The 57,671-nt window shown below is 50.0% G+C and carries 51 protein-coding genes, 1 tRNA gene and 2 pseudogenes (1 of these 54 running past the window's edge); 18 read left to right on the top strand and 36 right to left on the bottom strand.

Going from position 1 to position 57,671, the window contains the following annotated elements; genetic code table 11:
* Together BZJ17_RS10085 and BZJ17_RS10080 are read left to right on the top strand one after the other, a co-directional pair.
* Positions 1-406, top strand: the 3' portion of a protein-coding gene (locus BZJ17_RS10085) for a glutathione S-transferase family protein (protein ID WP_077640614.1). Its footprint begins 263 nt before the window's first position; the window shows 406 of its 669 coding nt (coding positions 264-669); its start codon lies beyond the left edge, outside the window; it ends in the stop codon at positions 404-406.
* Positions 407-530: 124 nt separating this feature from the next.
* The gene (locus BZJ17_RS10080; RefSeq protein ID WP_077640613.1) at positions 531-1,835 is read left to right on the top strand and encodes a YjiH family protein; all 1,305 of its coding nucleotides are present in this window, start codon (positions 531-533) and stop codon (positions 1,833-1,835) included.
* A 57-nt stretch (positions 1,836-1,892) separates the two neighbouring features.
* Here the strand turns inward: BZJ17_RS10080 and BZJ17_RS10075 are convergent, their stop codons facing one another.
* A complete protein-coding gene (locus BZJ17_RS10075) occupies positions 1,893-2,174 on the bottom strand; it encodes a DUF1315 family protein (RefSeq protein ID WP_069590022.1) in 282 nt (93 codons plus the stop codon).
* Positions 2,175-2,326: 152 nt separating this feature from the next.
* On the opposite strand from BZJ17_RS10075, the gene BZJ17_RS10070 reads away from it, so the two are divergent.
* The 3 genes from BZJ17_RS10070 (at position 2,327) to BZJ17_RS10060 (ending at position 5,534) form a co-directional block, all read left to right on the top strand.
* Positions 2,327-3,187 (top strand): DUF2989 domain-containing protein, encoded by an 861-nt coding sequence (locus BZJ17_RS10070; protein WP_077640612.1) that lies wholly within the window; start codon positions 2,327-2,329, stop codon positions 3,185-3,187.
* A gap of 365 nt (positions 3,188-3,552) precedes the next feature.
* Positions 3,553-4,548, top strand: coding sequence for a glyceraldehyde-3-phosphate dehydrogenase (gene gapA / locus BZJ17_RS10065; protein WP_069590018.1), 996 nt, complete (start codon positions 3,553-3,555; stop codon positions 4,546-4,548).
* A gap of 92 nt (positions 4,549-4,640) precedes the next feature.
* The gene (locus tag BZJ17_RS10060; RefSeq protein WP_077640611.1) at positions 4,641-5,534 is read left to right on the top strand and encodes a D-hexose-6-phosphate mutarotase; all 894 of its coding nucleotides are present in this window, start codon (positions 4,641-4,643) and stop codon (positions 5,532-5,534) included.
* Between the two features lie 94 nt (positions 5,535-5,628).
* On the opposite strand, the gene BZJ17_RS10055 is transcribed toward BZJ17_RS10060, so the two are convergent.
* The gene (locus BZJ17_RS10055; RefSeq protein WP_077640610.1) at positions 5,629-6,384 is read right to left on the bottom strand and encodes a MipA/OmpV family protein; all 756 of its coding nucleotides are present in this window, start codon (positions 6,382-6,384) and stop codon (positions 5,629-5,631) included.
* A gap of 319 nt (positions 6,385-6,703) precedes the next feature.
* On the opposite strand from BZJ17_RS10055, the gene BZJ17_RS10050 reads away from it, so the two are divergent.
* Genes BZJ17_RS10050 through BZJ17_RS10040 form a run of 3 tightly spaced genes read left to right on the top strand, consistent with a single transcriptional unit; the run spans position 6,704 to position 11,540 of the window.
* Positions 6,704-8,638, top strand: a complete 1,935-nt coding sequence (locus BZJ17_RS10050) for a PrkA family serine protein kinase (protein ID WP_077640609.1) — start codon at positions 6,704-6,706, stop codon at positions 8,636-8,638.
* 41 nt (positions 8,639-8,679) lie between these two features.
* The gene (locus BZJ17_RS10045; protein ID WP_069590011.1) at positions 8,680-9,954 is read left to right on the top strand and encodes a YeaH/YhbH family protein; all 1,275 of its coding nucleotides are present in this window, start codon (positions 8,680-8,682) and stop codon (positions 9,952-9,954) included.
* 41 nt (positions 9,955-9,995) lie between these two features.
* Positions 9,996-11,540: a SpoVR family protein gene (locus BZJ17_RS10040; RefSeq protein ID WP_077640608.1), complete on the top strand. Its 1,545-nt coding sequence runs from the start codon at positions 9,996-9,998 to the stop codon at positions 11,538-11,540.
* A 127-nt stretch (positions 11,541-11,667) separates the two neighbouring features.
* Here BZJ17_RS10040 and fadR read toward each other — a convergent pair whose 3' ends face one another.
* Positions 11,668-12,519: a fatty acid metabolism transcriptional regulator FadR gene (gene fadR, locus BZJ17_RS10035; protein WP_069590007.1), complete on the bottom strand. Its 852-nt coding sequence runs from the start codon at positions 12,517-12,519 to the stop codon at positions 11,668-11,670.
* 405 nt (positions 12,520-12,924) lie between these two features.
* On the opposite strand from fadR, the gene nhaB reads away from it, so the two are divergent.
* Both nhaB and dsbB read left to right on the top strand, forming a co-directional pair.
* Complete coding sequence (nhaB, locus tag BZJ17_RS10030; RefSeq protein ID WP_077640619.1) at positions 12,925-14,505, top strand: Na(+)/H(+) antiporter NhaB; 1,581 nt, start codon at positions 12,925-12,927, stop codon at positions 14,503-14,505.
* Positions 14,506-14,596: 91 nt separating this feature from the next.
* Positions 14,597-15,136, top strand: a complete 540-nt coding sequence (dsbB, locus tag BZJ17_RS10025; protein WP_077640607.1) for a disulfide bond formation protein DsbB — start codon at positions 14,597-14,599, stop codon at positions 15,134-15,136.
* A 49-nt stretch (positions 15,137-15,185) separates the two neighbouring features.
* On the opposite strand, the gene BZJ17_RS10020 is transcribed toward dsbB, so the two are convergent.
* The 9 genes from BZJ17_RS10020 to BZJ17_RS09980 form a co-directional block, all read right to left on the bottom strand.
* Positions 15,186-15,611 (bottom strand): (deoxy)nucleoside triphosphate pyrophosphohydrolase, encoded by a 426-nt coding sequence (locus tag BZJ17_RS10020; protein WP_077455714.1) that lies wholly within the window; start codon positions 15,609-15,611, stop codon positions 15,186-15,188.
* 19 nt (positions 15,612-15,630) lie between these two features.
* Positions 15,631-16,263, bottom strand: a complete 633-nt coding sequence (locus BZJ17_RS10015; protein WP_077640606.1) for an SEC-C metal-binding domain-containing protein — start codon at positions 16,261-16,263, stop codon at positions 15,631-15,633.
* Complete coding sequence (dusC, locus tag BZJ17_RS10010) at positions 16,251-17,255, bottom strand: tRNA dihydrouridine(16) synthase DusC (RefSeq protein WP_077640605.1); 1,005 nt, start codon at positions 17,253-17,255, stop codon at positions 16,251-16,253. The genes BZJ17_RS10015 and dusC overlap by 13 nt, the downstream gene beginning before the upstream one ends.
* Before the next feature lie 120 nt (positions 17,256-17,375).
* Complete coding sequence (locus BZJ17_RS10005; RefSeq protein WP_077640604.1) at positions 17,376-18,107, bottom strand: DsbA family protein; 732 nt, start codon at positions 18,105-18,107, stop codon at positions 17,376-17,378.
* Between the two features lie 29 nt (positions 18,108-18,136).
* Positions 18,137-18,655 carry a protein disulfide oxidoreductase gene (locus BZJ17_RS10000; RefSeq protein WP_074212211.1) on the bottom strand — a complete coding sequence of 173 codons (519 nt, stop codon included), beginning with the start codon at positions 18,653-18,655 and terminating at the stop codon, positions 18,137-18,139.
* Positions 18,652-20,775, bottom strand: a complete 2,124-nt coding sequence (locus BZJ17_RS09995) for a protein-disulfide reductase DsbD domain-containing protein (protein ID WP_077640603.1) — start codon at positions 20,773-20,775, stop codon at positions 18,652-18,654. Before BZJ17_RS09995 ends, BZJ17_RS10000 begins: the two co-directional genes overlap by 4 nt.
* Positions 20,776-20,824: 49 nt before the next feature.
* Entirely contained in the window at positions 20,825-21,184 is a 360-nt protein-coding gene (locus BZJ17_RS09990) for a hypothetical protein (RefSeq protein ID WP_077455709.1), read from the bottom strand.
* Between the two features lie 125 nt (positions 21,185-21,309).
* Positions 21,310-22,074, bottom strand: a complete 765-nt coding sequence (locus BZJ17_RS09985) for a glutathione S-transferase family protein (RefSeq protein WP_077640602.1) — start codon at positions 22,072-22,074, stop codon at positions 21,310-21,312.
* A gap of 61 nt (positions 22,075-22,135) precedes the next feature.
* A complete protein-coding gene (locus BZJ17_RS09980) occupies positions 22,136-22,702 on the bottom strand; it encodes a cytochrome b (RefSeq protein ID WP_077640601.1) in 567 nt (188 codons plus the stop codon).
* 127 nt (positions 22,703-22,829) lie between these two features.
* Between BZJ17_RS09980 and BZJ17_RS09975 the strand changes: the two genes are divergently transcribed.
* A complete protein-coding gene (locus BZJ17_RS09975; RefSeq protein WP_077606911.1) occupies positions 22,830-23,735 on the top strand; it encodes a LysR family transcriptional regulator in 906 nt (301 codons plus the stop codon).
* 112 nt (positions 23,736-23,847) lie between these two features.
* Here BZJ17_RS09975 and BZJ17_RS09970 read toward each other — a convergent pair whose 3' ends face one another.
* Positions 23,848-24,270, bottom strand: a complete 423-nt coding sequence (locus BZJ17_RS09970) for a YcgN family cysteine cluster protein (protein ID WP_077640600.1) — start codon at positions 24,268-24,270, stop codon at positions 23,848-23,850.
* A gap of 164 nt (positions 24,271-24,434) precedes the next feature.
* Between BZJ17_RS09970 and BZJ17_RS09965 the strand changes: the two genes are divergently transcribed.
* Complete coding sequence (locus BZJ17_RS09965) at positions 24,435-24,701, top strand: YkgJ family cysteine cluster protein (protein WP_077640599.1); 267 nt, start codon at positions 24,435-24,437, stop codon at positions 24,699-24,701.
* Between the two features lie 56 nt (positions 24,702-24,757).
* Here BZJ17_RS09965 and BZJ17_RS09960 read toward each other — a convergent pair whose 3' ends face one another.
* A complete protein-coding gene (locus BZJ17_RS09960; RefSeq protein ID WP_077640598.1) occupies positions 24,758-25,621 on the bottom strand; it encodes a TIM44-like domain-containing protein in 864 nt (287 codons plus the stop codon).
* 201 nt (positions 25,622-25,822) lie between these two features.
* Here BZJ17_RS09960 and BZJ17_RS09955 point away from each other — a divergent pair, with 201 nt between their 5' ends.
* The gene (locus BZJ17_RS09955) at positions 25,823-26,218 is read left to right on the top strand and encodes a TM2 domain-containing protein (RefSeq protein WP_074212203.1); all 396 of its coding nucleotides are present in this window, start codon (positions 25,823-25,825) and stop codon (positions 26,216-26,218) included.
* 182 nt (positions 26,219-26,400) lie between these two features.
* Entirely contained in the window at positions 26,401-28,263 is a 1,863-nt protein-coding gene (locus BZJ17_RS09950) for an MFS transporter (RefSeq protein ID WP_077640597.1), read from the top strand.
* On the opposite strand, the gene BZJ17_RS09945 is transcribed toward BZJ17_RS09950, so the two are convergent.
* The 6 genes from BZJ17_RS09945 to BZJ17_RS09920 are packed head-to-tail and all read right to left on the bottom strand — an operon-like array spanning position 28,260 to position 35,357.
* The gene (locus tag BZJ17_RS09945; RefSeq protein ID WP_077640596.1) at positions 28,260-29,660 is read right to left on the bottom strand and encodes an AMP-binding protein; all 1,401 of its coding nucleotides are present in this window, start codon (positions 29,658-29,660) and stop codon (positions 28,260-28,262) included. The two genes, BZJ17_RS09950 and BZJ17_RS09945, sit on opposite strands and share 4 nt — an antisense overlap.
* On the bottom strand, positions 29,657-30,646 hold the full coding sequence (gene menC / locus BZJ17_RS09940) for an o-succinylbenzoate synthase (protein WP_108743805.1): 990 nt from the start codon (positions 30,644-30,646) through the stop codon (positions 29,657-29,659). Before menC ends, BZJ17_RS09945 begins: the two co-directional genes overlap by 4 nt.
* Before the next feature lie 7 nt (positions 30,647-30,653).
* The gene (gene menB, locus BZJ17_RS09935; RefSeq protein WP_069590537.1) at positions 30,654-31,520 is read right to left on the bottom strand and encodes a 1,4-dihydroxy-2-naphthoyl-CoA synthase; all 867 of its coding nucleotides are present in this window, start codon (positions 31,518-31,520) and stop codon (positions 30,654-30,656) included.
* A 12-nt stretch (positions 31,521-31,532) separates the two neighbouring features.
* The gene (menH, locus tag BZJ17_RS09930) at positions 31,533-32,342 is read right to left on the bottom strand and encodes a 2-succinyl-6-hydroxy-2,4-cyclohexadiene-1-carboxylate synthase (protein WP_077640594.1); all 810 of its coding nucleotides are present in this window, start codon (positions 32,340-32,342) and stop codon (positions 31,533-31,535) included.
* Positions 32,335-34,059 (bottom strand): 2-succinyl-5-enolpyruvyl-6-hydroxy-3-cyclohexene-1-carboxylic-acid synthase, encoded by a 1,725-nt coding sequence (gene menD / locus BZJ17_RS09925; protein ID WP_077640593.1) that lies wholly within the window; start codon positions 34,057-34,059, stop codon positions 32,335-32,337. Before menD ends, menH begins: the two co-directional genes overlap by 8 nt.
* On the bottom strand, positions 34,056-35,357 hold the full coding sequence (locus BZJ17_RS09920) for an isochorismate synthase (protein ID WP_157893179.1): 1,302 nt from the start codon (positions 35,355-35,357) through the stop codon (positions 34,056-34,058). The genes menD and BZJ17_RS09920 overlap by 4 nt, the downstream gene beginning before the upstream one ends.
* Before the next feature lie 268 nt (positions 35,358-35,625).
* On the opposite strand from BZJ17_RS09920, the gene BZJ17_RS09915 reads away from it, so the two are divergent.
* On the top strand, positions 35,626-36,858 hold the full coding sequence (locus BZJ17_RS09915; RefSeq protein WP_069590543.1) for a pyridoxal phosphate-dependent aminotransferase: 1,233 nt from the start codon (positions 35,626-35,628) through the stop codon (positions 36,856-36,858).
* A 65-nt stretch (positions 36,859-36,923) separates the two neighbouring features.
* Entirely contained in the window at positions 36,924-37,547 is a 624-nt protein-coding gene (locus tag BZJ17_RS09910) for a tRNA-uridine aminocarboxypropyltransferase (RefSeq protein ID WP_077640591.1), read from the top strand.
* Here the strand turns inward: BZJ17_RS09910 and BZJ17_RS09905 are convergent.
* The 10 genes and pseudogenes from BZJ17_RS09905 to BZJ17_RS09860 form a co-directional block, all read right to left on the bottom strand.
* Positions 37,544-38,899: an anti-phage deoxyguanosine triphosphatase gene (locus BZJ17_RS09905; RefSeq protein ID WP_077455697.1), complete on the bottom strand. Its 1,356-nt coding sequence runs from the start codon at positions 38,897-38,899 to the stop codon at positions 37,544-37,546. The genes BZJ17_RS09910 and BZJ17_RS09905 overlap by 4 nt on opposite strands.
* Positions 38,889-39,491 carry a 5'-deoxynucleotidase gene (yfbR, locus tag BZJ17_RS09900; RefSeq protein ID WP_077640590.1) on the bottom strand — a complete coding sequence of 201 codons (603 nt, stop codon included), beginning with the start codon at positions 39,489-39,491 and terminating at the stop codon, positions 38,889-38,891. The genes BZJ17_RS09905 and yfbR overlap by 11 nt, the downstream gene beginning before the upstream one ends.
* A gap of 108 nt (positions 39,492-39,599) precedes the next feature.
* Complete coding sequence (locus BZJ17_RS09895; RefSeq protein ID WP_198534141.1) at positions 39,600-39,902, bottom strand: ComEA family DNA-binding protein; 303 nt, start codon at positions 39,900-39,902, stop codon at positions 39,600-39,602.
* A gap of 170 nt (positions 39,903-40,072) precedes the next feature.
* On the bottom strand, positions 40,073-41,953 hold the full coding sequence (gene ppiD, locus BZJ17_RS09890; protein WP_077640588.1) for a peptidylprolyl isomerase: 1,881 nt from the start codon (positions 41,951-41,953) through the stop codon (positions 40,073-40,075).
* Positions 41,954-42,121: 168 nt separating this feature from the next.
* Positions 42,122-42,394: a nucleoid-associated protein HU-beta gene (hupB, locus tag BZJ17_RS09885; RefSeq protein WP_069590554.1), complete on the bottom strand. Its 273-nt coding sequence runs from the start codon at positions 42,392-42,394 to the stop codon at positions 42,122-42,124.
* A 188-nt stretch (positions 42,395-42,582) separates the two neighbouring features.
* Positions 42,583-44,955 (bottom strand): endopeptidase La, encoded by a 2,373-nt coding sequence (gene lon, locus BZJ17_RS09880; protein WP_077640587.1) that lies wholly within the window; start codon positions 44,953-44,955, stop codon positions 42,583-42,585.
* A 144-nt stretch (positions 44,956-45,099) separates the two neighbouring features.
* Positions 45,100-46,377, bottom strand: a complete 1,278-nt coding sequence (gene clpX, locus BZJ17_RS09875; protein ID WP_069590558.1) for an ATP-dependent protease ATP-binding subunit ClpX — start codon at positions 46,375-46,377, stop codon at positions 45,100-45,102.
* A 264-nt stretch (positions 46,378-46,641) separates the two neighbouring features.
* Complete coding sequence (gene clpP / locus BZJ17_RS09870) at positions 46,642-47,265, bottom strand: ATP-dependent Clp endopeptidase proteolytic subunit ClpP (protein ID WP_069590560.1); 624 nt, start codon at positions 47,263-47,265, stop codon at positions 46,642-46,644.
* A 278-nt stretch (positions 47,266-47,543) separates the two neighbouring features.
* Positions 47,544-48,583, bottom strand: a pseudogene (tig, locus tag BZJ17_RS09865) (trigger factor).
* A gap of 345 nt (positions 48,584-48,928) precedes the next feature.
* A tRNA-Arg gene (locus BZJ17_RS09860) sits at positions 48,929-49,005 on the bottom strand.
* Between the two features lie 296 nt (positions 49,006-49,301).
* On the opposite strand from BZJ17_RS09860, the gene folD reads away from it, so the two are divergent.
* Positions 49,302-50,159: a bifunctional methylenetetrahydrofolate dehydrogenase/methenyltetrahydrofolate cyclohydrolase FolD gene (gene folD / locus BZJ17_RS09855; RefSeq protein WP_069590564.1), complete on the top strand. Its 858-nt coding sequence runs from the start codon at positions 49,302-49,304 to the stop codon at positions 50,157-50,159.
* 38 nt (positions 50,160-50,197) lie between these two features.
* Here folD and BZJ17_RS09850 read toward each other — a convergent pair whose 3' ends face one another.
* The 4 genes from BZJ17_RS09850 to BZJ17_RS09835 form a co-directional block, all read right to left on the bottom strand.
* Entirely contained in the window at positions 50,198-51,445 is a 1,248-nt protein-coding gene (locus BZJ17_RS09850; RefSeq protein ID WP_077640586.1) for a response regulator, read from the bottom strand.
* A 216-nt stretch (positions 51,446-51,661) separates the two neighbouring features.
* Positions 51,662-52,882 carry a response regulator gene (locus BZJ17_RS09845; protein ID WP_241836785.1) on the bottom strand — a complete coding sequence of 407 codons (1,221 nt, stop codon included), beginning with the start codon at positions 52,880-52,882 and terminating at the stop codon, positions 51,662-51,664.
* A 60-nt stretch (positions 52,883-52,942) separates the two neighbouring features.
* Positions 52,943-53,440 carry a transcription/translation regulatory transformer protein RfaH gene (gene rfaH / locus BZJ17_RS09840; RefSeq protein WP_069590569.1) on the bottom strand — a complete coding sequence of 166 codons (498 nt, stop codon included), beginning with the start codon at positions 53,438-53,440 and terminating at the stop codon, positions 52,943-52,945.
* A gap of 131 nt (positions 53,441-53,571) precedes the next feature.
* Entirely contained in the window at positions 53,572-54,627 is a 1,056-nt protein-coding gene (locus BZJ17_RS09835; RefSeq protein WP_077640585.1) for a response regulator, read from the bottom strand.
* A gap of 536 nt (positions 54,628-55,163) precedes the next feature.
* Between BZJ17_RS09835 and BZJ17_RS09830 the strand changes: the two genes are divergently transcribed.
* On the top strand, positions 55,164-55,763 hold the full coding sequence (locus BZJ17_RS09830; protein ID WP_077640584.1) for a Yip1 family protein: 600 nt from the start codon (positions 55,164-55,166) through the stop codon (positions 55,761-55,763).
* Positions 55,764-55,877: 114 nt separating this feature from the next.
* Here BZJ17_RS09830 and purF read toward each other — a convergent pair whose 3' ends face one another.
* Both purF and BZJ17_RS17670 read right to left on the bottom strand, forming a co-directional pair.
* Positions 55,878-57,413: an amidophosphoribosyltransferase gene (gene purF / locus BZJ17_RS09825; RefSeq protein ID WP_077640583.1), complete on the bottom strand. Its 1,536-nt coding sequence runs from the start codon at positions 57,411-57,413 to the stop codon at positions 55,878-55,880.
* Between the two features lie 119 nt (positions 57,414-57,532).
* Positions 57,533-57,671, bottom strand: a pseudogene (locus tag BZJ17_RS17670) (bacteriocin production protein); the annotation flags it as partial.

Below are 57,671 nucleotides of genomic sequence, written 5' to 3'. Positions count from 1 at the left end.
CGATATACGCTGGATTGAATGGTATTGTTGTCACCATCTCAGCCCTTTAATCGTGGATACCCTGTTTTATCAGCGTGTAGTGCGTGGCCATATGCTCGAAAAAGACATAGACCACCAAGCCGTCAATGATGCGTTAAAAACGCTACCAGAAGCTTGCCAATACCTTTCACAACTCCTTACCCATATTCCTGCGGATAAGGTCAATATGGCCACCATCAGTGTGTGGAGTTTATTTCGTTGTGCTCAAATGGCAGGACTAGTGCTCGACAGCAGCTACACCCAGCTAAATCAGTATCTCGAAGCACTCAGCCAGCACCCGCTGTTTGGCGATTATGCACAGGAAGAGAATCACCAACTGACACCTTTTTTCGCCAGTCCAATCAGTCTCTCTGCGCCAAATGATTAGTTGGCATCAATGCTCACTGTTGGTGGAAACTGTGAGTCACTTTACGCTTTTCACCGACCAGCATTCCTTACAGCCTGTATTCTGGTATATACAAATCTAGGATTTTGTATAGCTGGAGGCTGACATGGAGCACGTCAGACAAGTTACTTCCCATTCGCAGGTGTTATGGCGCCTGTTCGGCCTGAGTGCCATTGGTATTGTGTTTTTCTTCGTTCCTATTTCTATTGATGGCAACACCACCATTCCGCTCGATCACCTTGTCAGTTGGATAAAAAGCACCTTTGGCAACCTGATCAACCTGTATGTGCTCCTGATTATTTTAGCCGGTGCCATTATGCCACTATGGACGGGGCAGTGGCGGCAAAGCGGCGGACAGAAGCTATTCACGTTATTAAAATGCATTGGTGCCGTTAGCGCATTCATGGCGCTCACCAAAATTGGCCCAGCCTTTCTCCATGAGCCTGATATCCTGCCCTTTCTGTTCAACAAACTAGTGGTCTCAGTCGGCGTGATTGTCCCCGTCGGTGCGATTTTTCTGTCCTTTTTGGTCAGTTACGGTCTACTTGAACTTATCGGTATTTTGCTCCAGCCGATTATGCGTCCCATCTGGCGAACCCCAGGCCGCTCTGCCATTGATGCGGTCGCCTCGTTTGTTGGCAGTTATTCACTCGGCTTGCTCATTACGGATAAGGTCTACAAAAATGGGCAATATTCGGTCAAAGAGGCCACCATTATCGCAACCGGTTTCTCGACCGTCTCAGCCACATTTATGATTATTGTGGCCCGTACCCTCGATTTAATGTCTCACTGGAACCTGTATTTTTGGAGTGCGTTAATCATCACTTTTATTGTCACCGCCATTACAGTGCGGCTACCGCCTATTAAAGGCTTAAGTGACAATGTGCTAGCGCCGGAACCACAAGCTATTAAGGGACAGCGCTGGGGGCTGGCTTATCAAACTGGATTATCTCAAGCCGCTCAAGCAGGCCGAGTCAGTCACAACCTGCTTGCCACCGTGAAAGATGGCTTGTTGATGACGATGACAATCTTGCCTGCGATCATGTCGGTAGGGTTGTTAGGGCTGTTAGCTGCCAAATACACCCCCGTCTTTGAGTGGTTAGGCTGGATTTTTTACCCCATCACTGCGCTATGGGGGTTAGATAACGGCCACCAGCTTGCCCAAGCTGCATCTGCTGGCTTGGCAGAAATGTTTCTGCCTGCACTGTTACTGAGTGAGGCAGACTTTGTATTACGTTTTAGTGCGGCGATTACTTGCGTGTCGAGTGTACTGTTTTTCTCCGCATCGATTCCCTGCATTCTCGCTACCAGCATTCCGATCAGCGTGTTCCGATTGGTTGTGATTTGGGCATTGCGCACGGCATTAAGTTTGATGCTTTCCATCCCCCTCGCCTTGCTCATTGCCGGCTAAATGATACAAAAACGCGCCGCTTTAACAGGCGGCGCGTACCACGGTCGCAGCGGCTCATCAGTGCTTCGTCTTTACATCAATACGCACTTCGTCCGGCTTCGCAAACTCACGTTTTAACTCTGCTTTCGATTTGAACGTTACCTGTCCACCTTTAGCAACCGTCATATGCTGAGGCTGTTCGTTATGTCGCGATTGGTAAAGCATCACCGCTTGAAGTGCTTGATCACGTTGGGTTTGGTTAAGCGCTGTTCCATCGGGCCACTTTCCCGTTTCGACGGCATAACACAAGCGATCGTAAACCTCTGGTGTCATCGCTTTTAACAGTTGTTCAATATCCATGGATGGCTCCGCTTTTTGACATGTCCCTATTATGCCTTAACCGACCTGCCTTTCGGCATCTCGAGTTCAGTGCGCAAAATCACGCTTTAGGACATAAACTACACTTAGATTTGAAGTATACTCACCGCAACTGATTGAGGATACGAACAACCATGCATTTGAGATTACCTAAATCACTCACTGCTGCTCCCTTTGCTGGCGTAATGCTTTTGCTACTGGCTGGCTGTGAGGGAGAACCGACCACCAACCAAGTGTGTGATACGCATCCTGAATTGTGCGAAGGGTTAAACATTGGTGATGGCCAATGCCGTTTTGAGCGTTCAGACTTGATTTTCAAACGGTTAGCTGTGGATGAAAAGCCCAGTGATCTCAATAAACTGGCCGAACTCAAACAGACGCAAGTCTATTTACGCTGCATGGAGCTGGTTGCGGGAATCGAACCAACCACTCTAAAAGAGCGAAAAACGAAGCGCACCGAAGCGGTCTATCACGCCTATGATTCTATCGAACGCTTAGAACGCGAATTGAAAGACTCGTATCAACCACCGGTGATTTATTACCGCTGGTCACAAGGCGATAACAGCGCTTTACCTCAATTTCTAAAACTTGAGGGAACACAGCATCTTGAAACGCCCCAGCTTCAACTTGGACTCGCCACCTATTACGTCTCTCGTGACAGGCCCAAAACCGTTCGTATCTTGTTGCATGTGCTTGAGCTGTATGACGGCAACGATGAAGAGGTACGTGACGAAGTGATCCCTGAAGCGATTAAATCCTTAGCGACCACCAACCATGCGTTGGAGCGCTTCGATCATGCGTATCTATGGGCCAAAGTGGGTAAAGACTATAACTTACCCATTGCCGATAGCGATCGGTTAGCACGGCTGTATCCTCTGTCAGAGGAACGCCGCAACCAGTTGGAAAGCTTAGCAAAAGACATCTCTTCGGCGATCCGAGACGGTGATTTCGAAGCCACGCTAGTCAACGCGCTGGACCCCAAAGAACCGACCTAACATCAAAGCGCCTGCGCCTGCGAATGCGGGCGCTTCCCTCTATCTGTCAGTAATTTACCAACCCATTGCTCGCCAATAAATAACGGAATTGATGTGCTTGCCTTTCACGATTGCGCATCTGCTTCTACGCTTTTCAGTACACCAGCAGTCATCCAATACCTCACCTTTTCGTTTTGTACCTATTGGTCAAAGAAGGGGCAGGTAGAGTCGCAGGGGCGCAAAATGTTTAGGTGATGTAAAAAAAATCCGTACTTTTTTTTGACTTTAAACAATTTTGGGCGCGATTACCCTTGCATGGACGGGTCCTATTCTGTAATTTTACTACCAGTTTCATCTCACTAGAAATTAAGTTGTGGAGCAACATAATGACTATCAAAGTAGGTATTAACGGTTTTGGTCGTATCGGCCGCTTCGTATTCCGTGCTTCTGTAGAGCGCGACGACATTGAAGTAGTAGCAATCAACGACCTGATTGACGTTGAGTATATGGCTTACATGCTGAAGTACGACTCAACTCACGGCCGCTTCAACGGCACTGTTGAAGTGAAAGACGGCAACCTGATCGTTAACGGTAAGAAAGTACGTGTAACGGCAGAGCGCAACCCAGCAGATCTTAAGTGGGATGAGGCTGGTGTTGACGTTGTTGCTGAAGCAACTGGTATCTTCCTGACTGACGAAACAGCGCGTCAGCACATCCAAGCGGGTGCGAAGAAAGTTGTTCTGACTGGTCCATCTAAAGACGCAACACCAATGTTCGTTATGGGTGTTAACCACAGCGAGTATGCGGGTCAAGATATCGTGTCTAACGCGTCTTGTACCACTAACTGCCTAGCGCCAATCGCGAAAGTACTGAACGACAAGTTCGGTATCGAGTCTGGCCTGATGACCACTGTTCACGCAACCACTGCAACTCAGAAAACTGTTGACGGTCCTTCTGCGAAAGACTGGCGCGGTGGCCGTGGTGCGTCTCAGAACATCATCCCATCTTCAACTGGTGCAGCGAAAGCCGTTGGTAAAGTATTGCCTGAGCTGAACGGTAAACTGACTGGTATGGCGTTCCGCGTACCAACTGCCAACGTTTCTGTTGTTGACCTGACTGTCAACCTAGAGAAAGCAGCATCTTACGAGCAAATCTGTGCCGCGATGAAAGAAGCGTCTGAAGGTGAGCTGAAAGGTGTTCTTGGTTACACTGAAGATGCGGTTGTTTCTCAAGACTTCATCGGTGAAGTACAGACATCAGTATTCGATGCCAAAGCAGGTATCGCACTGACCGACAAATTCGTTAAAGTTGTGTCTTGGTACGACAACGAAATCGGCTACTCAAACAAAGTACTTGACCTAGTTGCACACATCTCTAAGTAAGTTGCAATTAGCCTAGTATTGATTAAAGGCGGCCGTTGGCCGCCTTTTGTTTATGGGCTCTATGCCGTTTCTGCGCAATAAAGGACGCGATTATGACTTCTCATACTCTGCACTTCGAGCGCCGGCTCTCGGCGTCAGTTGATTTATGTTATCGCCAAGCCGTCCCCGTTCTTCGGATTCAACATCCAGCCTGTGATGCGACCATCAGTCAATTTGGGGCACACTTACTGTCATTTTCTCCACGCGATGCGGCGCCGCTAATTTGGATGAGTGGCAATGCAGTCTACGATGCAAAAACACCTCTACGAGGTGGCATTCCTGTTTGCTTTCCTTGGTTCGGCCAAACGGGCTCTCCCTCTCATGGCTTTGCACGCCGCGTGATGTGGGACATTCAACACATTGAAGAAGATGCACAAGGTGTGACGATTCAATTATCGCTGCTCCCCTCTGCGAAAACCCGTGCACTGTGGCCACACGATTTTGAAGCCATTATGACATTTAGGCTCACCCACACACTCGATGTCGCTTTAACAGTAAAAAACACCGACTCACTGCCATTTAAGATCGGAGGCGCCCTGCACAGTTACCTTTCCGTTGCGGATAGTGAACAAGCAACCGTCGCGGGTGTGGGAAGCCACTATCTCGACAATTTCAGCCACGGACAGAGAAAGCCCGCCTCTGGCACCGTGACTTTTGAAGAACCCGTCGACCGCATTTATACCGACTCAGCCTCGTCATTAACCCTGACTGATACGGCAGGATATCGACGTATTGTCGTCAATAATCAAGGCGAGACGAGCGCAGTCGTCTGGAATCCAGGCCAAGCCGCTTCGGTACAAATGTCTGATATGGACGACGACGGCTATCTACATTTTGTCTGTATTGAAGCCGCCATTGAGCAGCCCAGTATTCAGCTGGCACCGGGAGAAAGTCACACACTGACTACCTGTATTCATGACGAAAAACATGGTGAGTTGCTGTTCTAGATAATCTGCAAACACGAAAAAGGCAGCCTACGCTGCCTTTTTGCATGTTGGTCGTGGCCAAGCGAATAGGCTAACCACTCGCTGGTGGCCTGAATCAATAAAAAATATAATTCACGCCAAGGTAGCCTGAAGTCGCCGTTGATTGGTCTACCATTGGGCTATCTGCAATGTTGTCATCTAGATTGGTGTAACGCACCCCACCAAGCAGCTGGATTCGCTCTGTCAGCATCACATAACCACTTGCACCAATAAAATAGTGTCCCGCAGAGCCGGGCTCGTAGGCGGATAGTCCAGAGCGTGACGCCTCCGCGGCGCTGATCCCATAAAGGTGTTGATTAAGGTCACTACTGTTGTAGGAATACCCCACCTCGGGTGAAATCCCCCATCGCTGGCGGTTCATCCCATATTTCCAGCTGACTTCCCCGTACAAACCATCTCTATCATGGGTCATCCCCTCACCGACTAATGCTTGGAATCGGCCGATTGGTGAGTGGTATTGATACGCTAGAGCCAAAACAACCGACGTATCGCGCTTATCAAGTAAACTTAGCTGTGGGTCATCGGTATCTGCAGGATCAAAACGACGTGGATCATAGGTCGTCGATAGGACGAGGTTATGCGTGGCATCCTTGGGAGCCAAACGCGCGCCTGCGGTAAGTCCTCGGAAATAGAAATGGTCAGTATCGACATTAATGGTCGGTACGATCAGCGGGTCGGTATCGGTGTCCTTATAAGGCTGGGGAGAAAAAGCGGCTAGGACACCGGCTGACACACGTGTTTCTGCCGAAACACTTCCCGCGGCGAGTATGAGGCACGAAGCCGCCACCGCTTTAACAAGCTTAACAGTCATTATTCTTCCTTAATTTGCTGGTCAACGCACAATTTAGAATTAGGCCAGTAGCTGTCCATAAACCACACTTATCGTGGACACCATCACTGATATTACCCTCTCAACGTGACAGCCTACTACAACAACTTGAATCTAAGCTGTCTTGCAAGTGGCTATTTGATTTACCTATCAATGGTAGGGGAAAAAATATCGAAAAAACAATCAATTCTTTCACGCAAAAACGTGGATTGGGGTCTAACATTATTATGAGGAAAAGGGAAATTCAGCCAAAGGACCACCTTTTCTTTATGAGTTATCAGACGATTTAGGGGGCAGGACCATGACTATTTTCGATCATTATCGTCAGCGTTACGAAGATGCAAAAGACGAAGAATTGAGCCTTCAGGAGTTCTTGGATCTGTGCCGAGACGATCGCAGCGCTTATGCCAATGCCGCCGAGCGCCTGTTGATGGCCATCGGTGAACCAGAGAASATTGACACCTCCCTCGACCCACGGCTCAGTCGTATTTTCTCCAACCGTGTTATTTCACGCTATAAGACCTTTGAAGACTTTTATGGCATGGAAGAGTCGATTGAGCAAATCGTCTCCTACCTCAAACACGCCGCGCAAGGGCTGGAAGAACGCAAACAGATCCTTTACTTACTCGGCCCTGTCGGCGGCGGTAAATCCTCGCTTGCTGAAAAACTGAAAAGCTTGATGCAGCAAGTACCGATTTACGTGCTAACCGCGAACGGAGAACGCAGTCCGGTCAATGATCATCCTTTCTGCCTTTTTGATGCTGAAGAGGATGGTCACCTGCTAGAAAAAGAGTACGGTGTCCCGCAGCGTTATATTCGTAGCATTATGTCGCCTTGGGCCGCTAAGCGACTTAAAGAGTTTGGTGGCGATATCAGTCAATTTAAAGTCGTGAAGGTTCGCCCCTCAGTGCTCAACCAAGTCGCCGTGGCGAAAACCGAGCCCGGGGATGAAAACAACCAGGATATTTCCTCCTTGGTGGGCAAGGTCGATATCCGTCAGCTCGAACACTTTTCGCAAGACGATCCTGATGCGTATTCCTACTCTGGCGCACTGTGTAAGGCCAATCAGGGATTGATGGAGTTTGTGGAAATGTTCAAAGCACCAATCAAGGTGCTACATCCCTTATTGACCGCGACGCAAGAGGGTAACTACAACGGGACCGAAGGTCTGTCTGCCCTGCCGTTTGATGGCATCATTCTCGCTCACTCCAACGAATCGGAATGGCAGTCATTCCGCAACAACAAAAACAATGAAGCATTCCTCGACCGTGTTTACATCGTCAAGGTGCCTTATTGCTTACGCGTCTCCGAAGAGATCCGTATTTACGACAAACTCTTGTCGCACAGTGAGCTAAAACAAGCGCCTTGTTCACCAAGTACGCTAGATATTCTCGCTCGCTTTACGGTGCTTTCTCGCTTGAAAGATCCTGAGAACTCGTCCATTTATTCGAAAATGCGCGTCTACGACGGTGAAACCCTCAAAGACACCGATCCCAAAGCGAAGTCGTACCAAGAGTACCGCGATTACGCCGGGGTCGATGAAGGCATGGATGGGCTCTCAACCCGCTTTGCGTTCAAGATCCTGTCTCGTGTGTTTAACTTTGACCACGCAGAAGTCGCCGCAAACCCGGTCCACCTCTTTTACGTCCTTGAGCAACAAATTGAACGTGAGCAATTCCCACAAGAAATTGCAGAGCGTTACCTCGAGCACCTAAAAGGCTATCTAATCCCGAAATATATCGAGTTTATCGGCAAAGAAATTCAAACGGCGTATCTCGAGTCTTACTCGGAATATGGCCAGAATATCTTTGACCGCTACGTAACTTATGCAGACTTTTGGATTCAAGACCAAGAGTTCCGCGACCCAGACACTGGCCAACTGTTCGATCGCTCGGCGCTCAATAGCGAACTGGAGAAAATTGAGAAGCCTGCCGGGATCAGCAACCCGAAAGACTTCCGTAACGAGATCGTCAATTTCGTCCTACGTGCACGTGCCAATAATGAGGGCAAAAACCCTGCTTGGACCAGCTACGAGAAGCTGAAAACGGTCATCGAGAAGAAAATGTTCTCCAATACCGAAGACTTGCTACCGGTGATTTCATTTAACACCAAAACGTCTAGCGACGAGCAGAAAAAACACGACGACTTTGTCGCTCGTATGATGGAAAAAGGATATACCCGCAAGCAGGTTCGCTTGCTATCTGAATGGTATTTGCGCGTACGTAAATCGTCGTAGCACATCCCTTTCAGGGCGGACACACGTGACGGGAGAGAGTTATGGCGCATTTTATTGATCGTCGGCTCAATGGCAAAAATAAAAGCACCGTCAATCGACAGCGCTTTTTACGCCGCCACAAAAGGCAGATAAAAGAGTCAATCGCCGACGCCGTCAACAACCGGTCAATCACTGATGTCGAAAGTGGCGAGGATATTTCGATTCCATCACGCGACATCCGTGAACCGACCTTTCACCAAGGCAAAGGAGGACAGCGTGATGCTGTCCATCCTGGCAACGACCAATTTAGCCCCGGCGATCGTATTGCACGCCCCCCCGGTGGTGAAGGCGGTGGTGGCGCAGGTGACGGACAAGCCAGTCCAGACGGTGAAGGCCAAGACGATTTTGTCTTCCAAATTTCGAAAGATGAGTATCTCGATTTGTTGTTTGAAGATCTCGAGCTACCCAATCTGAAGAAAAATCAAATGCAAAAAATGGTGGAGTATAAGACCCACCGAGCGGGGTATACCTCTAATGGTGTGCCCTCGAATATCGCCATTGTGCGCTCATTGCAAAACTCGTTGGCGCGTCGCACCGCGATGTCTGCGAGCAAGCGCCGAGAGCTGGCAGAGCTAGAGGAAGCGCTTGAAAGCTTGCGTCACTCTGAGCCAGCACAGCCTTTGGAGATGAAGCGACTTGAAGAGGAAATTGCAGCACTGAAAAGCAAGATCGCCGCGGTACCTTTTATTGATACCTTCGATCTTCGCTATAAAAACTACGAAAAACGGCCACAGCCCAGTAGCCAAGCGGTGATGTTTTGTCTGATGGACGTGTCAGGGTCAATGGATCAGGCGACTAAAGATATCGCAAAACGCTTTTATATCTTGTTGTATCTGTTCCTAACCCGTACCTACAAAAATGTAGAGGTGGTCTTTATTCGCCATCATACCCAAGCAAAAGAAGTCGATGAACACGAATTCTTTTACTCGCAAGAAACCGGCGGCACCATTGTCTCCAGTGCATTGCGCTTGATGGATGAGATCATCAAAGACAGGTACAACCCCACAGAGTGGAACGTGTATGCCGCCCAAGCGTCTGACGGCGACAACTGGGCAGACGATTCACCGGGTTGTCGTGAGCTACTGCAGAAAAGCTTACTGCCGGTCAGCCGCTATTACGCCTATATCGAGATTACGCGCCGCGCGCATCAAACGTTATGGCGTGAATATGAGGCACTCGCGGAAAGCCATGACAACTTTGCGATGCAGAATATTCGCTCGGCGGAAGATATCTTCCCCGTGTTCCGCGAATTGTTTAAGCGTCAGGTCGAAGCCTGACGCCATCTCTGCATCGGTATGTTTTTTCAGGGAGATTAGGTATGGCTGTCACTAAAGGCAAACGTAAGACGCCGCTCCATGATGGGCCGGATTGGACCTTTGATCTGCTTGAGCAGTATCACAAGGAAATTAAACGCGTTGCCGAGCACTACAGGCTCGATACCTACGCCAACCAGATTGAAATTATCGCTGCCGAGCAAATGATGGATGCTTACTCAAGCGTCGGCATGCCGATTAATTATAATCACTGGTCATTTGGCAAAAAATTTATCGAGACCGAACGTCACTATAAGCACGGCTATATGGGGCTTGCCTATGAGATAGTGATCAATTCAGACCCTTGTATTGCCTATTTAATGGAAGAAAACACCATCACCATGCAAGCCTTGGTGATGGCACATGCCTGTTATGGCCACAACTCTTTTTTTAAGGGCAACTATCTATTCCAAACTTGGACCGACGCCGGTTCGATCATCGACTATCTGCTGTTTGCGAAAAACTACATCAGTGAATGCGAAGAGAAGTATGGCCTCGCCGAAGTCGAAAACTTGCTCGACTCTTGCCATGCGCTGATGAATTACGGGGTAGACAGATACAAGCGTCCGCAGAAAATCTCTCTCGCTGAAGAAAAAGCGCGACAAAAAGCCCGCGAAGACTACCTACAAACCCAAGTGAATGAACTGTGGCGTACCATTCCGGGCGGCAAGAAAGAACAGGAGCAAGAGACACGGCGCTTCCCCGCCGAGCCGCAGGAAAATCTGTTGTATTTCTTTGAGAAACACTCGCCATTGCTAGAGCCGTGGCAGCGTGAAATCGTGCGTATCGTGCGCAAGATTAGCCAGTATTTTTATCCACAAAAGCAAACTCAGGTGATGAATGAGGGCTGGGCAACCTTCTGGCACTACACCATTTTGAATCATCTCTACGATGAGGGCTTGGTGACGGATAGCTTTATCATGGAGTTTTTACACAGCCATACCAACGTGGTCGCACAGCCGCCTTACAACAGCCAGTATTATTCAGGGATCAATCCCTATGCCCTCGGGTTTGCCATGTTCCAAGACATTCGCCGAATGTGTGAAAACCCAACCGAAGAAGATAAGTACTGGTTCCCAGAGATTGCAGGCAAAGATTGGCTCGATACGGTGCATTTTGCGATGGCGAACTTTAAAGACGAGAGCTTTATCAGCCAGTTTTTATCGCCCAAGGTCATGCGCGATATGAAGCTTTTCGCCGTCAATGATGACGATAAGCAAAGTTACATCGAAGTCACCAGTATTCACAATGAACAAGGTTACCGCCAGCTGAGAGAAAAACTCTCTGCTCAATATAACCTCAGTAATCGTGAACCCAACATCCAAGTCTATGATGTAGACTTACGCGGTAATCGGTCACTCACCCTGCGCTATGTGCCTCATAACCGCATCCCATTAGCCAATTCCTATGAGGAAGTGCTGAAACATGTCCATCGACTCTGGGGATTTGAAGTGATCCTCGAAGAGGAAACCAGTGAAGGACGAGGGAAAATACTGAGTAGCTGTCCGAAACGGCCGCAATTTGACCCAGACATGTTAGTCGGAAGCTAGTCTTGCCACCTGTCCCGTCCTAAGATAGATAGACAAAAAAGCCAGAGGCACAAGGCCTCTGGCTTTTTACTGTTTAAACCAATGAGGCGCAAAACAGCATTACACCTCGCTTGAAGCTATGCGTCGGTTAGGCCTCTTCTTCGGCCATATTGGCCGCAATGGTTTCACGATTGCCAAACCACAATGCACCACTTTCACGACCGTACTGCTTCACTCGATCGCTGATGGCATTATGTTGATTGTTTTCAATCAAACCGCGCAAGTCACTGTAGAAGCGTAATGCAATCTCACACGCACGGCGATCCATAAAGTAGTAGCCACCCACTCGCGAATAAATCTGACGCATACCATTAATGGTCAATACATACACTTTATTGCCAGAATAATGTGCCATGCCTTGGAACAGCATGTAGTCGAAGTGGTTAAAGGCACGTCCCATTGAGATCCGCTCACACAGTGCGGGATCTTGTTTGCCGTACTTATCTTGAATCTTCTTGACGTCTTTAAGCACCTCGGCTTGCTCATCAATCAAGGCGATAAACTGTTCAAAGCTCTCACTTTCAAGCACTTGCTCACAGCGTTTAATCACATGATCGATAAGATTAATACACTCTTGCGGGCGATTTTTTGCCGCATAGCGCATATAAACACCGCTAATATCGGTGCGTGCAGCCAGCAGGTCTTCCAGCACACCGTGGACATCTTGGCCTTCCAACGTCACCAACGTATCGAGAATACTCAGCCCAGACGTGCGCATATAATCGTTTACACGGGTTGGTTTGCCATGTTGGATAGTTAACCAACCATCGCGCGCTAAGCGCTGCAAGACTTCACGTAATGTGGTTCGGGTCACACCGATAAGCTCTGATAATTCACGCTCAGCCGGTAGAATCGACCCTTTCGGGAAGTGATTATTCCAAATACTTTCAATTATATATTTTTCAGCAAACGTTGCTGGGCTATCCGCCTTTATAACCATTGAATCTTAATTCCAATTTGCTTCTTGCTCTGATTAATAACTCATCATACCACTAGTCTTTTCAGGCAGAAACCGCTACGTGTTTTCAGGGCCAATGAAGTGACATCCTGCAGATTTTTGTACCAGATCAATGAAAATCTGGGCATAATTCGCAAAATTATGTCATACAAGATGTAACAAAGTATGTCTAAGGCAAAATAGCGCACATCCGTCATGCAGTTGCGACCAACCGCCTACGCTGCTCGCCATTGCCGAACACCGAATTTGTACAGTGACCCGCTCCTCGTACTGGATCCATCGCTCTCTCAAACGGGCTGCTATGGTTTCTGTGTACGTGTGTTTTCTCGCCATGCGCCGCCTGTACGATGCATACATAACCATGAGACTTTCACTATGGCTAAGACCATGACACTCAGAACCGCGTTTTTGAAGAACTTTCTCGGTAAAGCGCCAGATTGGTACAAACTGGCCATTGTCGCCTTTTTAATTATCAACCCAATTGTATTCTCGATTGACCCCTTCATTGCCGGCTGGCTACTGGTGGTCGAATTCATTTTCACCTTAGCCATGGCGCTAAAATGCTATCCTCTGCAACCGGGCGGTCTGCTTGCGATTGAGGCCGTCGCTATCGGTATGACAAGCCCCGCGCAAGTAAAGCATGAATTGGTTGCCAATGTTGAAGTCTTGCTGCTACTGGTCTTTATGGTGGCAGGGATTTACTTTATGAAGCAGCTGTTGCTGTATATTTTCACCAAAATCTTATTGGGAATCCGTTCCAAAATTGCACTCTCTCTCGCGTTTTGTGTCGCGGCGGCGACGCTATCCGCCTTTTTGGATGCCCTCACCGTGATTGCCGTGGTCATTAGTGTCGCCGTGGGCTTTTACTCGATTTATCACCGCGTTGCCTCAGGAAAAGAATTTGGCGCCGCGCATGACCACACTACAGATGAGAGCCTGAGTGATGATCTCAGTCGCAACGATCTGGAAAATTATCGCGCCTTCTTGCGCAGCCTACTGATGCATGCGGGCGTGGGTACCGCGCTCGGTGGCGTCATGACCATGGTAGGTGAACCTCAGAACCTGATTATTGCCGATCAAGCTGGCTGGCATTTTGGTGAGTTTATTCTGCGGATGGCACCAGTGACCCTGCCGGTCTTTGTCGCAGGCCTCCTCACCTGTGTGTTGGTGGAAAAGTTACGTCTATTCGGATACGGCGCACAGCTTCCAGATAACGTCCTTAAGATTCTGGTGGAATACGATAAAGCACAACGCGCCAAACGCACGCCACAAGATGTGGCTAAACTGGTGGTTCAAGCGTTGATCGCCGTTTGGTTGATTGCCGCCCTTGCCCTTCATTTAGCCGCAGTCGGCTTGATTGGTCTCAGCATTATCATCTTGGCAACCGCATTTACCGGGGTGATCGATGAACACCACATCGGCAAAGCATTTGAAGAGGCACTGCCCTTTACCGCGCTGTTGGCGGTGTTCTTCTCGGTAGTCGCCGTGATTATCGACCAACACTTATTTGCGCCTGTGATCGATCTCGTCCTGTCGTTGGAGGGCCATATGCAGCTCACCATGTTCTATATCGCGAACGGGTTGCTGTCGATGGTGTCTGATAATGTCTTCGTCGGCACTGTGTACATTAATGAAGTGAAATCCGCGCTTATTAACGGCGTTATCGACCGTGAACAATTCGACATGCTGGCCGTCGCCATTAATACTGGGACAAACCTGCCTTCGGTCGCCACTCCGAATGGTCAAGCCGCCTTCTTGTTTTTGCTCACCTCCACATTGGCACCGTTACTTCGCCTCTCCTACGGACGCATGGTCTATATGGCATTGCCTTACACCATCGTAATGGGCCTACTCGGCGTGGTGGGGATCGAGTTTTTCTTGGTGCCGGCCACTGAATGGATGCTACATCAAGGATGGATTTCTGAAACCATTCATATGACCCAACAAGCCTTACCGAGTGCGCACTAACGCACTTCTACCATTGACCTTAGGCTCAACAAACGATTGAATAGCAAGGCCCTGTTTAGGGCCTTCTTTTGTATCAGGAGTAATTTGAGTTATGTGGCGCGCCTTAAACCAGTTTTCTCGCAGTCGTTTTTCTTGGCTGCTGTTGCTCGTGAGTGTTGTCGGTCTTGAGGCTACAGCGCTGTATTTCCAATATCACCAATCACTCGCGCCTTGTGTGATGTGTATTTATGAACGGGTTGCACTGTTTGGCGTGGGAGCAGCCGCACTGGTTGGCGTGATTGCGCCGCAAAATGCTGCATTACGCACCTTGGGGTTACTCGGCTATGGGGTGACCGCTGCCTGGGGGCTAAAACTGGCACTTGAGCATGTCAGTTACCAATTTCCGGATCCGAATCAACTGTTCGGCCCGACGTGTGATGTCGCGGTGAACTTCCCGGCTTGGGCCCCACTCAATCAATGGCTTCCACAGGTATTTGAAGCTTATGGTGATTGCAGCAAGGTGGTATGGCAATGGCTTGGCTTTTCGATGCCACAATGGTTGGTAGGTATTTTCTCGGCAATGCTGGTAGTGTGGGGGTTAGTCATCATCGCCCAATTTATTGGCCGACCACCGCGCCGTATCTTTTCTTAGTAACCTTGACGCGCCGCCTCCAAATCGAGGGCGGCGCATCTGCAGCCACTTAGGCTTCGCAGACGATTTGCGTATCGGCTTGTAGCTTAGCTAGTAAAGGTCTATCCGCTGCACTAAATACCGCGGGATCGAGTCGGTTTGGTTCGCTCCAGTGAATGGCCTGATGACTCAGGGCTTCAGGCTCTCCCTTGGCGAGGGTGCACCAATAGCTACACAACAAAATGCGCTTATCACCGTAGTCATATTCTGTTTCGACAATCGGCGCGCCGACGGCTACCGTCACTCCCAGCTCTTCTTTTAGCTCACGCGCGAGGGCTTGTTGATCGCTTTCATCCGCTTCTACTTTACCCCCCGGAAATTCCCACCAGCTAATGTAGGCCTTGTCTGGGTGGCGCTGAGCAACAAGCACTTGGTTTGCTTGCCCAATCACACCGGCGACCACACGAATCGCCGCTTGCGTGTTTACTTGCGTCATCGTTCTCTCCTGCAATCGCTTATCGCCCACAACACTTTTTAAACTTGGTGCCACTGCCACACGGACAAGGATCGTTGCGCCCTACCGACTTAAACGGGTTAATTTGATGGGCGCCATGGCTGCCTTGCTGCACTTCATCTGCAGCTTTGGCGACCTCTTGGATCATTAGGTCCAATTGGTCGATGTAGCGACCGGGCTCAATATCTAAGCCAACTTCTTTCATTTGCGCCAGCGTCCCCGCCTCGTCATGCAGCAACAGCATCGAGGTCACCAGTGCAGATAACATGCGGCGACTTCCATCGCCGACGGTAGCCTCTTGCCAATGCGGCTCAACATAAGGCCATACCGCAAGAAAACCTTCGGCAAACGCTTGAGCCGGTTCGCTACGTAACGACAGCATCAACGCGTCTGGCAACTCATAGTCGTTGCGCATGAGGGCGTGATACTGCACGTCAAGATGCGCAAGGATCGTCTTTTTATCGGCGTCAGGTAAATGGACATCGTCTTCATCAAGGCCTGCCGTCATCAATACCGATAACCATGTGTCCGGTGATAGCGGTGCGGGACAGATATTGGCGGCCAGCAGGGCACCTTCTACAAAGCTGGCTGGCATGCCTTCCCATTCAGAAGAAAGCGTGATTAGTGTTGACATTCTGTCTCCCGTATCTGTTGAGTCGCGTCAGCGAGGCGAGCGTTATCCAGCTCACGCACTATCTCATCAGCGCGATTGAGCACACGAATCGCTTTAAAACAAGCCTCTGCTTGCGGATAGTACTGACGTAAATATTTGAACCACTGTTTTATTCGGTTCGGGAAATACTGGCCCTTATCACCTTGTAGCTCGAGTTCGGTATAGCGTACCAATAACGTAAGCACGTCTGTCCACGCCATTGGTGCAACATTGTCTCGAATGTGGGCGCCAAGGTTGGGCATGTTCAGGGCACCACGACAAACCATTAAGGTGTCGCACCCCGTGATGGCTTGGCAGCGTAGCGCATCCTCTCGGTGCCAAATATCGCCATTCGCGGTGACAGGAATAGGCAGTTGTTGATTTATCTCTGCGATCAAATCCCAACGAATGGTACCCGCTTTGTAGCCATCACGCTTAGTTCGCCCGTGGACAACAAGCTCAGAGGCACCAGCTTGGTATACCGCATCAGCAATCTCCGGGTAGTCATCCAAATCGTTGTAGCCAAGACGAATTTTGGCACTCACCACATGGGCTGAGTCCACCGCATCGCGTACCGCTTTCACCACATCAAACATATGCTCTGGGGTCTTGAGCAAGGCCGCACCACCTCGGTTGCCATTCACCGTTTTTGACGGACAGCCAAAATTAATATCTATCCCGTGGGAGCCAAGCTCAATGGCTCGGACGGCATTGCGCGCCATCGACACCGGATCTTGTCCCAACAGCTGCACACGCACCGGCGTGCCGGCGGCGGTGACGCCTCCTTGATGCAATTCAGGGCACAAGCGATAAAAGACCTTCTCGGGTAAACGCTGATCGACCACACGCACAAATTCCGTCACACAGAGACTGTAATGATTAATCTCCGTGAGCAGGTTTCTCATTAAGGGATCGAGTACCCCTTCCATTGGGCCTAAAACCACGCGAGGGGCAGATGGATATGTTTGACTCATGCCATGACCTTTACCAGTAAGGCGCGCTATTTTGCCAGCTTTTGCCGCAAAGCGCAGCTAACAAAAAAAGCCAGTCAAAATATGACTGGCTTTCATACTGTTAGCATTAGTGGTACAGACCTAGCCCTCAGCCTTCGCTGCCTCAACCATGGCCTCTAGCTGCGGATAAGGTAAATAGCCCGGCGCGACTTGATCGCCAATGATCATCGCTGGCGTGCCACGCAGCCCCAGCTCAACAAAGGCTCGGTAGTTATCCGCCACCGCTTTTCCTGTTTCTTCTGGCATTTTTAGCCATTGCTCGGTCTTGGTTTTCTTGGCGATTTTCTCTAGCGAGCGCGCATCATGCATACCACGCTTTTTCATCAGCAACTCATGAACTTGTGCAAAAGCTTCTGGCTGTTCTAGCCATACATTCATGGCATATACCGCAGAGTTGGTGCCCAGCTCATCAATGGTTTGTTGTTTAAGTGGCACGGCAATATTGATGACTTTGACATCATCATGCGCGGCCACCAGTTTTTGCAGTTCATCTTCCAACTTTTTACAGTACGGGCAGTTGTAGTCCATAAAGTTCACCACAGTGACGGTTGGATTTTCAGCGCCAATCCAGCTGTGGGTCTTAGACTCAAACCAGTCGCGACGTTTGGCAAGGTTCTGCTTAAACGTCTGCTGCTGCTCAACAAACTTCTGCAAACTCTGATTAAGGTTGGCAATTAGCTTGGGGTTATCTTCCAACAAGCTAACAATTTCATCCAGTTGCGCTTGCTGTGTATCGCTTAAATTCTTGGCGCTAGTAGGCATGGCTAGCATCATGAGCGCAACACATGGCGCGATATAACGAGTGAAGGACATTGGGTTTCCTTTTTATTGATATAAATGCATTACAACAGTCTCAACCATAGGCCAAGGGGCGTGGTGAATCCGGTTGTAATTGAAGTAATTTTTCCTTGTTCGATCACCATCACGGTGGGCGTTACTTTCACTGAAAAGGCATTAGAAAGCGCCCCGCTTTGATCGTTCACCACAGGAAAATCATAACCATGATGAGCAAGGTATCCGGCCACATGTTTATCCGAGCCCGAGCGTAACGCGATCGAGACCACTTGCGCATGACCACTTAGCCAATCTACCGAGGGAGTCACAAAACGGCATACCCCGCACCAACTTGCCCACACATAGACCAGCACCGGCTCTTGTTGCGACATAGCAACCAAATCTTGTTGGCGACCATCCAGCAAACGCATCGACGTCACCGGTACCTGACTGGTATCGATATCACGGCTTCGCCACCAATCGACAGCAGTGCTCGATATCAACACAAACACGATGAGCCAGCACAGATCACGCGCACCACGTTTGACCCGCTGACGCCATGACAGTTTCGTTTGATTGGCCGTCATGGTGTTTTCGCCTGCTCAATCGCGGCCATCACCGCGTTATCGGTCAAAATCACCGGCAATGCGATCCCATCAGGTGCACCCGGACCATAGACAATATTGAACGGCACGCCATAGCGCTGGTGCTTTTGCAAATACTGCGTCACGGTATCACTCGGACGGGTCCAATCACCTTGCATCGTCACTACATTCGGCGCGGTAATCGCATCATAGACGGGCGACTGTAGCATCACCCCTACTTTGTTGGCATGGCAAGTAATACACCAATCGGCGGTCACATCGACAAACACCACTTGTCCTTGTTCGACGGCGCGCGTGATTGCCGCTTCATCAAGGCTTACCCAATCTGGTTCAGGATTGAGGGGCGTTGCCCACTGCTGCGCGGTCAAGGACGCTCCTATCAACCCAAGCACAATAATAACCAGCAACCCAGCCGAGCCTTTAATTGCTGCCTGCTTACCAAGGGTCCGATATGTCAGCCACACAGTAGCAACTAGCAACAGTGTTCCCACTGCTATTGCACCTAAGACGCCAAGATAAGGCATCCATAACCAGAATAGCCACACTGTGGTGCCAGCCAGCAATAGCGCAAAGACCCGTTTGACGTGGTTCATCCACGGGCCGGGTTTTGGCAATGCGCGAGTCAGCCCTGGGAAAGCGGCGACCAACAGCCACGGCAGCGCCATACCAATCGCCAGCGCGGTAAAAATCAGCCATAGTGCCGTCAAAGAGCCGCCCAGTGCGTACGCCACAGCCGTGCCAAGGAAAGGGGCCGAACACGGTGTGGCCAGTAAGGTCGCAAACACGCCTTGCACAAAGTGACCACTGTGGGTGTGACCCCCGCGTGTTGCTAGCCACGTCTGCCAGCTTGAGGGTAAATCAATACGCAGCACGTCGAATAAGCTCAGGGCAAAGAGCCAAATCACCAGCGTCATGACCCCGATAAAGATCGGACTTTGGAACTGGATGCCCCAACCCACCGCTTGTCCTGTTAGCTTGAGCGCCATCAGTAATCCAGCAATCGCCCAGAAGGAGACGAGTATCCCAGCTGCTGAGGCCAAAAACTGGCCACGAATGACGCCACGAGTGGCGTTAGGGTTCGCAACAATGCTGTTGAGTTTGAGTCCCAGAACGGGGAGTACACAAGGCATCACATTCAGGATCAAACCGCCCAAGAGTGCAATCCCGCCAATCACCCAAATAGAAAGTCCCGCGTGTGCAACCACATGGCCTGCTCGTACCGTGATGCTATGCTCGGCGAGTAGCTGTTTATCCATGACGGTAACCTGAATCGGCTTGTCGGTAAGATTGGGGGTTTCAATCCAATTGGTTACATCAAAGGTCGCGGTCAGCGTATTGCCATCACGGTGGATACTCGGCAACCCAAAGGTGTCATCAATCACCGCCTCACCATCCACTAGGAGGTCAGGTTGCTGCCAAGCTTGGTTGCCCGTCACGGTGACGGCGAGCTGCTGTTTACTGGCATCCCAAACCGCAGAATCAAGCGTCACATTTGGGAGTGGCTTGGGCACCTGACTCATCGCTTGGTTAAACTGATACATCCGCTCGCCATCGGCCTCTAGTGCACTTGGCGTAAAGTCGAGCGAGATAGGATAGTCAGTGATCACACACACACTGGTACACGATGACAAGCGCAGCGTCGCATCCAGTGAAACCGGCTGTTGCCAGTGTTCAACATTCAATGTCAGGGGGAAAGCAACCTGCCCTTTATAGCCGAGCATGGTCAACCCGAGCTGCTCATAGCGCTTCGGCGCCGGCCAGTGCCAAGTAATCTGGTTCAGGTTTTGGCTGTCATTGATAATCAATTCGGGAGCCACGCCCCCTTCGCCGGGCGAGCGCCAGTATGTTTTCCAATCACCTTGCAAGCGGATAGAAAGTAACCCATCGAGGCGCAGCGTGTCTGGACTCCCTTGCCCAGTTAACGCTAAACGTGCCGTCACCGGCGGATGATCAGAATTTCTGAGCCAGCCGGTATCCGGAGCATTGGCTCGTGCCGTTGGAGTGAGTAGCAGTAAGCACAAAGACAATAGCGGCAGCAAGACCCAAGCTTGCCAAGCGCGACCTTGTTTAACAGTGTGCCAATAGTCATTGATTCGATTCATAAGTCTGTTCCTTGTTAAGAATAAATACGCCATTTGAAAAGCAGGCGCTTTATTCTCGGAACACACAAAAACAAAGGTGCCGTCGCCGATAGGTGGGTGGGTCGTGAGTGGGTAAGGTAATCGATACGCTCACCGTCGCCATGACCGCAAGTAGTACAATCAGCCACCAAAGTGGCGCGGGAAGCCAATCGAGCGTCAACGCGGTAGGCTGAACCAGCTGCTCAGACAGGGCACATTTTTTCCCGACCGCACTCGCATCATCACTTTGGTCTTGCATACTCAATGCTTGGCAAGCGGCTTGCACACCTGATTGCCAACTCAGTTGGTTTTGCAAGGCGCACACTGCCAGAACCCATATCGCTACCGCGAGGGCCCAGCCAGCTTTAGAACGACGTGCATACTCTTGCATTCCACCTCCTGTCGAGTTGGCAATCATTATGCCCAACAACAGAAATTAAACAATGGGTTATACCACATGGCGATATTTACACCACGTCACGTCTATGAGACTAGGTATAACTACTAATGTGCTTATTAGCCCCACCACTGATTTTGAATCTGCGCCTGTTTATAACTCTCGCGTTGCTTCATACGGTCGTAATAGTTAGCCAATAGTGGAAAATCAGCACTATTAACCCATCCTGAATAACCTAGCAACTCAAGCCTTGATAACACGACAGTCCAAATCACATCAGCTAATGAGTATTCATCACCTAGCAGGAACGACTTACCGACTAATTGTTGTTCAGCAAAGATAATAGACGCATGTGCACGCTGCTCAACCTGCTTGATATGTTGCACATCCACTCGAAATGTCTTACTGCGCTCAGAACGTGCCGCGCAATCCAAGTATATCTGCTTTAACTCAGGGTATTGCTTAGCCAGTATCAGTGACTTTTTTATACGCTTGTCTAATATTTTCTCAGATTTTTCCATCGAAGGATGGCGGGCATAGCTAAGAATCTGGAGATCAATGGTATCTGCTAGCTCAAGCAAATAATCCATTAATTGGTAGTTAGTATCACTTTGTGGCAGCAAGCTTTTTCCATTCGGAAGCGATGCGATAAATCGAATGATGTGAGCAGAGTCAGTGATCACTTCCGTTGTATCCTTTTGCCACTCAAGTGTAGGGATGACGCCTTTAGAGTTGAGTGCCAGATACCAGGGATCCAATTGTTCCTGTGAACGTAGGATGTCGATTACACGCCCAGTCCAGTCCAAACCTTTCTCTTCCAATGCCAGTCGTACCTTCATTGAGCATACTGACAAAGGGTGATGATATAATTTGAGTGTATACATACTGATATCTTGATTTTCATTGAGTTTTAGCTAGATCGGCTATGAAGGACTAGTTCCATCTCTACGATCGCGGTTTTATCGGCAGCATTCGAGGTAATAAATCGGCTTCAGGGGAATCTAAAAAACGGTGCTTAAGTGCTCCTGAAACATGCAGGAAAAGCGCCACTAATAACCCGTATACAAGAATAACATGAACTTGTTTCGCCACCCCTGCAAGCGGCAGATCTTTGTCAAATAGTGGTGGGATCTCAACAACACCAAAAAGACTGATCGAGAAGCCTGAAAAATTAGTCATGGCAATGCCGCTTAAGGGGATCATCAGCATCAATGCGTAGAGCACTAATGTAACTCCCTTAGACAAGCGCCGTTCCCAATTAGCCAAAACGTTCGGTAATTTAGGGTAAGAGCTAACATGACGCCAAATAACCCGAAACACTGCCAGCTGCATGAAGATGACGCCAAACGATTTGTGTAGCATCACCAATTGAAACCGAGTTGGATTCGACGTTTCCAGCCCTGTCATGTAGCTGCCGACTAGGATAAGCACTAATAACACCAGCGCCATACCCCAGTGGAGTCCCTTCGCAATTTTTCCATAGTAAAAACTATGATGTTGTTTCTTCGTCATAAGTCACCTTTAAAAATTTGATGAACACCCAAAGCCTGATTTCGACCGTCTTTTTTCAGGTTATTGTCTCCCAGTGAAAAGATATATAGGATTCATGTGAACTCATTGTTTACTGAGAGCGATAAATGTGAATATCCTTACTCTGATGGAAACTTTCGCAGTGGTCGTAGATTCGGGGAGTTTTACCGCTGCTGCTGACCGATTGGCACTATCCAAATCATTTGTTAGCAAGCAAGTAACGCTACTGGAGAGGGAGCTGGGCTCGCGGTTGCTGTATCGCACAACACGTAAGCTAAGCCTATCTGACGAAGGAGCCCGCTTTTACAGCCATTGCAAGCTCATCATAAAAGAGGCCGAAAGTGCGCGTGCTGAGGTGATAGACAGCCAAAACTCACCAAGGGGGAAAGTTCGAATCACCATACCTCAAAGCTTGATTATCTCAGGGCTTGGCGGGTTGCTATTTGATTTTCAAAGCCAATATCCAGATATCGAGCTAGATGTGATTGCCAGCGGACGAGTTGCTAACCTCGTTGAAGAGGGAGTTGATGTCGCTATTAGGGTTGGTCAGCTAGAGGATTCTAGTCTTATTTCACGCAAGCTTACTGATTGTACCTTCCAAACGGTCGCCTCTCCCCATTATCTGGAAACAAGAGGAGTCCCAACACAGCCAAAGGATTTAATTCAACACAACTGTCTTATCTACGGTGAATCTAAACTTAATAAAGGCTGGCCTTATCGCTTACCAAATGGTGAGCAAATTACAGTAAAAGTCTCAGGGAGCCTAACCTGTAACGATGGCAGCTTAGTCACCGATGGAGTGTGTAAGGGGATGGGGATCGGGTTTGGTCCGGATTTTCTGTTTAGAAAATATGTGGACAGCGGGGATTTACGGGTCGTATTGATAGATTATTCACTCCCACCAACAACGATATCAGCACTCTACCCTCACAACCGCCACCTAACAAGGCGGGTGCGTGTCCTAATCGATTTTTTAGCAGAACGGTTGGATGTGAAGAAAGCAAAAAGTCGCTAACCTCGACAAGTAAAGTCCCTCTCGTTGCGTGAGTTAAACCATGGTATCTGTCACTCAAACAATAAGGAGCCGAATAAAGAGCTACGTGTTAAGCGCTATACGTATCGAATCGCTATTGGATATGATCTTCCCAATCAATCACATCGATTTCGTACACCACGCTGTCTTTTACCGAGATCCCCGCTTTATGCATCGCCGCCTTTGATCCTGTGATCAGCGGGTGCCACTCGGGTAAGGGCTTATGTTCAGCCAGCAAGCGATAGGCACAGGTTTCCGGCAACCAATAAAACTCATCAATCTTATCACGGGTAAGCTTCAGGCATGACTCTTCATAAGAGAAGCGATTGGGATAATCTTTGCACGAACAGGTTTTATCATCGAGCAAACTACAAGCGACATTGGTGTAGTAAAGCTCGTCGGTCTCTTCGTCGATCAGCTTATGTAAACAGCAACGGCCACAACCGTCACATAAAGCTTCCCACTCCTCGTCGCTCATTTGCGCCAAGGTTTTTTGTTGCCAAAAAGGCGTGCTCATGATGTGTACTCTCTTATATTTTTCCGCTTTGTGGCGGTAACGACAATGCGCCGCTGTTATAACCATCATAGCGGTAAAGTGCAAGCGACCTTCCCTTCCCGACTTGGCGACAACCAACGTCAATGATAGAGTGCCTGCCCGTTTTTCTACGATACCGAGGTTTTATGCCCACTACGCCGACATTCTCGTGCCGTTTAGGCTGCGGCGCGTGTTGTATTGCCCCGAGTATTTCCTCTCCAATACCCGGTATGCCTGACGGTAAACCCGCAGGAATACGATGTGTCCAACTCGACGAGCATAATTTATGTAAACTGTTTGGTCGTCCTGAGCGACCCGCGGTGTGTAGTGCCTTTAGCGCTGACAAAGACGTGTGCGGTGAGAGTACCCAGCAAGCGTTAGATAATTTAATTTACCTCGAGGCGGCAACATAAAAAACGCCAGCCCAGTGATGAGCTAGCGTTATTGTAGCGAAACGCGTGTTCTCGCTTTAGCTTTGAATACCTACGATCAACCAAGGTGCATTGGACTGGGTCAAATCACGCTCCAGATGCCAAATATCCGAGATATCTTCTTCTACACCCTCGACACGATCACAGTAACGACCGGTGAATTTCAAACTCAGTTGGGCAGTGCGACTGTCGTAATCGGCACGCACAATCTCAGCATCCACATACATCACTTCGGTGTGTTGCTCTCCGCCTAATCGCGCACGTTCGGCGGCTAAGTCGTTATACAGCGCTGGCGTCACGTACTCTTGGATTTTCTCCAGTTCGTTATGGTTCCAAGCGCCTTGCAAAATACGGTAGTGTTCGCGCGCACCACTCAAAAAGCTTTGCATGTCGAATTGTGGCGGGAAGTTAAAGGGAACATCGGTTTGTGTTTCCCCGAAACCACCCGACGTCGCGCTAGTGTCTGTAGCATTGTTACGAAACGCTGAGGACTGTTCGTGATAATAGCCTTTGTTTTGTCCCGCGTAAGCGGGCCCTTGCGCCTGAGCACTGGCTTTGGCCTGTGTCATGCCCCGCAAGAACTTCATAATCAGGTAGGCAATTAAACCAAGGATTAAGATATCCATAAATTGGATACCCTCAAAGGCACCACCAAAAAAGGCCGCCAACAAACCACCGGCGAGTAAGCCGCCGAGTAAACCACCCATCAAGCCTTTTTTACTGCTGCTTTTGGTCGGGCTTTGTTTGATGGTGTTGGTATCGGTTGTTTTTTGCTTAGGGGCGGGGGCGGTTTTAAAGCTTTTGCCAAATGACTTACCGCCACCAAAGCGCTTGGCTTCTGCGTAAGGCGCTGAAACAACGAAGACAAACATCAACGCTGCGACAGAGAGTAATTTTTTCATGATTGCTTCATCTGTGGTTTATGACTGATGTCATGCTAGAGTGTCTGGAAGTGAAGTCAATCCTATGACTGACATTAATTGTTACCAAACGTCACCACCGGATTCGGGAACCATCGCGAAGTTTGGCGCACTCAAGGAACCATTTACGCTGTCACGACTCCAAGCTCACAACGCATTTATTTACATTGATAGGACTGGACCATGAATGATACCCACAGCAAGTTTATCGGTTATCTGCTTTGGATCTTTGGCTTTCTTGGCGCACACCGTTTTTACTATGGTAAACCTGTCACTGGGACGCTCTGGTTTTTTACCCTCGGCCTGCTCGGGATTGGCTGGATTATCGATCTCTTCTTGATCCCGCTAATGGATAAGGAAGCGGATCTACGTTTTCGTAGCGGACAAACCAATTTCACCGTCGCTTGGCTGCTGCTGACCTTTTTAGGTATCTTTGGGGTCCACCGTATGTACATGGGGAAATGGATCACTGGGGTCATTTACCTGTTTACGGGCGGTTTCTTCTTACTCGGCGTGCTATATGACTTTTGGACGTTGAATGATCAAGTCTCGATAAAAAACAGCCAAAAATTTGCCTAACGCCACTATCGACTGGCAGTAATCAATAACCGTTATTTGTCGCTGACACAGCCAATATCAGGTGTTCATACTTATTGCCAATCGCATAACCTAATGATGCGCAACCCGTTTAAAGGTTGCGCACTCGCCTCGCCTTGCTAGTATAAGTCGCTTATTGCACCGCTAAACGGACCGATGTACTCATGAGCCAACAGTTTCAACTTCTGCGTGAGCGACGCTTTCTGCCCTATTTCATCACACAGGCGTTAGGGGCCTTTAACGATAACGTTTATAAAAACGTGTTGGTGATCATGGTCGCATTTGCTTCCGCCGAGCAATTGCCAATGGATGCAACTCTGTTTATTAATGCCGCGGCAGGGTTATTTATTCTGCCTTTTTTCCTGTTTTCTGCCTTTGCCGGTGAACTCGCCGACAAATACGATAAAGCCCTTATCATGCGGCGCGTGAAATGGCTGGAAGTCTTGATTATGTCGAGCGCCGCGATTGCCTTGTATTACGAATCATGGACAGTGCTGCTAGGGTTATTGTTTATGATGGGCACCCAGTCCGCCTTTTTTGGCCCGGTAAAATACGCACTGCTACCACAAACCTTGAGCGATAAAGAACTGGTCTCGGGCAATGCGCTCGTCGAAACCGGCACGTTTTTATCTATTCTACTCGGGACCTTACTCGCTGGATTTATCGCTCATCACCCACATGCCAATGTGGTTGCCGGCGCCGCGGTATTAGCCTTTGCACTGCTGGGCGTGCTATCGGCACATGCGATCCCTCCCGCGCCTGCCGGTAATCCAACCCTCAATCTGCGCTATAAACCCATCGCACTGATGAAACAAACCTTGCGTTTTGCACGCCAAGACAAAGTGACCTTACAGGCCATTTTAGGTATCAGCTGGTTTTGGTTTCTTGGTGCAAGCTACCTGACCCAGTTTCCTAAATACACCGCCTTGCTGGGCGGGAATGAAACCGGCGTTTCCTTCTTACTGACCCTATTTTCAATCGGTATCGCGGTGGGCGCGCTGCTGTGTGACAAGCTGTCCGGCCACCGTATCGAGCCCGGTATCGTGCCCTTGGGAAGCCTTGGGCTTACCGGCTTTGGGTTGCATTTATTTTTTGCCACGCCCGCCAGCCCAACCGTGCACAGCGATTTAATCGCCTTTGTGACCGACCCGACACTGACGTGGGTGTTTATCGATTTATTGATGATTGGCGTGTTCGGTGGGATCTTTATTGTTCCCTTGTATAGCTTGATGCAACAGCGCGCCGATAAAGCCGCGCGTGCACGCGTTATTGCCGCCAACAATATCTTCAATGCGTTGTTTATGGTGGCAAGTGCCATTCTTGGCATCACCCTCTTGGTGGTGATCAAAATCTCCATTGCCGAGTTTTTCCTGTTGCTGACAGTGCTCAATTTATTGGTGGCTATCTATGTCAGTCAGTTGGTGCCGATTTTTGCACTGCGCTTTTTTACGTGGATGATCACGCACACCTTGTATCGGGTGAAGCATAAAGATTTACACCATATTCCCGAACAAGGGGGAGCCTTACTGATTTGTAATCATGTCAGCTACATGGACGCGCTTTTGCTGGCGGGTGCTTGTCATCGTCCGATTCGCTTTGTGATGTTTGAAGACTTGTACAAATTACCCGTGCTGCATTGGTTTTTCCGCACCTCAAAAGTGATCCCCATCAGTCACCGAGGACGCACCATTCGCGCCGCGATGAATGAGATCCAACGCGCGTTAGATAATGGCGAAGTGGTGTTGATTTTCCCAGAAGGGCACCTGACCTTTGATGGTGAAATAGACCAGTTCCGCCGTGGCATGGATATGATTCTGCAGCGTTCACCGGTCCCTGTTGTACCCATGGCACTGCAAGGCTTATGGGGCAGTTATTTTAGCCGACATGGCGGCAAGGCCATGTTAAAACTGCCAAAACGCTTTTGGTCAAAGGTAACTGTGGTGGCCGGCCCCGCCGTGGAGCCGGAAAAAGCTACCTCCGCGTATATGCGCGACGAGGTGATTCGCTTACGTGCCGACCGGCCTTAGTGTTCGATTTGCTGGCTTGCCCATTGGGCAAGCTGCAAACGTGACGGCTTGATACTGGCACCCTGCTCTAATATCGGCCACGGCAAAAAAGCAATGGGACGTTGATAAGGCGCTAGCGAATGACAATGCGCCGTTAATTGCGCCTGATCCAGTTGCGCTGTGCTTTGCACTATCGCCACTGGACGCGCGCCAAATTCATGGTCAATAACCGGGACAACCACGACTTGGCTGATCTCGTCTCGTTGGAGTAAGTGATTTTCAATACGCTCAGGCTGAACATTTTCTCCGCCGCAGATAAACTGATTATCCTTACGCCCGATAATGCGCAACACAGGCCGCTGGCGGCGCGCCTCCCATCTCGCCAGATCCCGGGAGCCTAAGCCTTGTTCTGCCGAAAGCGCCTTTAACCGTCCCGCTTGCCAATATCCTAACGCGAGCGTGTCGCCACGATGAATCACTTCACCATCGCTCGCCAGCGCAACGGTACGATACGGCAAAGGCTCACCGACATCGTCATGGCCATCGGCGCGCTTTAACGTGACGGTCGATGCGGTTTCTGTCATGCCATAGCCACACCAACAAGCAATGCCCTGTTGCTCAGCTAGTTGTGTCAATCGTGCGGGAATCACTGCACCGCCCAGTAATACATGCTTAAGTCGAGAAGGCGCTTGCCTCGCGGCCAACCAAGGTAAGGCGCGATAGAGTTGTGTGGGCACCAAGGAGGCGTGTGTCACCCGAGTCAGTGATTCGGGTAAAGCTTCTCCCTGACAAGGGAAAATGGCGAGGGTGGCACCTTTGAATAACCAGCGCCACACAATAGCCAGCCCCGACACATGAAAAAGCGGCAACGATAACAACCAACTATCGGTGCTACTGCTCGGCCTCTCCTCGTGCTCAGACAGCCCTTGATACGGCAGCATCTGGGTTAAACCTGCCGCACTGGCAAGGTGTTGATGTCCGGCATGTACCACGGCTTTGGGCTTTCCTGTTGACCCCGATGTTAGCGTCATGGTGAGCGGTTGCCGTGGTTGCCAAGGCGCTATCGATATCGCGTCGGATCTCCTTGCCTCATTTTGAGCGCAGTCCAGCCATTGAAATTCGCTAAGTTCAGCCAACACGGCGGCTTTCACGTCGTCACTTAAAGCATGATTGAGCACTAAGGTGATCTTGCCTGCTTGCCATGCAGCAAGCAGGCCCACCACTAAGCGCTGGGGAGCAAGACGACTGTCGAACACCACCACTGGCGCGGCATTAAACTGCGTTTGCTGACGGTCTACATCCGCCACCAGCGCCTGCCATGTCAGTGAGGTGTCACTCTCGATGGCAAGCGAGTCTGGCGCACAGTCAGCCCAGTGCCGCCACGGCCATACCTTAAATCCGAACGCCGAGGCCGTCACAATGTATTCACCCAGATAAGGGGCTGGTCATGTAGGGGCGCTAATGGCTGCGGCGCCCCCGGCCACGTACGATCAAGTTGATGAGCAAAGATACTCAGGGTATCAAGCCCAGGAACCACATCAGGCGTTAACCAGGTGGCAAAGCGTGATAGCTGTGTGAGTCCAAGGCTTGATTCTAGCGCAGCACTGATCACAGCCTGCTTGCCAAGCGTTTTCGCGCTATCAATCCAGCTTGTTAGTGACGCAAGATCGCCCATCAAGGTGGGCTTGAGCACCCACACTGAAACGTATTCACTTTCAATCAATTCACTGTCATCGTGATCACGCAATGTCTCATCCCAAGCGAGAGGAAAGCCCAGCTGTTGCGCACAGCGAAGTGATTGCAAGGGGTCGGCACAGGGCTCTTCAATCCAGCTAATCCGCTGTTGATGTGCCTCACTCAAACCTTGCCAAAACTGGCTTAGCTGCTCTGGCCGCCAACGCCGATTGGCATCCAGTCGCAAGGTTAATGTCGGAATCGCCTCCAGTAAGGTCGTGACCATCAACCGATCGCGCGCCACCTCATATTCGCCTACTTTTACCTTGGCTTGCGGTGATGGCGTTTGACGTGGTCCACTCAAGGCTTGTAAGAGCGCATCAGGATCGCCCGTACAGACAGGCACAGTCGCAAACGTCGCCTCCGTCGGTAGCTTTTGGTCCAACTCCGCTTGCGCCACACTCACTCCCCATGCGACTGAGGGCGGTAATTGCGTCATCGCCACATGGCGGTGATCACACCATGCCGCGGTAGCGGCAATCAACGCATGGCGTGCTTGTGCAAAGCTCTCTTGGCTAAACCCCGGCAGAGGCGACACTTCGCCCCAGCCGCGACGTGCGCCTTCGCTCAGTTCAACCACTAACCCTTCCCGCTCAGCCAGTCGCTGGTCGCGCACAAATACGCCCGACTGGATCGGTAACCTATAGTGGTAGATCCGTGCCTGCCTCATACTCACCTCATGGATTGCGTGGGAAACGATTGAACGCCGGACGGCGCTTCTCGTTGAACGCATTGCGCCCTTCTTGCCCTTCTTCAGTCATATAGAACATCATGGTTGCGTTCCCTGCCAACTCCTGCAACCCAGCTTGTCCGTCACAGTCAGCATTCAACGCGGCTTTTAAGCAACGCAGTGCCATCGGGCTGTGCTGCAGCACTTCACGACACCAGCGCACGGTTTCGCGCTCCAAGTCGGCAAGTGGCACCACAGTGTTTACTAGTCCCATATCCAACGCTTCTTGCGCGTTATAGAACCGACATAGGAACCAAATTTCACGCGCTTTCTTTTGACCCACAATGCGAGCCATGTACGAGGCGCCCCAGCCACCATCAAAGCTGCCCACTTTGGGCCCGGTTTGGCCGAATTGGGCGTTATCGGCCGCGATGGTCAGATCGCACATCATATGTAGCACGTGACCTCCACCTACAGCATAACCGGCCACGGCAGCAATCACAGGCTTTGGACAGGTACGGATCTGACGCTGAAAGTCCAGCACATTAAGATGATGGGTGCCTTCGTCGTCTTGATAGCCGCCGTAGTCACCACGGATGGATTGATCGCCTCCTGAACAAAAGGCTTTTTCGCCTAAACCGGTCAAGATGATCACTCCTACATCACTGTCGTAACGGGCATCAGCAAGCGCTTGCATCATTTCTTTGACAGTTTGGGGACGAAAGGCATTGCGAACTTGGGGGCGATTAATCGTAATACGCGCAATACCGTCTGCCGATTTATGGTAAAGAATGTCGCTGAATGTCTGATCAGCCTCTACCCACTCAATGGGTGCATACAGTTCTTGTTCGGTTATACCCGGCGTAATAGCCATAGGATCTCCCCTTTATAGGTTGGTTGGGGCAACGCCCTGAAAAGCTGCACTTGCGAGTAATGCGTGTACAAAGCCTTGTGGATTTGATTGGTGACAGTTGTGACCCGCTTCAGGGATCACCGTGACACCAATCCCAGTGGTTTGATGCAAGTGTTTGGCAAGTGCATGGAATTTTTTATCGTGCTCACCACAAAGGTAGTCAATGACGAGCCCGTGTTGAAAACAGTGTTTAAGCGCACTGCGTAAGTCGGCTTGATGGCCTAGCGACGTAGCCAATAAGGTATCCGCTACGGCCGAACCGTGATTCGATAAGCGCCGTTGGACCATCGCGCAACGGGCAGATTCATCAAGAGATTGAAAGACAGGCTGGCGATACCAATCGTCTAGCACCGCGTCTAACGGCTGATGACGAAAGCGTGTGGCCCATTGCTTATCATGTGCGAGTCGCTGCTGACGGGCCTCGTTATCAGCAAGTCCCGGGTGACCGCCTTCTAACAACACGCCAGACCAGCGAGTGGGTGCATAAGTAGCGCAATGCATCGCTAAACGCGCACCGAGGGAGTAACCGACCAATAGCGCTGGCTGCCGCTCCCATACCTGCTCACAAGTTGTCAAAATGGCGTCACACGCATCGTCAAAATGCTGACATTGCTGTGTCCAGCTCTCGCCGTGTCCGGGTAAATCAAGGCATAACCAGTGACAATGGGAGAGCGCAGCAGTTACGGCTTGCCAATCGTCGCCGCAACCCAGTAACCCATGTAAGAACACCACCCGCGGCCCATTGGGATCTCCGCCTTGGCGATAGGTGAGTCGACTAGCCATGCGCAACCTCCGCCAATAAACGGTTCAGTACACTTCCCGCCTCGCCTGCAGGTGTATTGACTTCGATGACCTCTGCGCCGGGTGACTGTAACGCCCCTTGCAAGGTTTCACTAAAACTCACTACGTCTTTGGGCTGGTGGTAAGACAAGCCAAACATAGTTGCTGCCGGTTCAAAGCCCAAGCCATGCGGCATGCGGTAGTAAGCATCTCGCAGGGATGGCTCAACCGGTAACATATCGAAAATCCCACCGCCGTCGTTATTAAGGATCAAAATAACCGCTGGGGCAGGTGCATGACGCCACAGCGCCAAGCTGTTTAAATCATACAAGGCGCTGGTATCTCCCAACACCACCAGCATCGGGTGCTGATTCACTCGCTGCACGCCCGCGGCACTTGCGAGTAAGCCATCAATACCCGACGCCCCCCGATTGGCGTATACGCGATAATCACTCAGCTCACTCCAAATATCGGCTAAGCGAATCGTCAAACTATTGCCTAAAAACACATCACACTCTGAGGGCAGCCACTTAGTCATAGACTGAAAAAGGCGATGTTCGGATAGGCTGTCTTCCACCTTTGCGTACACGTGTTGCCGTTGTATCTGTGCCGCTGTGGTCACCGCCTGCGCCCAGCCGCTTACTGGTCGTTGCAGCTGAGTGAGCGCATCCGATAACGCGTCTAGACCTTCCTCCCATTGCTGGGGCATAAACCGTATATATTCACTGGGCCGATGAGCAGGATCGAGCGCTTGTTCCCGATCGGTGATCAGCCAGTACGGCACTTCTATGTTGGCCAGCCACTGCCCTAACCGTTTGGATACCAAACGACCACCGAGTTGAATGACCCACTCGGCCTCATCCAATAGCGCGCGAGTGCTAGGCGCGTTGAGCCACAAATCATGCCCCGGCGCCGTGCTTTTGACGCCGGATTGTGGGTCGGCCAGCACCACCGCATCGAGGACGCTTGCCAACCGCGCCACCTGAGCGCCTACGTTGGCCGGCAGCGCACCAGCAATCAATACCACCTTGCTGCTTTGCGACGCGATATGTTGCCAAGAGGCAGGCATCTGCCACTGCGTTCTGGTTGGCATCATGCTCACATACGGCTTGTCATCAGTAAGCCATTGTCCCAATCCTGCCCGCAATGATTGCTCACTCGTTCGGTCACGCTCGCCATAGAAAGGTTCTCGAAACGGGCAGTTGATATGCACACTGCCACCATGCTGGGCCTGCTGAGCCATCAGATGATCAATCTTGCTCAGGAGTGCTGACAAGGGCATCGCAGTCTCAGGGGCTGGAAGAGAGAGCGTTTGCGTGACATGCGAAGAAAACAAGCGGGGTTGCTCAATGGCTTGATTGGCACCACAGTCAACCAATTCAAACGGTCGGTCGGCCGATAAGATCACCAAAGGTTCGCCGGTTAAGCGGCTTTCCGCCACCGCAGGGAGAAGATTGGCCACCGCGGTGCCAGAGGTGACAACCACCGCAACCGGACACGCATGCGCTTTTGCCAGCCCTAGCGCTAAGTAGCCTAACCCGCGCTCGTCAAAGTGATTGTGCAAAGTGACACCGCGTCGCGGATGCTGGCTTTGCTTTACAGCAGCGAGCGTGAGCGGTGTAGAGCGAGAACCCGGCGCAATACATATGTGCTGCACGCCCAGCCGCGTAAGCTCGTCAATAATCACTTCAGCCCATGTGTGGGTGAGCGCCAGCGTCATCCGCACACTCCTGTCATTCTTTCGGCTGAGAGGGGCACTGGAGCATCCGGTAAACATTGGCGCAAGGTCGTGAGTTTATTATCCAGCTCCTGCCATTCGGTATCCGGATCTGAGCCCAGCACAATGCCTGCCCCCGCATAGAGATCAATGGTATGGCCTGAAAGCTGCGCACTGCGAATAGCAACACAAAACTGGCTTTCACGCTGTGAGATATACCCCACCGCTCCACTGTAGCGTCCGCGAACAATGCCATGTTGAGCAAGAAATGCGCGCGCCAAATCACGCGGCAACCCCGCGACAGCGGCGGTAGGCTGAAGGGCGCTTAACAATACCGTATCGTCCACACCGGGGCCGACAATCGCACTGATGCGGCGGCGCAAATGTTGTAAATGACGCAATACCATTAAGTGCGGAGCAGGATCGGCAGTTACCGTGAGTGCATGACGGCGTATTCCCGCCAAGATATCGTCAACCACTAATTGGTTTTCGTGAATATTTTTATTGTCATGTAGCAACCACTCACCTAATTGGTGATCATCGCTGAAGGTCGCGCCACGCTTGACGGTCCCCGCGACCGCTTCGGTACTGACACGACAATCGCGGCGCCGATACAAGCGTTCGGGCGTCGAGCCAAGAAATGCATCTTGCTCGCTAGTCGCAAATAAAAAGTGGAAGCTTTCTGCATTATGCTGCTGGCTGTGACTGAGTAACTGGCCGGCGCTAATGGGAGCATCCAACGTCAACCGTGTTTGTCGCGCTAAAACCACTTTTTTAAGCGATGTCGATGCCATCTTCTCCAACGCCGTGGTCACCGATTGACACCACCCCTGATACGTCGGGGTATGGTTTTCGTGTTTGACTTGGCTCTGCATGGGGGCCAATGGCCGCCCCAACCAGATCACTTGGCTTAATATCGCTTGGCTATCCACACCCGCCTGCACATTAACAGAGAGCTGCCAATGCGCATCACGGCGGATCAACTCGACGACCGGCAGGAAAAAATCACCATCCCCAGCACCATCATCGAACGCCACACATCCCCAAATTCGTTGCTGTGGCGTGAGTGAAGCTTGCGCTTCATGTAGCTGAGAAAAACGGTGGCACGCCCCTAACACCAATGCCTCTTCGCGGCCATCGCGCGACTGCCAATACATTTTCGGGAAGACAGGTTGGGCATCCAGCCAAGCAATCGGGGAAAGGTTACTCGGCCAGTCAAAATCTGCTTGTAACAGAGCGGGAGCTTGGCATATTGCCAACTGGCTCTGTAACTGATTGGCCGCTTGAATCAGGGTAGTCACGACATCCTCCAACCGCATCGGGCGGCAGTCCTATTCGCAAATCGTGTACGGCTTTATGTAGCACGTAATTAATGCTTGTCAGTCTACCTGTCCCCTGCGGGGATAAACATGCGCTAGATCAGTCTTCTGTCGAACTTGGTAGATTTTTTTGCCCGACAGCCACCGGTAAAACTTTATTCGTTTATCTCTTTCGAATCAGACCGCGAATAGTGTAAGTTACCAAAAAAGCCTAATAACAATATTCACCTTTTACTAAACAGGAAAGTCAATGCAACACATCGGGATGTCCGCCAAGCTGGATGACGTCTGTTACGACATCCGTGGCCCAGTGATGAAAGAAGCCAAACGGCTTGAAGAAGAAGGCCACCGCATTTTAAAACTCAATATCGGCAACCCTGCGCCTTTTGGCTTTGATGCGCCAGATGAGATTTTGGTCGATGTGATCCGTAACCTTCCCACCTCACAAGGTTACTGCGATTCAAAAGGCCTTTATTCCGCGCGTAAGGCGGTGGTTCAGCACTATCAAAAACGCGGTTTGATGGACTTAGATGTTGAAGACGTGTATCTGGGTAACGGTGCCTCAGAGCTTATCGTGATGGCGATGCAAGCCTTGCTCAATAATGGCGATGAGTTATTGGTGCCGTCACCGGACTATCCGCTGTGGACCGCTGCGGTGTCACTGTCGGGTGGTAAGCCGGTGCACTACTTGTGTGATGAAGAATCGGACTGGTATCCAGATCTTGATGATATCAAGGCGAAGATCTCGGCTAAAACACGCGGCATCGTGCTCATTAACCCGAACAATCCAACGGGTGCGGTATACAGTCGCGACTTTTTGCTGCAGGTGGTTGAGATAGCCCGCCAGCACAATTTGATTATTTTTGCCGACGAAATCTACGACAAGATCCTTTATGACGGCGCGCAGCATCATTCTATCGCCACCTTGGCCCCTGATGTGTTGTGTTTAACTTTTAACGGCTTGTCAAAAGCCTATCGAGTCTGCGGCTTTCGCTCTGGCTGGATGCTGGTCACTGGTCCCAAACAGCACGCTCGGGGCTACATTGAAGGCTTGGAAATGCTGGCTTCGATGCGCCTTTGCGCCAATGTGCCGATGCAGCATGCCATCCAAACAGCTCTGGGCGGCTATCAAAGTATTAACGAGTTAATTCTGCCGGGTGGCCGTTTATTAGAACAGCGCGATAAAGCGTACGAGCTGATTAATCAAATCCCTGGTGTGAGCTGCAAAAAGCCTAAAGGAGCGCTCTATCTGTTCCCGAAGATCGATACTAAGCGCTACAACATTCACAATGACGAAAAGATGATGCTCGACTTTTTATTGCAAGAAAAAGTCTTGATGGTACAAGGCACCGGCTTTAACTGGCCCAAACCGGATCATTTTCGGATTGTCACCTTGCCTCGCGTGGATGACTTAGAAATGGCTATTAGCCGCTTTGAACGCTTCCTCTCGGGCTACAGTCAAGTCACGACCGTGGCTACGTGATACTTGCGTTTTTCATCAAGCAGCGGTAAAACGCTGCTTGATTCCGTTCTCAACCAGCGATCATCATGTCTCGATACTGCGCGTCTTGTCATAAAGCGAAAGCGATTTGTGTGTGCGATGCCGTCACACCGCTGACCAATACCATTCCCGTGATTATTCTGCAGCATCCCGATGAGGTCTCACACCCTAAGAACAGTGCTTGTTTGCTCGCGCTTGCGCTGGATAATTGCCAGTGTTGGGTGGGCGAGGATTTCAGCCAACACGCCGCGCTTAACGATGCACTCGCGCAATCGGAGCGACGCTATGCCGTCTTGTATCCGGGCGAGCACGCTTGCTCTCTTTCATCACTGACCGAGTCATTGGATGAGAACGACAAGCAGCCGCCGTGGGGGATCATTTTACTCGACGGGACATGGAAAAAAGCCTACAAGATGTATCAGCTTTCAACCAACTTGCATGATTTACCCACCGCCACCATCAACACCATGCCATCAAGCCAATACAGGATACGTAAAAGCCGCAGGCCGGGCGCCTTGTCTACCCTAGAGGCAGGATTTGCCGCACTTAGCGAACTCAGTGGTGACAGTGAGCATTATCAGCCATTGCTCGCAAGCTTTGAGGCCATGATCGCGCGCCAACTGGCATTTATGCCGGCATCACGCACGCCATCCGGCGGGCAGGACGACTAGCGAATCGCATAAAGCGGACCATTGCTGGCGGCGGTAAACATGGTGCTATGCAGCTTCTGGGCAAAACTGTCGGTCATCGACGACAAATAATCCGCAATGACGCGCATTCCTGACTCACCCGCCTGTTGCGCTATCAGCCAATCTTGCCGGTAATCTTTCGGCAGGAGACGTTCCGGATCGGAGGCAAACGCATCAAAAAGCTCCATCACCAATTGTTGCCCTTTGTACTCCACCACCTGAAGTTCTGGCTGTTTAACCACAAACTCACTGACAAAGCGTTTCAGTGTCTCCAGTACACCTGCCATCACATCCGGCAAAAACGCATTCCACGCCAGTAACGGTGATTGAAAGCACTGTGCCCCATCTTGCACGGTGGGCGCAATCTCAACCGACGTGAGCAGGGTATTCACCAACGCGCCAATCGCATCTTTGCGCTCATAAGGAGGGCCAAACATCTGCTCACTCAGCTCCCCAATATGGCTTTCTAACCATGGATCGCCACACTCGGCGAGCACACTGGCAACCGCTTCTTGCCACTGTTCTCGGTTCACTAAGCCCATCACTATCGCATCTTCAAGATCATGAACGCCATAAGCGATGTCGTCCGCCAGCTCCATAATGGAGCAATCTAAAGATTTAAAGCGGGTTTTGCGGTGTTCGCCATCAGGTTGGTTATCACGAAAGGTTAAAAAGAGGGCTTTATCCGCGTCACATAATGGTTCGAGGACCCAATCGCGCCGCGCACTATCATGATCATAAATGCCCTTAGCAGGTTGCCAATCGCGCGCCTTCAAGTGCCGAAAGTCCGTCACCGGCGTGGGTGATTGTCCGTTATGGGCAGCGCTGATTAAGGCAGGATACTTCATCACTCCCAATAAGGTTCGTCGCGCTAAGTTCATACCATGATGCTGAGTATAAGGCTCTAGCAAGGTGACAATACGGAACGTTTGGGCATTGCCTTCAAACCCACCCTCTTCACGCATCATGTAATTCAGTGCGATCTCGCCACCGTGGCCATAGGGCGGATGACCAATATCATGCGCTAGACACAAACTTTCCATCAGTCCGGTTGAAGGCAACAGCGCTCGAAAGGTCGGCTGCTTTTCTTTCAGTTGCGCGACAATCCCAGTACCAATTTGGGACACTTCCAATGAATGCGTGAGTCGAGTGCGATAAAAATCACTGTGTTCAGCCCCCAACACCTGCGTTTTCGCTTGCAGGCGGCGAAAGGCCGCCGAGTGTAAAATGCGCGCTCTATCGCGCTGATAGACTGAGCGTTTATCATTGCGTCGCTTTTTATTTTCATTGCGCATGCGACGCGCTTGCCACGCGTCAGGAAGATTAAAGTCCATCGTCACTGATCTCATCGAGCGATAAGGTAAAACTATGAACAAACGTCGCCATAAAGTAATCGGTCGCCGGCGAACGGCGCTTTTCCATCGCCGTCTCTAAGCGCTTTTTAGCCTGCTCAAACTCATGATTGCCAGCCGCAATCTCTTCCAAACACTTGAGGTAAGCACATAGCGTGTCGGCTTGCTTGACCAGCAAATAATCATCTGCATCGATCGTGTCTGAATCAATCAGGCTTCGGTAATCGTCTTGTAGCTCCGGCGGTAACATCGCAATCAGTTTTTGCTCCGCCATTTTCTCGATCTTTTTATATTCGGTCGCGATAGAAGGGTTGAAATACTTCACCGGCGTCGGCAAATCTCCGGTAATCACTTCACTGCAGTCATGAAACATGGCTAACACCGCGATCCGATCAGGCTGATAATGGCCGCCAAACCGCTTGTTWTTGATAAGCGCGAGTGCATGTGCCACAAAGGCAACTTGTAAACTGTGCTCTGAGATGTTTTCTGCGGAAACATTGCGCATTAGCGGCCAACGATAAATCAGCTTCATCCGCGCGAGGTGGGCAAAAAAGTGGCTTTGTTTTTGAGTCATCGCATCCTGCTACATTGACGGTTATGGAGTCATTGTGTGTCTTGGCAGGCAAAGACTCAAGCCTTATTCGCGCAAAGGTTGTGCAAAACCTTTGCGCGTGGGGGTCATTTAGACTTTGATACGATCCCGGTTTTTCTTTAGCGTCGCGCTCCCAATCCCTTTAACCTTAATCAAATCATCCGGTGCGCGAAAAGCGCCGTGGTCATCGCGATATTCGATGATCGCGGCGGCTTTTGATGGCCCCACGCCCTCTAACTTTTCGGCGAGAGTCTTAGCATCTGCGGTATTGATGTTGACCTGTATGGTCTGCGCTTGAGCCGCATCAGGGGTCGCGCTGTCATCCGCGCTCCACGCCGTGGGCGCCAAGACCAAAGAGAGAGCAAACATTAGGCAAGTGAGTAGCTTTTTCATCAGATATCCTCTGTTGATTAATTTTCGCTCTCAACCTACGCCACTCCTACAAGCCTTGCATGTGCTCAAAAAAAGAAAAACGACGCAGGACAAAAGTCCTACGCCGTTTTTGTTGTTTCGCACACATTGCTGCGAGAGACATCTAACTCTCGCGGTGAGCCATTATCTGCTTATTGGCTGTCTGAGTCCGCGTAACTGACATCCACTTGGTTACGTAGCTCTTCCAAGGTTGCTGATAAAGACATATTGCTCATCGCACGGGCAACACGGGCTGCCATTTGGCTTTGCGGGCTAATTTCAGGCACCTCTGGCTCAATCACTTTATCCAGTGCCACAACCACCACATTACCTTGCTCATCAGTGGTCACCCCGTAGCTCGAGGTATCCGCTTCCGGCTTAGGTAAGGTAAAGGCCAGCTCTGAAATCGCACGTTGTTGAGCAACGCGGTTTAAGGTTTGTGGCTCGCTGAATGTATATTCACTGTCAGTCAGAGCACCATTGGCTTCAAGCTGTGTCAGCAAAGCATCTGCTTGCTCTTGGGCTTGCTGCTGCCCTTTTTGTGCGGCCAAGGTCTGTGCCACCTGATCCTTCACTTCATCAAAGCTCAGTTGTTTCTCAGGTTTGACATCATCCAAGCGGACCACAATGGCATGCTCACCCGAAAGCTCTATCAGTTCCGAGTTCAGGCCATTTTCACGAACGTCGTAGCTGTCCAGCGCTTGTTGCACTTCTGGACGTGCCATTACCCCTTGCGCTTGCTCTGGGGCAAAGAAGTCAGTGATTTGTACCTTACCATTGATTGCAGCAGCAGCTGGCTCAAGACCATTGGCATCTTCAAACGCGACTTCGGCGAGCTTTGTTGATTGAGCATAGAAACGATCCGCCGCGCGCTCTTGCTGCAGCGCAACGCGAATATCGTCTTTCACCTCACTCAGTGGCGTGATATCCGCAGCATCGATATCATCCAGACGGATGATGTGATAGCCGAAGTCTGATTTTACTACTTGGCTATAGTCACCCTTGTTGGCTAGCGCATACGCCGCTTTTTCAAACGCAGGATCCATCACACCGGGCTCAATCCAATCCAGTGATCCACCTTGTTCGGCACTGTAAGTATCATCAGAGACTTGCTGTGCCAGTTCACTAAAGTCTTCGCCTTGGTTCAAGCGCTCAAGTGCTGCCTCAGCACGAGCTTTGGCGTCGTCACCAGTCCCTTCAATCAGAATATGACTGACTTTGCGACGCTCTTGAGAACCATACTGCGATTGGTTTTCTTGATAGTAAGCGGCAATGTCTTCGTCAGTGACTTGGATATCGTCAGCCAGCCCTTCACCGGTTAACTCCACATACGCCACTTTTACCATGCGAGGTTGCACATAGTCGTCTTGATTGGCTTGATAGTAAGCTTCAAGCTCTTCGTCTGACAAAGAAACCTTGGCAGCAAATGCATCCACCGGCAGCGTGATAGTACGCACTTCACGGCTTTGCGCTTCTAGACGGTAAAGACTTTCCAGTTCACTTGGCAGCACAAATTCAGAGGCTTGCAACGCCGTAAGCAGCTGCTGACGGACTAAGTCAGTCCGTACATAGTTGGCAAACTCATCCGCGCTCAACCCAGTCTGGCGCAATGCGGCTTGATAGCGCTCATTGTTGAATTGTCCGCCTTGACGGAATTGTGGCATCGCACGAATGGCATCTTTGACTTGCGCGTCACTGACGCGTAACCCGAGTTCACTGGCTTCATGTTCAAGCAAGAGATCGTCAACCATCCGGTCGAGAATGTTTTGGCGAAAACGCTTCACATACTCAGGATCACCCAGTAATTGATTGAACAGCTCACCGGCTTGCTGCTGCATGCGCGCGCGTTCGTTTTGGTATGCACGTTCAAGCTGTGCACGACTAATCTCTTTATCGCCTACCGTTGCCGCGGGCGGGTTGGAACCCCCTGCCAGATAGCTGCCGACCCCGGCAAAAGCAAAGGAAAAGATAATAAGGCTTAAAATGATCTTCACCGCAAGGCTGTTGGTGCCTTCGCGTATACGTTCCATCATAACTGGCCGGTACTCCAACTGATTTGGGCTGGTGGTTTATCAACTAAAAAGGCGCATCGAATGATGCGCCTTTACGCTCTTCTTGCCGGATTATACGCGGTTGTTATTGGCTTTGCAGCTCTAACACCCGGTCAAACTTGAATAATTCGGCAATGGCTCACGCTGTGATTAGTTCACGGCGTCTTTCAGTGCTTTACCTGCTTTGAAGCCAGGTACTTTGGCGGCAGCAATTTGAATCTCTGCACCGGTTTGCGGGTTACGGCCAGTACGCGCTGCACGCTCGCGTACAGAGAAGGTACCAAAGCCTACCAGAGCGACTTGGTCACCCGACTTCAGCGTATCAGAAACCGCTTCTACGAAGGCATCCAGTGCACGGCCCGCCGACGCTTTAGAAATATCGGCACCCTCTGCGATTTGATCAATCAGTTGCGACTTATTCACTTTTTCATCCCCTTACAATACTTCTCCGCAAATCCCATTCTTTTGCGGTATTAATAAAAGACGCTTTATCGACGAAAGACGTTGAAAGCTTCCTCGCCCACCCCATGCGGGCCAAGGCTTCGACTTAACGTTAGCTAGCAAAAAAAACGCTGACAAGCCTTTTGCGGTCTGTCAGCGTTTTACGTTGCTTAATTTTGCTGCATGTCACTCTTTTCGGGCTTAACTAGCTCAATACCGAGTGGATTATTTTCCAACGCAATGGTCAAAACCTCATCAATCCAACGCACGGGATGAATGTCGATTTCTTCTTTCACATTGTCAGGAATATCCTCAAGATCCCGTTCATTCTCTTTTGGGATCACCACAGTTTTGATGCCACCACGACGTGCCGCCAGCAGTTTCTCTTTTAAGCCGCCGATGGGCAGCACTTCGCCGCGTAGAGTAATCTCACCCGTCATTGCTACGTCAGAACGGACTGGGTTACCGGTCAAGCTCGACACTAGCGCCGTACACATAGCGATACCTGCGCTCGGGCCGTCTTTAGGCGTTGCCCCTTCAGGAACGTGCACGTGAATGTCACGTTTTTCGTAAAAGTCGCTATTAATGCCCAGCTTATCTGCACGGCTACGCACCACTGTCATGGCTGCCTGCACAGATTCTTGCATCACATCACCCAACGACCCTGTGTGGGTGAGTTTGCCTTTGCCCGGCATCGATTCAGTCTCGATGGTCAGTAGGTCGCCGCCCACTTCGGTCCACGCAAGTCCTGTCACCTGACCAATTCGGTTTTGCTCATCGGCTTTACCGTAGTCAAAGCGGCGCACACCCAAGTAATCTTTCAGGTTATCCGCGGTGACCGTGACCGCTTTAAGATCTTTATCCAACAAGATCTCTTTCACGGTTTTACGGCACAGCTTCGAGATTTCACGCTCGAGGTTACGCACGCCCGCTTCGCGCGTGTAGTAACGAATAATGCCGATAATGGCAGAGTCTTCGATGGTGATCTCGTGAGGCTTCAAGCCATTGCGCTTCACTTGCTTGTCAATCAAGTGACGTTTAGCGATATTCAGTTTTTCGTCTTCGGTGTAGCCAGATAAACGAATAACTTCCATCCGATCCAATAACGGGCCAGGAATATTCATGGAGTTCGACGTTGCCACAAACATGGTGTCTGACAGGTCGTAATCCACTTCCAGATAGTGGTCGTTAAAGGCGTTGTTTTGCTCAGGATCGAGAACTTCAAGCAATGCCGAAGACGGATCACCACGCATATCCGATGACATCTTGTCGATTTCATCGAGCAAGAACAGCGGGTTGCGAACTCCCACTTTCGCCATTTTCTGGATTAATTTACCCGGCAGCGACCCTATGTAGGTACGGCGGTGACCACGGATTTCCGCTTCATCACGCACTCCACCCAACGCCATACGGGTATATTTACGCCCAGTGGCGCGTGCAATCGACTGTCCCAGAGAGGTTTTACCTACCCCCGGAGGACCAACCAAGCACAAGATGGGCCCCTTGAGCTTGTTCATTCGGTTTTGCACTGCGAGGTACTCAAGGATACGGTCTTTAACGCGCTCCAAGCCATAATGATCGGCATTGAGTACTTCTTCAGCTTTAGCGAGATCCTTTTTCACCTTAGAACGCTTGGTCCAAGGCACACTGATCATCCAATCGATATAGCTGCGCACAACAGTCGCTTCTGCCGACATTGGCGACATCATCTTCAGCTTCTGCAATTCTTGCTCGGTTTTTTCTCGAGCTTCTTGCGGCATTTTAGATTCTTCGATTTTCTGCTTCAGCGCTTCAAACTCATCGGGAGCATCATCCAGCTCACCCAACTCTTTTTGGATGGCTTTCATCTGCTCATTGAGGTAGTACTCGCGCTGGCTTTTCTCCATCTGCTTTTTCACGCGGCCACGAATACGCTTTTCGACCTGCAGCAAGTCAATTTCTGACTCCATCATGGTCATCAAGTATTCAAGGCGCTCAGCGATGTCGATAATTTCGAGAACTTTTTGCTTATCTTGCAGTTTTAACGGCATGTGAGCCGCGATGGTATCAGCTAGGCGAGCGGCTTCTTCAATCCCATTCAGTGACGTTAACACTTCCGGTGGGATCTTCTTATTCAGCTTGATAAAGCCTTCAAATTGGCTGATCGCAGTACGAACCAATACCTCTTGCTCACGTTCGTCCATGGCTGGCGTGGTGAGGTATTCGGCTTCCGCCGTAAAGAAGTCGTCTTCGCTAAACTGGCCGATACGTGCACGTTGCATCCCCTCAACCAGCACCTTAACCGTACCATCCGGAAGTTTAAGAAGCTGAAGGATCGTCGCTACCGTACCAACGGTGTACAAGTCAGAGATGCTCGGGTCATCGGTGGCGGCATCTTTTTGCGCCACCAACAGAATTTGTTTGTCATTGTCCATCGCCGCTTCTAAACAGCGGATCGATTTCTCCCTTCCCACAAAGAGTGGTATCACCATGTGAGGATAAACCACCACATCCCGAAGTGGCAGCACCGGAATTTCAATGCGCTCGGAACGCTCCAAGTTCATATGCTTCTCTCTTCCGTTCAATCTGATTAAGAGTATATGGGGACTGTTGGACAGGTTTCAACGGCTCCACCGCCAGAAAATAAAAAAGGGAGCAATCACTCCCTTTTCTTTTACCACTGATAAGGTTACACGCAATACTCGCGATTATTCACCACCAGCTGCTTGGCTATCAGCGTGTTCATATATCAATAGCGGCGCTGACTCACCACGGATCACTGATTCGTCAATCACCACCTTGCTTACCTCTTTACTCGATGGCAAGTCGTACATGGTATCCAACAACACAGCTTCTACGATTGAGCGTAGACCGCGAGCACCAGTCTTGCGTTCCATGGCTTTCTTAGCGATGGCACGAAGCGCGTCATCACGGAACTCAAGTTCAACCCCGTCTAACTCTAGCAATGCACTGTATTGCTTGGTTAGCGCGTTTTTTGGCTCTCGCAAAATCTGTACGAGCGCATGCTCGTCCAGTTCTTTAAGTACCGCTGTGACCGGTAAACGGCCGATAAACTCAGGGATCAAGCCGTATTTGACCAGATCTTCTGGTTCAACTTTACCGAAAAACTCGTCTGCTGACTTGTCGCTTGCACCTCGGACTTCTGCACCAAAACCGATGCCAGATCCCTTATCGACACGCTGCTCAACCACTTTATCTAACCCAGCGAATGCACCGCCACAGATAAAGAGGATTTTCGAGGTATCAACTTGCAAGAACTCTTGTTGTGGATGCTTGCGGCCACCTTGAGGTGGAACCGATGCGACTGTCCCTTCTACCAATTTCAGTAGGGCTTGCTGCACACCCTCACCCGATACGTCTCGCGTGATCGATGGGTTATCGGATTTGCGTGAGATTTTGTCAATCTCATCAATATATACAATACCGCGCTCTGCTTTGGCGACATCATAGTCACACTTTTGCAGCAGCTTTTGGATAATGTTTTCGACGTCTTCACCGACATAACCCGCTTCGGTCAATGTGGTGGCATCCGCCATGGTAAATGGTACATCCAGGAAACGCGCAAGCGTCTCAGCCAGTAGGGTTTTACCACTACCCGTCGGGCCTATCAGCAAGATATTACTTTTGCCAAGTTCAACGCCGTCGGCGCTTTTATCGCCATTGCGCAAGCGTTTGTAGTGGTTGTACACGGCAACCGACAGTACCTTTTTGGCTTGCTCTTGGCCGATAACATAATCATCCAGATGCTCACGGATTTCACGCGGCGTAGGAAGAGCATCTCCCTCACGCTTTGGCATCACTTCTTTGATTTCTTCACGGATGATGTCGTTACATAGGTCGACACACTCGTCGCAAATGTAGACCGATGGCCCAGCAATTAACTTGCGAACTTCATGTTGGCTCTTACCACAGAACGAGCAGTAAAGCAGCTTGCCGCTTCCACCGTCTTTTCGCTTGTCTGTCATTCGCTAACCTCTTTGGGGCGTTTGCCCATCGTTGCCTTTTGTTGAGTTTACAACAAATCGGCCACTTTTTCCGACCCGACATCCGCTCACATGTGTGGGAATGAGAAGTTATCCTCTCATTTCAATGCATAGCGGTATACCTTTTCTACTTGGCGCAACAATACCGGACTTCGTGCGCTCTAGCATTACACCCATGTTTGGGTGTAATCCGGCGAGCCATGGTCTGTTCCGCTGTCACGCCAAGCATGCAGGGTATTGTCTGGTTTAATCTCTTTGATTGAGTACGGCGTCAACCAAGCCATAGTCCACCGCTTCTTGAGCAGACATGAAATTATCGCGGTCCGTATCACGTTCGATAATCTCCATCGGCTGACCCGTATGCTCTGCCAGCAAGGTATTCAGGCGATGCTTGGTTTTGATCATTTCTTTGGCATGGATTTCAATATCTGACGCCTGCCCTTGGAAACCGCCAAGTGGTTGGTGAATCATCACGCGTGAGTTTGGTAGGCAATAACGCTTACCCTTTGCACCACCCGCAAGCAGGAAAGAGCCCATTGAACAGGCTTGGCCTGTACACAGTGTGCTCACATCCGGTTTGATGAACTGCATGGTGTCATAAATTGCCATACCGGCGGTCACCACACCACCTGGAGAGTTGATATACAGATAAATATCTTTTTCTGGATTCTCCGACTCCAAGAACAACATCTGGGCCACAATCAGGTTGGCCATTTGATCTTCTACCTGACCAGTGAGAAAAATGATGCGTTCTTTCAACAGGCGGGAGTAGATATCGTAGGAACGCTCTCCTCGCGATGTTTGTTCAACCACCATGGGAACCAAAGCATCCATGATGGGGGGCATTGCGTGTTTATCTTGATTGCTCATAGCGTAATATCCCTAATCGAATTCGTTAACTCTCGCCTTAACCAAGGTTTAGCATAAAACGCTGTAACAGGTCACTAAAATGTTATGTCGTTGATCGCAGCTGGATGATTCATCGACAATTTTCTAAGCAAAAGTTACCTTCGCTATCGCATGATTGGCGGACAGTCGAATAGAACCTTAGACGGAAAAAATGGCCCAAATGACAAGTCATTAGGGCCATTTTATGCAGATACATGAACGGGGTGTCAATGACAACACCCACGTTTTTTATTGCGTTTTTACGCTTGTGGTGCTGCGTTCATCAGATCGCTAAAGCCAACGTTGGCTTCAGAAACCTTCGCTTTACCCAACAGCGCGTCGATCGCTTGCTCTTCAAGCGCGACATTACGCATGTTTTCCATCAGCTTCTGATCTTTTTCGTAGTAAGCAACCACTTCTGCTGGATCTTCGTATGCAGAAGCCATTTCTTCGATCAGAGCTTTAACTCGCTCGTCGTCTGCTTCTAGCTCTTCTGCTTTGATCACTTCACCCAGCAGCAGGCCAACGCTAACACGACGTTTGGCTTGTTCTTCAAACAGCTCACGTGGCAGTTGTGATGCACTGTCCATGTTGCCACCAAAACGTTGAGCCGCTTGCTGGCGCAGAACATTGATTTCTTGATCGATCAAGGCAGACGGTACGTCGATTTGGTTTTGCTCAACCAAGCCGTCAAGGACTTGCTCTTTGATCTTGTTTTTGATCGCTTGCTTCAGCTCGCGTTCCATGTTCTTACGGACTTCGGCTTTCAGGCCTTCAACGCTGCCATCCGCAATGCCGAAGCGCTGAACGAACTCTTCAGTTAGCTCTGGCAATTCTTGCGCTTCAACAGTGTGAAGTTTGATCGCGAACTGCGCCGCTTTACCTTTTAGGTTCTCAGCGTGGTAGTCTTCTGGGAAGTTGACGTCGATAGTGAATTCTTCACCCGCTTTCTTGCCAACCAAGCCGTCTTCGAAACCAGGGATCATGCGGCCTTGGCCCATGACTAGCTGGAAGCCTTCCGCTTTACCGCCTTCGAATTCTTCGCCGTCAATGGTACCTGTGAAGTCTAGCGTTACACGGCTATCTTCTTTTACTTCACCGTCAGCTTCAACCCAGTTCGCTTGCTGCTTACGCAGGGTAGTCAGCATTTCTTCAACGTCGCTGTCTTGTACTTCTGCGTGCGGTTTTTCAACTTCGATCGCATCCAAACTTTCGTGACTGCGTCTTCAATGTTTGCAGCAGGCACAGTGATGGTCATTTGGCGCTTTAGGCCTTCGGTGGTTTCAACGGTAACTTGCATTATAAAATTAACCTCAAATTTACTCAGGGGTACTGAGTGATGTTGACCAGTTTTTACTGGTGTCATCATCCGAGCTATGAATCCGTCATAGCCCCTGCGAATCCGGATACACGCAATTGGCGTATCGAGCTATCTCATCCGAGACTGAAAATTAAGACGCGCTATTATAGCGGCACCCGTCAACTGAGTCGAGACAAGGGGCGACCTATGGCGTTTCAATATCGAAATTGGGGTGATATCTCACAATTCAACCGGGCAAGATCACATCTTTTTGTGTTTTTGCACTGTTTGGTTAGCTTTTGAGCAGAAACGGGAGATTATCTTCGCTAGCGAGAACGAAAGAAATGGCACGCCCTACAGGATTCGAACCTGTGACCCACGGCTTAGAAGGCCGTTGCTCTATCCAACTGAGCTAAGGGCGCAAAATAGATATGCAGCGGGGATTATAAAGCGAGGTCAGGCGTCGTCAACGGTTTTCACCGAAATGTCTAATCAGTTGCTCAAAAGCACGCCAGTTCGCGCGGCATAAAAGCCCTGTTGTGTGGAGCTCCTCCAATCAATATAAGGCGATATCTGGCACCACACCTTTGATTCACAATAACTTTGGCGGTTTCTCTGCCACCAAACCACCAAAAGCAAACGTTTGCGCAATAGCTTTTACGTCCGAAGTTTGTCACAATAACGACCCGTTTTTTGCTCTCTTAGCCAAAGGATACTTATGGCCGCACAAATCATTGATGGAAAACTGATCGCGCAAACGGTGCGTCGAGAAGTCGCAGCACGTGTTGCTGCCCGTAAAGAAGCGGGACGCCGTGCGCCCGGGCTTGCCGTGATTTTAGTGGGTGACGATCCAGCGTCACAGGTTTATGTGGGCAGTAAGCGTCGCGTCTGTGATGAAGTGGGCTTTGTCTCTCGCTCTTACGATTTGCCGTCAACCTGCTCTCAGCATGAATTACTGACGCTGATCGATACACTCAATGATGACGACACCATCGATGGTATCTTGGTGCAACTGCCTTTACCTGCGGGCATTGATGCTACCTCTGTCCTTGAACGTATCCGTCCCGACAAAGACGTCGACGGCTTCCATCCTTACAATGTGGGCCGTTTGTGCCAACGTATGCCAACCCTGCGTTCCTGTACCCCAAAAGGGATCATCACCTTACTTGATCGCTACAACGTACCTTTGCGTGGCAAACATGCCGTTGTCGTCGGTGCCTCAAACATTGTCGGCCGTCCGATGACACTAGAGTTGCTCCTCGCCGGATGTACCACGACCACTTGCCATCGTTTTACCCAAGATCTCGAAGCGCATGTTCGTCAAGCCGATGTGTTAGTGGTCGCCGTCGGTAAGCCTAAGTTTATTCCTGGCGAGTGGATCAAGCCCGGTGCGATTGTGATTGATGTAGGAATTAATCGCATGGATAGCGGCCAGCTAATCGGTGATATTGACTATGACGTGGCATACGAAAAGGCAAGCCATATCACGCCTGTTCCCGGCGGTGTTGGCCCAATGACGGTGGCAACACTGATTGAGAATACCTTGATGGCCTGTGAGCAATACCACGACGCCTAATCGTGTGATGATAAGAAGCCGGCTGACCGCCGGCTTTTTTACACCAACAGCGCCGGTTGCGGCTCTGACGCTTTAACGAGTTGATTACGCCCTTTCGCTTTGGCTTGATATAAACAATGGTCAGCACGCTGGATCAACTGATGGACAGACGCATCCCCGTGCACCATGCCAATGCTCACCGTAAATTGAAATGCCTGATCGTAAGGTGTCCACGTTGTCGCCGCTAGCTCTTCTCGCATCGCGTTTAGGCGGGCCTCAAAGCCTTGGTCATTGTTACCGTACAGTACACAGAACTCTTCACCACCAAATCGTGCAACCAACGCGTCTGGGAAATAACGATTCAACACTTTGGCCAACTCAATCAGCGCAATATCGCCAATATGATGACCCAAGCTATCATTCACTTTTTTAAAGTGGTCAATGTCAATCAAGGCTAGCCCTCGTGGGCCATTGTTTTTCCGCGTTTGAGGATGCTCGAAAAAGTAACGACGGTTCCAGGTTTGGGTCAAATAGTCGGTATTTGCCAAATGAAACAAACGCCTTTCTGTATCCAGCGCATTTAATGTGCTGTGCAAACGGCAGTAAAATTCCTCTTGGTTAAATGGCTTTGCCAGAAAGTCGTTCGCACCTGCTTTTAGAAAACGGGCCGTCAAACTTGGATCGTCATCGCCGGATAAACCAATAATGGCAAGCTGGCCATCGACTTTGTGCTGACGGAGTGCCTTGACCAGTTGAACCCCATCCATTTTTGGCATAGTGAAGTCGGTGATCACTAATGAAATTCGCGGATCGGCACGCACCATCGCAAGTGCTTCCTGCCCATCTTGCGCATCCATCACATTTAGATACTGGCGCTCCAGTAAGCTGCGCACATAACGACGCGAGGTCAGCGAGTCATCCACCACCAATACATGATGCTGCTGGTTTTTCTCGAGGCGATGCAGCAACGGTGCAATTGATGAGACACAAGCTGGGCTGTCTTTGGGGATGTAATCAATCACAGTTTTCGCCAGCACACGCTCCCGCGTACGTGCATCCATCATGGCCGTTAATACAATGACTTTGATATCGAGTGACAAGCACACATCAATGATTTCACCGTCCTGACCGTCGGGCAAACAATAATCCAGTATCGCGCAAAGAAAATCTGTTTCTTGATTTAAAATCGTTTCTGCTTGTGCGATCGAACTTGCAATACAGGGAATATAACCGGCTTTACGGATTTCAGTTTCAAGTAACCGTCTGAAAGGTCGGCTATCTTCCACAACCAACACTTTGTATTCCATAAGCAAAGCACCATATCTGGCATAAGTTGTGCGCGAGAAATGCGCAATTTGGGCAAGAAGCGGCCAAGGTTACGCTTAATCAAGAGGTTGAATGTTAAATATGATGGCAAATCTCAACATTGAGACACTTTTGTACCTAGTGAAGGGACAGAGACGATTGTTTGTGCCGAAAAAACGCCCAGTTTGTCTACTTTAAAAGTCAGACTGTCAACTTTATTACGATAGTGCGATCAGGCAATTACGCCCCATTTCTTTGGCTTGATACAAACCTCGGTCCGCATCATGCAACATGGCTTCAATCCCACCTTGCGCAGAGACAACACCAATACTGACAGTGACCGTTATTTCAAATCCAGAAACAGGAATGATGACGTCCGCTTGCTCTTGTCGATAGCGCTCTAACGCCTGTTGAAAGGTAGACTGCTCTCGGGTCGATAAGACACAAAATTCTTCACCACCTAGCCGAGCAACCAAATCATTCTCGAAGTGTGCACTTAACGTTGCAGCCATGTGAGACAACACCTCATCGCCAATGTGATGTCCATACTGGTCGTTGATGCGCTTGAAATGGTCAATATCGATAATGGCTAGATGTTTAATCTCCTCATCCGGCAGCTTCTCGCTCTGGGAAAAAAAGTAACGTCGATTCCAAAGTGCCGTTAAAAAGTCGGTATTGGCTAATGTAAATAAACGCCGCTCGCTATCGATCGCGTTTAGGCAAGAGTGCACACGGCAATAGAACTCTTCTTGATTAAATGGCTTTTGTAAATAATCATTCGCGCCCGCCTTAAGAAAACGGGTCGTCAGAGTATCATCATGGTGGCCAGATAGCCCGATGACAGCGAGCATGGCGCCTTCATGGTGCTTTCTGATCTGATGGACCAAGGCAATTCCATCCATGTTCGGCATCGCATAATCAGTAATGACCAAGGTAATCCCAGGCGTCATCGATAACATAGATAGCGCTTGCTCACCGTCATTGGCTTCATGGACTTTGAGATATTGGCGTTCAAGCGTGGCCGCAACATGTTTTCGTACTGAGGGAGAGTCGTCGACAATGAGCACTTGATGATCTTTATTGCGCGATAATCGCAACAACAGTTGACAGACTGCCTGCACACAATGGCTGCTGTCTTTCGGTATATAGTCAATCACCGGCTTAGCAAGCACTTGCTTGCGAATGGTCTCCGTTTGAGAAGCCGTCAAGACAATGACTTTTAAATGGTTGGCAAGACAAAGATCAATTACCTCACCGTGTTGCGCATCAGGCAGGTTATAGTCTAAAACCGCGCACAAAAAATCGGCGTCTTGATTCAGAACCGCTTCTGCATCGGCCATACAGGCCACCGCCACGGTCGAAAAGCCATGCTGACGAGCTTCATACTCGACCAACATCCGAAAAGCGCGGCTGTCTTCAACGATCAGCACCTTTTCCACACACTCCCCCGCTATCTCGTGTCCTTAGATAGAAAGTGTAGCAGTCATGTGCGGCGTGGATTAGACAGCTCTGACGTGACGATTGTCGACGCGCAACTCCGTTTGCTTGTTGAGAATTTTGATCAGCAGAATGGAACGCATCTCACCGTCTTTTTCCTTAAAAATCGCTTCCGCCCCTTCAAATTGCCCCGCTTGGATCGTGACCGCTTGGCCGGGTTTAAAGCCATCATTAAGCTTGTCACGCTGCTCGTCGCTATCTTCCATAATCATAAGCTGCTGAATAAGCGATTGGTCAACTCGAATAGGATGCGCGCCTTGGCGAACAAAGTCGACTACGCCTCGCGTTGAGCGGACGGACGTGTATTGCACCTCTTCAGGATCGAAGTGAGCAAACACATAATTAGGGAAAAGGGGCTCTTCAACTTGCTGGCACTTACCACGGCGAAGCTTCTCAACCGTGACGATGGGGTAATAACAGTCTACGCCTTGGCGCTTTAAGTTTTGCTCAGCGCGTTGTTGTTCCGCGCGTTTACAGTAGAGCAGATACCAATGCTTCATGTCGTTCTGTCCTTGAAATCGGCTTTCGCATTACGCCATTAAATCATAGCAGCACAGCGACATGAGTATACGGATGTTAACACAACGCAGCAAGGCGCAAGCCCCATTATACCGAGGCTCCCGCACTATTTTTATGCAATTCTTTGGATATCAACACTAAAGCTGTTAAGCCCAACTTCACTTAGTGACACACGCGCATCACCCGCTCCCATGTCGACATATTGGAACTGGCTGTGAATAGCATCTTTCCCTAACCAGTGCGCGCTATGCAGCAAACTGGTCGCGCCACAACTATCAACTGTCGCGGTCAGTCCCGCCGGAAAGATCTCCAATTGATTGTCAGCAGTATTCAACACCCCAAACATGGCACGGATGGGGGATGCATACGAAGAAGCCCGAATTGCATCTTCGATTCGTTTTACCAGGGTGAGAAAACCACGCTCATTGACATCTTGGGTACGTACAAACTCATTAAAGAATGCCCGGATCATTAATGTTGTTGCCGTTCCATCCTCTCCGGCCGAGGCAGAATCGACAACATAAAAAGCCATTTTTCCGCCCATCAGCCAAGTGTAATCGAGCACGATCGGATTCGCGTCGGCCGATTGGAGCGAATGATAGGACAAGCGCCACGCACCCTGTTGAGAGTCTGGCTCAGGCATCAGCCCCATTAAAAGCTCTCGCGCGCTGCCAGGATTATGCTTCAGCGCATCCAAGTGCCACTTGAGTTCATTTTCAGAGGCACCGCGGTCGGCATCTTCACACACTTTAAACCATTGCTGACTGAAATCGTCATTGGCATGTACATCATCGTCGGCGTCATCAATCACCGTCTCAATGGCTTTTTTGACCACATTGATGTCTTCTATCGGCTTAATCAAAAAATCTTTCACACCGAACCTTAGTGCTTGGGCAACATCCGCCATACCTCCCGTGCCTGAAATGACGATCATCGGCAACATTGGGTATTCCACACTCACTTCTTCAACAAATTCTAGGCCAGTCATCACCGGCATGGATAAATCGCTAATCAGTAAATCTGGAATGGATTGACGAAGCGCTTGCAACCCCTCTAATCCGTTTTCAACCTCACGCACTGTTGCACCTTCACGCTCGAGAAATGACGCAATCATACGGCTAAACACGGGATCGTCTTCGACGATCAAAATTTCTTTATTATGCAACACGATGCYCTCTCCTCCAGGACTGCAAAGCAGCGGCTGTCTCCCATTCGACATTACCCGATAAGAATAGTTGAACTCAGACTCTCAGGGCGATAATAATGATAATTAAATCGACAACGGGATATAAACAGCTGTTTAAAATGGAGTTTTTATTACTACTTTGCTAGACATCTCACTCAAGCCAACGGTCGGCAGCATAAAAAAGGCTTGTAAATCAATTACTCTATAACAGTACGCTACTCGGTATTAACACGATAAAAAGTCTTTCTGAAACATGAAAGCCATCACACAACGTACATTGATTGTCTACATTTAGAGACAGCACCCATACTTTCTGCCTGTCTCGTGCTTACAGGTGTAGCGCACCTTATCTGCTCTACAGTGCGAATACTTGCATATTCAACCCTTTCCGACTAGATGTTAACTGTATGTAAAATAAATTGGCGTCGGTTAATCACAGTGCATGGACAGTCTCAAACAGGGCAACCTTTTTTGTGGTGGCGCTTGCACGGATTCAGGAAGGATAAGTGGGGGTAGCTATGATTTTAAGTCATCTTCTCGGGTTGTATACGCACCCGAAAAAGGAATGGAAGACCATTGGTGAGCGTCATGAAAGCGCATCACACAGTATTGGTCATGCACTGTTATTGGCGCTGATCCCGCCAGTTTGCGCTTATTACTCCAGTGTAAACATCGGTTGGAAAATCGGGGTAGGAGAACCGATCTTTCTCACTGCACAAAGCGCATTGTTTATCGCCAGTGCGATGTATCTAGCACTAATCGGTGGTGTATGCGCGCTTGCCTACCTCACGTTGTGGATGAGTCGAACCTTTGGTTCCGCTCCCACTTACACCCAATGCTTGGAGCTGGCAGCGTACACCGCGACGCCAATCTTTATGGTTGGACTGGCAACCCTATATCCGGTTGTATGGTTTGTGATGATCGTCGGGCTGATTGGTATCGCCTACTCGGTATATTTACTCTATACCGGTGTACCCATTCTTATGGAGATTCCTGAAGAGCGCGGTTTTATCTACGCAAGCTCGGTGGTCACTTGCGGTTTGGTGTTACTGGTCGCCATATTGGCATCGTCGGTGATTCTGTGGAATGTTGGGATAGGACCTGTGTTTACGCACTAGCATATTGATGAATAGGGCGGCCAGCGCCTAGATGCATTGGCGCGTGCCGTCAAAGATAAAAAAGCCGCATCGAATGCGGCTTTTTGTCGTCATTATCACGCTATCCACGGGCTTTTAGCTTTCGTTGTGGATCTCCAAATTGGCAAGCTCTTGTTGTTGTTCACGAACCGTTTTTGCATCATCGCTACGTAAGCTTTGTACGTACTCCAAATACGCTTGGTCAACATCATTGGTCACGTACTCACCACTAAACACAGAGGTTTCAAAACGTTCTATGGCTGGGTTCGCCTCACCGACCGCGGCAACAAGATCGCTTAGGTCTTGATATATCAAACCGTCGGCACCAATCAGTTTGGTAATTTCATCCACTTCTCGTCCATGAGCAATCAGCTCATTGGCACTGGGCATATCAATACCATACACGTTGGGGAAGCGCACTTCTGGTGCAGCGGAGGCGATATACACTTCTTTCGCGCCGGCTTCACGCGCCATTTCAATGATCTGCTCCGACGTCGTGCCACGCACAATCGAGTCATCCACCAACAAAACGCGCTTATCTTTAAATTCTGAGCGGATTGCATTGAGCTTGCGGCGTACTGATTTACGGCGCATTTGTTGACCGGGCATGATAAACGTGCGGCCTACATAGCGGTTTTTTACAAACCCTTGTCGATAGGGCTTGCCGAGCACCTGTGCAATTTCGAGCGCAATATCACAGGACGTTTCAGGAATAGGGATGACCACATCAATGTCCATTTCTTCCCAGTCTCGCTGTATTTTCGCGCCCAATTTTTGTCCCATACGAACGCGCGCGCCATACACCGAAATTTTATCGATAAATGAGTCAGGGCGAGAGAAATAAACGAATTCAAAAATACACGGGTGCAAACTTGGTGAGGCTGCACATTGGCACGTGTGAAGTTGGCCATCGAAAGTAATGTAGACGGCTTCACCCGGGGCCACATCACGAACAAAGTCAAAACCAACCGCATCAAGTGCAACCGACTCTGAAGCAACCATGTATTCAACTTGGCCTTGCTCTTCACGCTTGCCCAGACACAGGGGACGAATACCATGCGGGTCACGGAAGGCAATCATGCCATGACCGATAATCATGGATACCACCGCGTAGGCACCCGATACCTGCTCATGCACCGAGCGGACGGCAGCAAACATATCATCGGCGGTAAGCGGATGTGACACGGCGTTAGAAAGCTGGTGCGCAAGAACGTTGAGGAGGATTTCAGAATCTGAGGTGGTATTTAGGTGACGGCGGTCTTTTTCAAACAAGGAGTGACGGAGTGCTTCTGCATTGGTCAAGTTCCCGTTGTGCGCCAAGGTTATTCCATAGGGAGAGTTGACATAAAACGGCTGCGCTTCTGAGGCACTAGAGCTGCCGGCGGTCGGATAACGCACATGGCCAATACCGACATGACCTTGTAAACGTTGCATATGTTTGAGTTGAAAAACATCCTTCACCAAGCCATTTGCTTTGCGAAGGCGGAAACGATTGTCGTCGATGGTGACAATCCCGGCTGCATCTTGGCCGCGGTGCTGTAGCACCGTTAACGCATCATAGATGGACTGGTTGACCGGATTGGCCCCTACGATTCCAACAATACCACACGATGGTGACAATCCCGGCTGCATCTTGGCCGCGGTGCTGTAGCACCGTTAACGCATCATAGATGGACTGGTTGACCGGATTGGCCCCTACGATTCCAACAATACCACACATGTCAGCTATTCCTTGTTACGCGTAAACCAGCCTAAGACCCCGCGATCTTAGGTAAGAAACTGGAACTGTTCTCGAGGAAGTTAAAGAACCATTCAATAACTACAGCAAAGTTAGGAATCAGTTCAGATTGTCCCCATGCTTGGGTTTTAGAGACTGACGTACACGCATCC

Source organism: Salinivibrio sp. IB574, from assembly GCF_001996205.1.
In the GTDB taxonomy this organism is placed as follows: domain Bacteria; phylum Pseudomonadota; class Gammaproteobacteria; order Enterobacterales; family Vibrionaceae; genus Salinivibrio; species Salinivibrio proteolyticus.
Note: the sequence above shows the minus strand (reverse complement) of the source record. Positions and strands in the feature narration are given on the sequence as shown.

Bases quoted from the DNA above. Each gene is read 5' to 3' on its own strand.
- BZJ17_RS09970 (WP_077640600.1), bottom strand. From the start codon at position 24,270: ATGAGCACGCCTTTTTGGCAACAAAAAACCTTGGCGCAAATGAGCGAC.
- folD (WP_069590564.1), top strand. From the start codon at position 49,302: ATGGCCGCACAAATCATTGATGGAAAACTGATCGCGCAAACGGTGCGT.
- BZJ17_RS09905 (WP_077455697.1), bottom strand. From the start codon at position 38,899: ATGGACTTTAATCTTCCTGACGCGTGGCAAGCGCGTCGCATGCGCAAT.
- BZJ17_RS09830 (WP_077640584.1), top strand. From the start codon at position 55,164: ATGATTTTAAGTCATCTTCTCGGGTTGTATACGCACCCGAAAAAGGAA.
- menD (WP_077640593.1), bottom strand. From the start codon at position 34,059: ATGACGCTGGCGCTCACCCACACATGGGCTGAAGTGATTATTGACGAG.
- BZJ17_RS10015 (WP_077640606.1), bottom strand. From the start codon at position 16,263: ATGTCAACACTAATCACGCTTTCTTCTGAATGGGAAGGCATGCCAGCC.
- gapA (WP_069590018.1), top strand. From the start codon at position 3,553: ATGACTATCAAAGTAGGTATTAACGGTTTTGGTCGTATCGGCCGCTTC.
- BZJ17_RS10045 (WP_069590011.1), top strand. From the start codon at position 8,680: ATGGCGCATTTTATTGATCGTCGGCTCAATGGCAAAAATAAAAGCACC.
- BZJ17_RS09915 (WP_069590543.1), top strand. From the start codon at position 35,626: ATGCAACACATCGGGATGTCCGCCAAGCTGGATGACGTCTGTTACGAC.
- clpX (WP_069590558.1), bottom strand. From the start codon at position 46,377: ATGACAGACAAGCGAAAAGACGGTGGAAGCGGCAAGCTGCTTTACTGC.
- dsbB (WP_077640607.1), top strand. From the start codon at position 14,597: ATGTGGCGCGCCTTAAACCAGTTTTCTCGCAGTCGTTTTTCTTGGCTG.
- BZJ17_RS09895 (WP_198534141.1), bottom strand. From the start codon at position 39,902: ATGAAAAAGCTACTCACTTGCCTAATGTTTGCTCTCTCTTTGGTCTTG.
- BZJ17_RS09960 (WP_077640598.1), bottom strand. From the start codon at position 25,621: ATGAAAAAATTACTCTCTGTCGCAGCGTTGATGTTTGTCTTCGTTGTT.
- ppiD (WP_077640588.1), bottom strand. From the start codon at position 41,953: ATGATGGAACGTATACGCGAAGGCACCAACAGCCTTGCGGTGAAGATC.
- dusC (WP_077640605.1), bottom strand. From the start codon at position 17,255: ATGAGTCAAACATATCCATCTGCCCCTCGCGTGGTTTTAGGCCCAATG.
- menC (WP_108743805.1), bottom strand. From the start codon at position 30,646: ATGAGGCAGGCACGGATCTACCACTATAGGTTACCGATCCAGTCGGGC.
- menB (WP_069590537.1), bottom strand. From the start codon at position 31,520: ATGGCTATTACGCCGGGTATAACCGAACAAGAACTGTATGCACCCATT.
- BZJ17_RS10060 (WP_077640611.1), top strand. From the start codon at position 4,641: ATGACTTCTCATACTCTGCACTTCGAGCGCCGGCTCTCGGCGTCAGTT.
- BZJ17_RS09850 (WP_077640586.1), bottom strand. From the start codon at position 51,445: ATGGAATACAAAGTGTTGGTTGTGGAAGATAGCCGACCTTTCAGACGG.
- BZJ17_RS09965 (WP_077640599.1), top strand. From the start codon at position 24,435: ATGCCCACTACGCCGACATTCTCGTGCCGTTTAGGCTGCGGCGCGTGT.
- fadR (WP_069590007.1), bottom strand. From the start codon at position 12,519: ATGGTTATAAAGGCGGATAGCCCAGCAACGTTTGCTGAAAAATATATA.
- BZJ17_RS10040 (WP_077640608.1), top strand. From the start codon at position 9,996: ATGGCTGTCACTAAAGGCAAACGTAAGACGCCGCTCCATGATGGGCCG.
- BZJ17_RS09990 (WP_077455709.1), bottom strand. From the start codon at position 21,184: ATGCAAGAGTATGCACGTCGTTCTAAAGCTGGCTGGGCCCTCGCGGTA.
- BZJ17_RS10075 (WP_069590022.1), bottom strand. From the start codon at position 2,174: ATGGATATTGAACAACTGTTAAAAGCGATGACACCAGAGGTTTACGAT.
- BZJ17_RS09985 (WP_077640602.1), bottom strand. From the start codon at position 22,074: ATGTATACACTCAAATTATATCATCACCCTTTGTCAGTATGCTCAATG.
- BZJ17_RS10000 (WP_074212211.1), bottom strand. From the start codon at position 18,655: ATGACGGCCAATCAAACGAAACTGTCATGGCGTCAGCGGGTCAAACGT.
- BZJ17_RS09955 (WP_074212203.1), top strand. From the start codon at position 25,823: ATGAATGATACCCACAGCAAGTTTATCGGTTATCTGCTTTGGATCTTT.
- menH (WP_077640594.1), bottom strand. From the start codon at position 32,342: ATGGCTAGTCGACTCACCTATCGCCAAGGCGGAGATCCCAATGGGCCG.
- nhaB (WP_077640619.1), top strand. From the start codon at position 12,925: ATGACACTCAGAACCGCGTTTTTGAAGAACTTTCTCGGTAAAGCGCCA.
- BZJ17_RS10020 (WP_077455714.1), bottom strand. From the start codon at position 15,611: ATGACGCAAGTAAACACGCAAGCGGCGATTCGTGTGGTCGCCGGTGTG.
- rfaH (WP_069590569.1), bottom strand. From the start codon at position 53,440: ATGAAGCATTGGTATCTGCTCTACTGTAAACGCGCGGAACAACAACGC.
- BZJ17_RS10070 (WP_077640612.1), top strand. From the start codon at position 2,327: ATGCATTTGAGATTACCTAAATCACTCACTGCTGCTCCCTTTGCTGGC.
- BZJ17_RS10005 (WP_077640604.1), bottom strand. From the start codon at position 18,107: ATGTCCTTCACTCGTTATATCGCGCCATGTGTTGCGCTCATGATGCTA.
- purF (WP_077640583.1), bottom strand. From the start codon at position 57,413: ATGCAGCCGGGATTGTCACCATCGTGTGGTATTGTTGGAATCGTAGGG.
- BZJ17_RS09995 (WP_077640603.1), bottom strand. From the start codon at position 20,775: ATGAATCGAATCAATGACTATTGGCACACTGTTAAACAAGGTCGCGCT.
- lon (WP_077640587.1), bottom strand. From the start codon at position 44,955: ATGAACTTGGAGCGTTCCGAGCGCATTGAAATTCCGGTGCTGCCACTT.
- BZJ17_RS10055 (WP_077640610.1), bottom strand. From the start codon at position 6,384: ATGACTGTTAAGCTTGTTAAAGCGGTGGCGGCTTCGTGCCTCATACTC.
- BZJ17_RS09980 (WP_077640601.1), bottom strand. From the start codon at position 22,702: ATGACGAAGAAACAACATCATAGTTTTTACTATGGAAAAATTGCGAAG.
- BZJ17_RS09910 (WP_077640591.1), top strand. From the start codon at position 36,924: ATGTCTCGATACTGCGCGTCTTGTCATAAAGCGAAAGCGATTTGTGTG.
- BZJ17_RS10080 (WP_077640613.1), top strand. From the start codon at position 531: ATGGAGCACGTCAGACAAGTTACTTCCCATTCGCAGGTGTTATGGCGC.
- clpP (WP_069590560.1), bottom strand. From the start codon at position 47,265: ATGAGCAATCAAGATAAACACGCAATGCCCCCCATCATGGATGCTTTG.
- BZJ17_RS09950 (WP_077640597.1), top strand. From the start codon at position 26,401: ATGAGCCAACAGTTTCAACTTCTGCGTGAGCGACGCTTTCTGCCCTAT.